Here is a 42434-nt window from a genome sequence, read left to right as displayed (position 1 = left end):
GTCATTGGCGCGGGGTCCGCAGGCTGCGTGGTGGCACGCCGGCTGTCGGATAATCCGGCGTGCCGGGTGCTGCTGCTAGAGGCTGGCCCGCCGAGCGAGGGCGATTTCTGGGTGCGCACGCCTGCCGGTATGGGCAAGCTGTTTCAGCATGAACAACTTAATTGGCGGTATTTCACCGAACCTGTGCCGACGCTGCGCAACCGGCGCATTTATTGGCCACGCGGCAAGACCCTTGGAGGCAGCAGCGCCATCAATGGCATGGTGTATATCCGCGGCCATCGTGAGGACTATGAGCATTGGGCCGAGTTGGGCAACGCCGGCTGGGGCTGGGACGACGTACTTCCTTACTTCCGGCGCGCTGAGACCAACAGCCGGGGTACGGGAACGTACCCCGGCACCGATGGTCCGTTGGTGATCAGTGACCCGTCCGTCAAGCATCCGTCCGCTTTCGCGTTCCTCGAGGCGGCCAGGCGGAACGGCATCCCCACGCTCGACGAGTTTAGCGGCGTCGAGATGCACGGTGCGGGGTTCCTGCAAGCCACCATCAGCAAGGGCATTCGCCAGTCCGCGTACGAAGCCTACATCGTGCCAGTCAGGCAGCGCGCCAATCTCGTGGTGCAGGCCAGCACGCTGGTGCGCCGTATCGTGTTCCGAGACCGGCAGGCCGCCGGCGTGGAGGTCATCGAGAGCGGGCACGCCAGGACGATCGCCGCGCGCCGCGAGGTGATAGTCTGCGCGGGCGCTCTGAGCTCCCCCCATGTGCTGATGCTATCGGGCATTGGCGACGGCAGCATGCTTCAGCGCCATGGCATCGCCACGGTGGTGGACTCACCTGGCGTCGGCCGCAATCTACAGGACCATTTCGTGGTGCGCGTGCAAGCCCGTGCAACCCGGGAAAGCTCATACAATAATGCGTTGCGCGGCTGGCGGAAGTACTGGGAAGGGATACGCTATGTCGCCACGCGGCGCGGCTACCTTGCGCTCGGGTCGTCGATGGCTGCGGCCTTTGTCCGCAGCGGGCCAGAGGTGGACCACGCCGACCTGGAAATCAGCTTCCGCCCGATGACGTTCCGCTATCGCGCGACCGGCAGCGTGGAGGTCGACGACTATCCCGGCATCAGCGCCTCGGTCTACAACATGCGGCCCGCCTCGCGTGGTGAGATCCTGCTGCAATCGGCCGATCCGCTGCAGCCTCCCGCCTTCGTGCCGAACTACCTCGGCGATCCACGTGACGTCAAGGTGATGGTGGCCGGCCTGCACGAGATTCGCCGGATTTTCGCTACGGAGCCGCTCGCTTCCCGCGTGGTCAGCGAGATCGCGCCAGGTCCGGACTTCCGCACCGATGAACAACTAATCGACTACATGGAGCGCGAGGGCCAGTGCGCCTTCCATCCAGCCGGAAGCTGCATGATGGGCACCGGCGGCATGGCGGTCGTCGATGAGCGGTTGCGGGTACGCGGCGTCGAGCGGCTGCGCGTGGTCGATGCGTCGATCATGCCAACCGTTACGTCCGGCAATACCAACGCCCCCACTATCATGATCGGTGAGAAGGGTGCCGCCATGATCGCCTCCGACGCAGCGCCGGCCCGCGAGGCGGCCGCCTGAACGTCTCCACGCGGTCGCCCGACTCTGACTTCCCGCCCCTAATCTAACGGTGGCATAAACGTGACCGATCGTCTGCTGATGCGCAGTATGGGCAAAGCCCAAGGCTGCGCATCAGCAGGAAGCCAAGTTGATGACGGAGTGTGGTGATTGAATTCGTCACTTGCCGCTGCGCGCGCAGGACTGCCGCGGCGGATATAATCCGAGGGAGGCGCAGGTACTTGGCATTCGATTGAGTTTTTTACCCTCTGTCGTTTTGTCGGGGGAGACGCTCGGTCATCAAGACGCCATAGGCAGCGATGTTCAGCGTAGCGTGATGGTGGAATGTGCGCATGCCTCGGCCTTCGTAATGATCAAGACCGAGTTCCTGTTTCAAGTCCTGGAAATCAATGCGCCAATGCAATTTGGATGCGACGGCCAGTCGCTCAATCAGTGCATCCACTGGGGCCGTGGACAAGATGTACTTGGTTGGTTCGGGATCGCCTTCCGACCACTCGACCAGCAGCCATTCCTCGTCGCGCTATGTGACGCGTCAATTGCTCCGATGGGCCGGTCGAACACGCACTGCAGCGAACCGCGACGGAAGGGCAGTATTGATGCCTTCCCGCCAAGTCACCGGCTGGGAAGCATCGGAGGGTAAGGTCATGACCAGGGTCTTCACCGAAACCGGCGCATGACCAGGTCCGCGACGCAGCAATTTCGGTGACCTGCCGCGACCAGGCAGTGGTGAAACGCCAGGTGGCCACACCGTCGTAGTGGAGCGAATCCCCACGGCATAAAGCATCCCCAGTTCGGTCAGACCATCGCGAAACCCGGCTCCATCTCCGTACGCGGCGTCAGCGAGTACGACTCCAGCGGGCACGCGAGCCGCGATACGCTTGCCCTTCTTGGGAAAGCCCGTGTCATCAATGATTCAATGGCGGCCGCTTTGCGCCTCCAGACGCGACAGTACCCGGTCTCGGACACATCTCATCAATGCTGTATCCGATCAGTCCGATTTTGAAACGAAGTGGTGCAGCGCTAGTGCCGCGTACTGGCGTGCTGCGGATCAATGTGCGCTGCCATCGGTTTGATGCTGTTGCGTGACAACGGCCGCATAAGGCTCGTGCAATAAGTTTCAAGGCCGGCACGGCGATTTGCATGCCACAATCCTGCCGCAAAGTAGTCCATGTACTCCGTAGATCAGTCGCTCGCGCTCACGCACTCCTGACTTCAAATGAAGAGGTACATATCGGCGGCTGCATTCCACGCTGGGTTATCTCAGCCCCATGCAATACGAGCAACGCTGGCATGCGGCACAGCATAAAAAAGGCCGCATAACCCGAGAGCTAAGAGCTACACCAAACAGGGGCAACATCATATAATTCACCAATTCTTAAGCGGGTAAGGAGGCAGCGTTACCGCTGCCCCTCCCCAAAGAACTGTACGTGCGATTTTCTCCGCATACAGTTCGAGCCCGGCTAAAGTATCCGCAATCGATACCGGCCTTGCCTTCCCGCCGACAGTCCTGTTGTCCGTGTGTCCTGAGCGTCAAGGAGAACATCCGACTGCTTGCCTTTTGGCTCAAACCTGACAACGACTTTGGCTTGCTTCTTATAACGAGGTTTACTAGCAATTCGCATGCGCTAACCATACTGATTAACCTTTCACCCATCCGCCTTGGCGCTGGCAGGCAGCGGCTCACTCTCACAAGATTGCCGCCGTTCTATGAACGGGTTACGTTGTCCCGGTGGCATCACACAAAATCGTTACAAATTCCGCATAAACCGGTAGGGTATGGCTGACGGAACAGCCGGCCTCGTCCCATACAACTTCACGTCGCACTGAAACAACAAGAATAGAGCAATGCTGATTAAAGTACATGCCGAGCGAGATCGAAGAGTTTATTGCTTTTGAATCCCCAATTGAGCCGCCAGCTTACCGAACTCGACGTGGTCGCGCTTCAGCATTTCTGTGAATTCATCCGGCGATGCGGAAATGGATTCCGCACCGTTGGCCTCGTAGAACTCGCGTACTTCCTTGCTCGCAAGGGCACTCTGCAAGACAGCAGCCAGCTTGCTCACGATCTCCTTGGGCGTCTCTGCGCGCGCCACCAGCCCGATAGTGACGTAGGAGCGGAAGCCCGGCATGCCTTGCTCGGCGATGGTCGGAACGTTGGGAAAGATCGGCAAACGATTCGCCGACGTCACGCCCAACGCCCGGAGTTGGCCAGAGCGCACGTAGCCGGCACTGCTGCTAATTGCATCGAAGATCATCGTGACGCGCCCGCTAATGACATCGGGCATGGCCGTGGCGATGCCCTTGTAGGGAATGTGCAGCAGATTCAGGCCGGCACGTTGCAGGAACATCTGCTCAGCCATGTATGGAGCGGTCCCAACGCCATTGGACGCGAACGACATATCCGCCGGATGGGCCTTGGCGCGTGCGATGAAGTCGGATAGGTTCTTGTCAGGCTGGCTCGGTCCGGTCAGCATCACCCAAGGTGAACGGACTAAGGGGCCGATCCCGGCGAAGTCCTTCAGATCGTAGCCAGGGTCCTGCTTGACGACCAGCTGGCTGACAAGTGTGCCCGATGCCGTCAGCAACGTGTAGCCATCAGCCGCTACGCTCCTGACGTAGCGGGTACCCAGCATGGTGTCCGCGCCGGGGCGATTCTCCACCACCACCGGCTGCCCGAGCTTTTCACCCATCTTCTGCGCCACCATGCGAGTTGCAATGTCGGCCAGCCCACCGGCCGCCGAGGGAACCACAATGCGGATCGGCCGCGATGGAAATTTCTCTTGAGCCTGGACTGTCGCTGCGGCGAAAAGGACTATCCCGGCTACGGCGTTTGCCACGAATCTCTTCAACTGAATGTCTCCCGGTTGATCATCACGTCCGACTCTTGGAGTCGAGCCCATATTGTTGTTGTGTGCCTTTCGCATTTTCGGAATCTTGGCCTTATTGTGGATCGAAAGTACTCGAACGCTCGAAGTCGGTACCCATCCAAGTTGACTGACTGCCTCTCAAGCCCCGACGAACTTGATGGCGCCCATCGATTCATACAACTGGGACATGGCGTCGATGTTGGCGGTGCCGCCAAGCTTGTACGCGCCCACCTCGTACAGGCTGCAGACCGTTCTCGCAATCAGCATCGGCGCACCGCATTCCATGCCCATCCGGCCAGCCAGTTTCAGGTCCTTGACCAGCAGATGGAGTTGAAAGTCAGCCGTCGCCTTGCCTTCCGACAGCGTCGGCAGGATCCGCTCCGTGGCGGCGCTCCATCCCCCACCCGTGTTAATCACCTTCGACACGTCCGAGAGCTTGAGCCCGTACTTGACCGCGATGGACGCCGCCTCGTAGGTGAGGAGGCAATTGGCGGTCGACAAGGCGTTGAGCACGAGCTTGGCTTCGTGCCCACTGCCAATCGGTCCGCAGTAAACGATGTTGGGGCTGACCGACTCCAGGATGGGCTTCACTGCCGCGCAGGTGTCGGCCGGACCGCCGCACATGATCGCGAGCGTGCCGGCCACGGCGCCGCGCGGGCCGCCGCCGACCGGGGCATCGGCCATTTGCACGCCGAGCTTCTGCAAATCAGCAGCGAGGCTGCGAGTTACGGATGGATCGCCTGTGGTCTGGTCCACAATGATCTTGCCCGGCGAGAGTCCTTCGGCCAGGCCGCCCTTGCCGAAGATGACTTCCTTCACGATAGCCGAGTTCGGCACGCAGATGAAGATCACATCGCACTCTTGGGCGAGCGATCGCAGGTCCGGGGCGGCGATCGAGCCTTCGGCCTCGAACGCACGGACGGTCTCGGGTCGCGCGTCGAAAATGCGGAGATCGCGCGAGGACATCATGCGGCGTGCGATCGCACCGCCCATGGCGCCGAGTCCCACGTAGCCGACCCGCAATGCTCTTGTGTCCATTGCAGTGGGGCCAGCAACGGATTGCGCGGCTGCCGGCTCCGAAGAGTCGACGAGGCGGGTGCCTGCCATCGATGCGATCAGTCCCAGAAGCTCGTCTATCTGCGCGTTCTCGCCGAGCGTGCTCACGCAGATCTGCAGTAGCCCGCGCGCGACGTTGGTGATCGTCGTGGGCACCCCGCATTCCATCGCCAATTGGATCGCCTGGTTCAGATCCTTGAGCATGAGTGCCACGGTGAACGTCGACGGAAGAAGGTTGCCATCGACCAAGCCCTGCAACGTGCTCATCGATGTGCGGCTGCGCGCGGGGCCCTTGTTGATCACGGCGGTGATGGCCGCGAGCGGCAGGCCCAGCTTTCTGCCCATGGCCACCACTTCGAGCGTCGCGAGCCGGCAGCTCATGCTCAGCATGTTGTTGACCAGCTTCATCGCCTGAGCATCGCCCACGCGGTTGCCGACAATGAACACGTTGGGACTGATTGCCTGGAACACCGGCAGCGCGATCTGGAGGCTGTCCTCCGCGCCGGAAGCCATGATTGCGATCGTGCCCGCAGCGGCTCCGACCGGCCCGCCAGAGACGGGCGCATCGATCATCCTGATGCCACGCCCAGCCAACTCAGTGGCGATCTCGCGGGTCTCTCCGGGCACGCCGCTGGTCTGGTCGATGATCAGCTTGCCGGCGGAAAGACCCTCGGCCAGACCCGCAGGGCCGAAGACGAGCTCGCGCGCGTCCGAAGTGCGCGGCAGGCACAGAAGCACGATGTCGCAGCGGCGGGCCAGCTCGGCGGCGGAAGGCGCCACGGCCGCACCCAGTTCTTCGAAGGCGGTGGCGGCGGCGCTGTTGACATCCCAGACGGTAAGTTTGTAGGTCCCCATGAGCCGGCGCGCAAGCGCCCCCCCCATGGCACCCAGGCCGATGTAACCGATATTCATGGATGCTCCCTCGCTCACTTGGCTTCGGCCTCGAACAGGTCGAGTGCCGCTTTGCCTGCGGCGAGCCCAGCGGGCCAGCCCGCGTAGAAGGTCACCTGCATGACCAGGCCACGCAGCTCATCAAGTGTGATGCCTGCTTCGACGCCACGGGCCATCCATGCCTTCATCTCTTCGACTTTGCCACCTGCGGCCAGTACGCCTAAGGTGACCAGAACGCGGTCACGGAACGCCATCTCTGGCTGTTTCCAGACATCGCCCAGCAGTACGTCCTTGCGGATGCGCGCGAGCTGCGGCACGTGCTCGTATATGCGGACGGAATCGCCAGTGGCTGTGTATGTCATCGAGTCTCTCCTGTGTAGGTTGTGGGAAAGTCCGAGGATCTACGCAAGACATATGCCAGTGCTTTCGCAGGCGAACGGGGAGGGCGCTGTGTCGCGGTCGACGACATATGTCCACGGCAGGGACGTTTATGCCGCGCAGAAATGCACGACGTTGGGCTGTATCGCGACCACTGCCGAAGCGAGGGGCTGGCATTACAGTTGCATTGCACCTCGCCCATTGCGGCCTCGGAGATACCGGGATGAAGGCGATGCTGCACGCGCAGACTGTGCGCGGTTGTGTTGGGGCTGTTCGGCGCATCTTCGGCTGCGGCATCCGAGCCATTCCCGACCAAACCCATGCGCATTGTGAACCCTGCGGTACCGGCCGGCGCTCTTGAGTTCACGACGGGGCTGGTAGCGCTGAAGATGAGGGAAAGAAGGCATGAGGTGATCGGCGACTCTGCCCAACTCTCGGGTTTCCCGCCGCGGCGAGCGCTTGAAACGACTACAACTTCGGGTCAAAAGTTGCTGACAGAGCTCTATAAATCGAAGAAGGCTGGCTCGAACGACCCGCCATCTAGCCGGATGTGTCATGGATCCTCGGAAGCTTTTGTATCTAGCCACAATAATTGAGCAAGGTAGCTTGGCGAAAGCGGCCAAGCACTTGTCGGTCTCACAACCAGCTCTTTCCAAATCGATGAATCGACTGGAGGGCGAGCTCGGGATCAAGTTGCTTCAGCGGGGGCCGACGGGCATAATTCCGACAGCGTCTGGAGAGCTTATATACTCACATGCTCGATTGATTAGAGAGGAAATGGATCTCGCTAAAGCACGGATCCATGGCGAGAAGGATCATGCTCGTGTCGTAACGATTGGTACACTTCCGAGTCTTTCGAGCAGCGTTATCCCGCTTGCTGTAGGTCGATGGAAGGAAAGACATCCCCGTGCATTGCTACGAGTAGTGGAGAAAGTTCAGGTGGAACTCCTCCTGGGGCTTCTTCGGTGCGAGTTTGATTTCATTGTTGGGCAAACGGAATTTTTCGATATTTTCTTGGACGGGATGAAACAACGGGTTCTATTTCGAGACCGCTTGTGCGTCTTTGCCCGCCCGAAACACAGTCTTTTCCTTTTAGAAAGTCTTTCGTGGGATGACCTCGTTCAGTTCCCTTGGGTGTGTCCCATGGTTGGCTGGTCACAGAGGACCATTCTCGAGAAGCTAGTGGCGTCTGAAGGTGTCGATCCTCCGCAGAAATTGGTTGAGTGTAGCTCCATCGACTTTACAAAATCGCTCGTTGCGACGAGTGACCACTTGGCGATGTTGCCTGCGCACGCCGTCACGGCGGAAGTAAGCGAAGGCAAGATAAGGCCCCTAGCGATAACTGTCTCGGCTCTGAAGCGTGATATAGCGGTGATATTCCGCGAGGGTGCACCTCTGGACAGCGTGAGCCGCGAGTTGATCGCGCACATCGAAGATATAGGTGTCACTCTTTCCCGCGGGGGCTCGTGATTTCTCCCTTGAAAACGGTATTATTTGCTGAGTGGTGCAATTTAAGCGATACCTGAAAAAAACCAGTATCGCGCCCGAGCATCCTGTCGACGATGTCGCGATCTGGCCTCACAGGACAACGGGATGCCGTCGAACCGGCTCGCAGCAATCTCCAAGTACCAATGCTTTGTAGCCTACGAAGATGTGGGTCGAGAAGGCTTCGGAGGATACGGGCTGGCCGAGGAGTGCCGGGTGTCGTGGCTGCGAGCGTTCTCCGACTTGTTCTTTACCGGCGAGCGGTCTGCCAAGGTGCAGAAGATCACGATTGCCGAGAATGCCCTGGGCTCCGAACTGGCGGATCGGCGCCGCGGAAGGGCGTGTCTTCGGGACATCCGGAAGAACGACGTGACCGAAGAATGGAAGATAAACAGCGCCTGAGGTGGAGTGAATACCTGAAGTTCGAGGTCGATCGAGGCATCCCCACGATCCCCCTTAATGACGCTGAGAAGCTCAACGTGTTTGCCGAGGACATGCTGGAGACGTCGATCGCTGCGCTGTAGGTTTGCCGTACCGCCCCTGAGGTGCGGGCTATCGTGATGACGCATACTGTTCGCGCCTTTCCACGGGAGGCGATGCGGAGGGGTTCCCGGGCATGGCATCGCTGACGACGGGGCACATCAAAATGCGACTGCTGTGGCATGGTACCCATTCGATTCAGCATGTCCTCGGCGGGTTGGCCTGATGGCGTCGACGTCTGCTTCGTGCACAAGCTGTCCCACTAACGATGGCGCAGTTTCCTCCATTCCATTTATGATCTACGGCGCTAGTACTAGTCGGTGATCTTTATATTTTCTTCCTTGATGAGCTTGCTCCAGCGGCCAGCCTCGTTCTTCATGAACGCGGATACTGCTGGGGGATTCTGTATCTCCGTCGTAAAGCCGTATGCTCTTAGTCGCTCTTGAACGGAGGGGTCTATAACCGCCTTAGCGAAGCCATCACGCAGTCGTGAAACGATGTTGGGCGGCGTATCGACTGGGGCTAGAAGAGCAAACCACAATCTTGGACTAAACCCCGCAAAGCCCAGTTCCTTCATCGTAGGCACGTCAGGGAGGGCCGGAAGACGTTCGTCCGACGTCACTCCGAGCAGCCGAAGCTTGCCTGACTTTGCAAATGGCAGTGCCTCAGCTGTCGAAGGAAAAAAAAGCTGGATCTGGTTTCCCAGCAGGCCTTGGATCGCGTCGCTATTCCCGCGATATGGAATGTGGTTACCTGTCCCGTGCAGTTCTTTGATGAGCCGGACGGCTGAGAGATGGGCCAGACTCCCAGTACCTCCGGATCCGTAGGTTATCCCATCCTTCGATTTCGCTGCGGCACCAAGATCGGCGAAGGAGTTGAGCTTCGACGCGACCGGCACAGCCAGCGCCATCGGCAATGAGCCGACGCCGATGATCGGTGCGAAGTCATGTTCCAATTTATAGGGCAGATTTTCTCGCAATACAGACACGACGACACCCGACGCCGTCAAGCTCAGAATGGTGCAGCCATCCGGCTTTGACTTGGCGACGAAGTCCGTACCAATCACAGTAGTGGCGCCGGAACGGTTTTCGACAACGACCGGTTGGCCCAACTCGGCACTCGCTTTCTCTGCCACTACGCGGCTGATGAGATCGCCGACGCCGCCTGCCGGATTAGGAACAATCATCTTGATAAACCGCGCAGGACACGGCCCGGAGGCGATCGCTATACTGGTGCCGCCAAAATTTGCCGCAGTCAGCAGTGTTAGAGCACAAACTGCTCTATTGATTGGGGTCACGTCTTCTCCTGGTTCTTTATAAGGAATAGTTGGTTAATGGCGCTTGCCTCGACTCCTTCCGCGCACCTTACTTCCGGCTATTCCCGATAGCGGAAGTGAAAGCAGTCTTTACACGAGTTCTGGCGGCATAGCCGTCGTCCCATGCACTGCCTGGCGCGCTCTGCGCACGCGGGAGCTGGGTCATCCCCTGCGTTTCACTCTCACTACAAAAGCTGAAAACTACTATGGAATGATCCGCCCATTCATGCGCATCGGTACATTCGTCCTTGGTGGGTTTCACTCATCGAGTTTTCCCTTAACTTCACAGGAAGAGTCTCCAGGTTCCATACTCAAGCCCAGACAACTAGAGCCACGCTGCCTGTACACCAGACACCGCGTGGCAAATAGGCAGGTCGCCGCCATGATGCTCCTGGGAGTACAGGCGTCCCAAAGTGCATCAATGAAGTTTGCGTTCTTTGTAGAAGCGTCGCCATTGTTGCAACCGGCGTGGGGATGCCGAAGATGAGATCCCGGGCATTGGCCTGTTGCCGGAGTTTCGCCATTTACCCAGCATCTCAGTTCGAGATGGCCCGATCTGATCTCGTCGGCCGTCGTGATACAGGAAACTATGGGACGGGACGTGTCAAATGCTCCCGCAGGAATCGCTGCTAGTGGGTTGCACTGCGATCGCATGCGGTCACGTCGTTGTCGATGGTGTAACCCCATATGTGATGGCAGGCACGCTCGGGTGCGATGTTGCGCCCCGACTTGCTTCTGATCAGAGCGAGTAGCTTCTTCAATGACTGATGGCGGACGAACCAGGCGCCTGCTGATAAGCAGAGAGGACTAGAACTGAGGCATGACAATGCGATAGAATTCGGCCTGTGCTACCGCTTTAAGCGGAATTGGTCCCTCGTTGGCAAGGAACTCGAAGGCGGAATGGGGCCCGTACTCGCGACCGTTGAGTGACACCGTTCCTCTGCACACAAACAAGAGTTCGATCGACGACTGTTCTCCTGCAGGAAACGTCGCGTCCGCGTCAACGCGGGTGAATCCGACCTGCATTCTCCGCTCTGTAAAGGTGCCGAGCCACTTCGTGGATACCCCGGGGGTGGCTTCCGGGATCCATTCATAGCTGGATGGATCCATTAAGATCGGGTCATCGTATCTCGGCTGCGTAAAGCTCAACTTCCGTCCCGTTGCCTCTTCGAAGCAAGCCTCAGATCCGTCTTGGTTGTGGCGTTTGCCTTGCTCGTCGACATAAGTAAAGACGCCATTCTTGAATTCGCCCTTCTTCTTGAGAACTTCGTTTGCTGCTTCTCTGCGCTCCACACTTAGGTAGCCGCTTCCACTGGCGCCGCCGAACTGGCATGTCACCATCTCCAGCCCCTCAGGCCTCTCTTGGGGGCCATAGCGAACACTTTCAGGGAAGTAGCCGACCCAACCTTCTGGCATTGTCTTCCCGGTAGCGTAGGGGTATGTTCCTTGGATTACATATCGCAACTGATCGAAGTTGTGTCTATGACGGGGGGTAGACCAACCACCGGAACCGGCACGCCCCACAAACAGCGCGTAATTATTCGGCGAGTCGTCCTGCCCCGCCAGCAAGAACTTCAGCTGTAGAACACCCTCGCGCATACTCCCAACCGCACCAAACCCAGCAGACGATGATTCAGACACTCGCATGTGACCCTCCTTAGGCCGCTATCGATGGCTCTAGCTCACCGCAATATAAAACTGCTGGGAAAAGAGCGCCAGCTTTTGAGTCCACGGGGCATAACCTGAGGTTATTGGCGTCGCATCCATGTTCAGCATCGTTCATTGACGTCACTACTTGGACAATGGAAACTCTTTCATCAAGCCTTCGCAGGCGCTGGCTTGCGCCCACGATGACGTCGCGGGATGGTTGCTGCTGCAATCACTATCATTTCTCGGCTAGTCTCCATAGGATGGCGATGAAACACGCCTAGCAGGCTGTGCGGCGCGCGCTGTTGACTTCGATACTGGCCGAGTCCACCACTAGGTTGGCAATGCCTTGATCGGTCAGCCAGCGTGCAGCCAGAAGCGGTCGCGACCGGCCACGTAGCAGTTAGGCGCCGGCGCTTACCCGGCCTGGTCACATCGTGCTTTGATCTACGAGATCGCTGTTAGCATTGACGGCGTATCGCCTGCCGTGGCCGGGCATTGGCTCGGCGTGCCCACGCCATCGCTCGGCGACAACTTACAGCTCTTCTCGTCCAATTCAAAGGCCAAATATAGCCGGTTGATCGCTACTGCATGCTGTCCTCGAAGGGCTGTTTCAGGCGCATTCATTTGCACTTTCAAAAAACGAGTGTCCGAATCCTCGTTTTACTCCAGGGGGCTTACTTGGGCGGCCCCCACCTAGTAGCTAGGCAATTGCGACAAAAGCTCAGGTTGGTCCTCGAAAAGCCAGTCAAACCTTTGACGATAGGATTCCTCAAATGCTGTGATCGCAGCCTCGTGCTGCAAGGTGATGCCAATATCGTCCAAGCCTTCAAGCAGGTAGCGCTTACGGAAGGGGTCAATATCGAACGTGTAGATGGCGCCGTCAGGCCCGGTCACCGTCTGATTGAGCAGATCGATGCGCAGGCTCGCTCCCGGTCGCCTATGCAGCTGCTCACGCAATTTGGTGCAGACGTCGACATCAAGGGACACGGGAAGTAGTCCGCAATTGAGTGAGTTAATGTAGAAGATGTCGCCAAAGTCTGCGGCGACCACGCAGCGGATGCCGTAGTCAAGCAGTCCCCAGGGAGCCTGCTCACGACTCGAACCACAGCCGAAGTTGCGCTCCCCCACCAAAATGCGCGCGCCACGAAAGAGTGACTGGTTTAGCACGAAATTCGGGTTCTCGCTACCGTCGTCGCGAAAGCGCAGATCACGGAACAAATAGTCTTGGTAGCCTTTCTTGCGCGGCTGCCGCGTGAAGCGCGCCGGCATGATCTGATCGGTATCAACGTTGGACTGATCGAAGGGAGCGGCTAGAGCCTCGAAGATGACAAAAGGTTCCATTTCAATTCCCAAATGTACGCACGTCCGTGATGCGTCCGGTTAGTGCGGCAGCTGCAGCCATTTCTGGACTGACAAGATGCGTGCGGCTTCCAACGCCCTGACGCCCGACGAAGTTCCGGTTGGATGTCGAAGCGCAACGCTTGCCCCTGCCAACCAAATCGCCGTTCATGCCAACGCACATGGAGCACCCGGATTCCCCCCAAGTGAACCCCGCGTCCCGGAAAATGCGGTCCAACCCCTCGGCCTCCGCCGCAAGCTTCACTTGCGTTGATCCTGCTACGACAAGTGCAGGGACCACGGCACGTCCGCCCTTCGCGATTCTGGAGGCAGCGCGCAGGTCCTCGATGCGCGCATTGGCGCATGACCCGATGAATACATGATCGACTTGAATATCGGTGATCGCCATGCCTGGCACAAGACCCATGTACTCCAACGTGCGCAGCATATATGCACGGCGCTCGGGATCTGACTCCGCGGCCGGATCGGGCACTCTGGCGTCCGCTGGCAGCGCATCTTCGGGACTGTTGCCCCAGGTCACCATTGGCGCCATCGTGCTTGCGTCGAGTGAGACTTCCTTGTCAAATATCGCGTCGGCGTCCGAAGGCAGCGTGCGCCAGTAAGCGAGCGCCTTATCCCATCGCGCTTCTCTGGGGGCGTACGGCCGCCCGTGCAGATAGGTGAAGGTAGTTTCGTCGGGCGCGACCATGCCGGCGCGGGCTCCGGCTTCGATGGACATATTGCATACCGTTAGGCGCTCTTCGATAGACATCGCGCGTACGGTGGAGCCGGTGTATTCGATGACATGCCCCGTGGCGCCGCTGGTGCCGATTCTAGCGATGATCGTCAATATCACGTCTTTGGCAGTAACGCCATACGGCAGGCGGCCATCGACGTTGATGCGCATCGTCTTCGCGCGCCGCTGCCAAGTCGTCTGGGTCGCGAGTACGTGCAGAATATCGCTTGAGCCTAGGCCGAATGCTAGCGCACCTAAGGCACCATGCGTGGATGTATGGGAATCGCCGCAGACAAGCAGCATGCCGGGTTGGCTGAGGCCTTGCTCCGGTCCGACGACGTGCACGATCCCCTGGCGCGGATCGGAAAGCCCGAAGTGCACAATGCCGAATTTTCGGGTGTTTTCCGACAGTGCCTCGATCACTCGTCGGTACTCGGGAGTGCGGATCGCTGTAACGTCGCGAGTGTGAGAAGGGGCTGCATGGTCGGGCATGGCGAACACTTGGTGCGGGCGGCGCACACCCAAGCCGCGGTCCTGAAGAAACTCGAATGCATGGCAGGAGCCGTCTTGGGCCAGGTGGCGACCAACATGCAACAGCGTTTGACCGTCCTCGCGCCGAAGAATCGTATGGGCGTCCCAAATCTTCTCGTACAGGGTCTTGCTCATGTAGTACTCGTTGCAGACCGCCGCATTGTCTCGGCGGCGTCAATTGTGGTATGACACCCGAACCTGATTACGGTACAGAATCCCTTTGACCTTCGACTCAAGAAGGGTGGTCGCGCTTGGGCTCAGCCATTCCGACGGATGAAGCCTTTAACGGCCAGAAAAGAGCTTGATGTACTGCCGGGCTGGCTCGCCGGAGGTTCGGGAATTTCGAGTAAATGCCATTCACTCTCAGGATCGCGACCGCCGGGGTGAAATCGAAAGACCGGCCAATGCGAGATCAAGCCACGCCTTCGATGATGCGTACGTCGCGATCGGCTGTATTGCCAAGGGCGCTCAAGGCTTCCTGGTAAGCGGGGCTGTCATGCGCAGCGATCGCTTGTTCGACGTTATCGAATTCCACAAGTACGGTGCGCTCTTTGATCCCTGCCTCGTACACCATTGAAGGCACTGCACGTGCCAAAATACGGCCTCCTGCCGCCTGAAGCGCGGTCGCAGCAAGCTTGCCGTATTCTGCCAACGCGGCAGGGTCGTTGATAGCGCGATAAGCGGTAAGCAGATAAGCTTTGGCCATGGTTTAGCTCCTTCTAGGTTGGTGGAAGATTATAATAACTAAAAATATTTGAGATGAACGAGTGTTGGATTATATATATTTAAAATGGTGGGATAATTCAGTGATCGCGCATTTGTTTTGCTTTTGTCGCAGCGGCACTGAGGAGGAACGATAGGTCGGAACCGGTGGAAAAGTAACGCGCACCTAGGTCGACCAGTTCGGCAGCAAACTTCGGATGCGCACTGAGCCCTCCGATTCCCAATTGCTTTCCATGCCGTTGGCACGCCTCGATGCTTCGTGAGTAGGCATTGCGAATCAACTCGTGGTCCAATTGTCCCGGGATGTTAAGCGAGGAGCAGAGATCATTTGTTCCTATAAACAGCATGTCGACGCCGTCCACGGCAATTATCTCATCGACCTTTGCAAGCGCTTCAGCTGATTCAATCATGACGATCACCATCGTAGCTTCATTGAGCGCTTCAAAGATTTCAGCGGTCGGGAACGTCCGAAATCGAAGGTGCGGAAGCGAGCCAGTGAATGACCGGGCGCCTAACGGAGGGAATTTTGCAGCCCGTACGATTTGAGCGGCATCCTGCGATGATTGAATGTGCGGTGCGATCACGCCAAGAGCACCGCCATCTAACACCCGTGCAATATACTCCGGTGCAGTGCTCGCGATGCGCACGAACGGCGTAATTCCCACAGCGAGACCAGCCATGCAAATCTGTCCGGTTGTGTCGAGGGATAAGCTGCTGTGTTCCAGATCGATGTAGATGGAATCAAAACCGGCGGTGCGGGCTATTTCAGCTATCTCTATGGTCCGAACCAAACGGACGGTCATTGACACCACCAATTTGTTGCGAGCCAGCTTCTCTTTGACGCCGTTGCGTACCAGCTCGCGTGCGGACTCTTTCATTCACTCTCCTCGGGAAACGCCTGGGCTGCCGGTCGGACTACTAAGAAAGCTGCCAGCAACTCATGGTGCAAAATGAAATTTGACATGAGCGAGTATTGGCGGCTGGCGTTAGGACCTATCTCGCAGGATGATTCTTTCATCCAGCAAGACGTCGAGTCAAGGAACTACCGTACGCAGCGACACGTCGCCGATAACCCCGAGTTATACCCCATGGACTGCAAGGCTGGCGCCGATCCCCTTGGGGCCCTAGAATTCGTCAAGATAGCAAGACGGGTAAGCTAAGGGAGTCGTATGTGCGCGTCAGAGGCGTCATCTGCTGGTTGCTCTTCCACCGACAGAGACATGTGTGCCGTTGCCGCTAGCAATAGAAGAGCGCCGTTCTTTGGGAGAGAATAGGCGCCGATCGAACTCATATTTTCCCGCTATGGGAAGTGCTTCTCAGCGGGAGGGAGTACGGGCCTCATTCGGACGTCGAGCACGTTGCACAAGTGGGACCGCTCCCGTAAAAAGAGTTCGAGGAGCGCGATCTTCTCGGTCACATTCTCTCATGACTTTCATTATCGCAAATCATCGGCGGGCTTGCTTGCCATTATTAAGAATAGGAAAACCAATGAAGTTCGCATGCTTCGTAGTAGGTTCTCGCCATCGAATCGGCATCGTCGATATCGATGCATCTTCCATTCGCGCTCTCGATCCGTCCCTACATGACATGATCGAACTGATCGAAAAATACGACGAATTCGATGTGCTGCAGCACCTCGAAGGTCCGGCGATTCCGTTGGAGCAGGTCAAGCTTGTTGCCCCGATAAATCCGCGGCGCAATATCTTCTGTGTTGGCAAAAATTACCGCGCACATGCCAAGGAATTTTCCGGAAGTGGCTATGAGGCCGGCGCTGTGAAAGGTGCGGAAATCGATGAATTCCCTGCCGTATTTACCAAGCCACCCAGTACCGTCGTGGGCAATGGGGATACCGTCGATCTCCACGCGCACATTACCTCCGCAGTCGACTACGAAGCGGAGCTCGCGCTGATCATAGGGAAGACCGGGCGCGACATCGCTCCTGATGACGCCTACGACCACATCTGGGGCTATACTCTCGTCAACGATGTGACGGCCCGAGATCGCCAGCGCGACCACAAGCAGTGGTTTTTGGGGAAAGCGCTGGACACATTCTGTCCGATGGGTCCTTGGATAGCGACGGCGGACGAGCTCCAAGCGGACAACCTTGAACTGCAGTGTTGGGTAAACGGCGAACTTCGGCAACAAGCCAATACCCGCGATCTCATTTTCGATATTCCCACTCTGGTCGCGACGATCTCGGCGGGGCTGACGTTGCAACCGGGAGATGTGATAGCCACCGGCACGCCGGCCGGGGTCGGGATTGGTTTTAATCCGCCTCGCTTTCTCAAACCGGGGGACGAGGTCTCGTTGTCGATCGCAGGGATAGGGACGCTCTCCAACCGCTTTGAGTGATCGTCGAATCACGGTGGCATGGCAAGCAGAACGTGATTGCGTTGGGAGCAGGTACAGATCAAGGTGGTGGGTTTCGCAACACCGCATTCCAACGCGCAGTGAGGGGGTCTCGCGAGGATGGCGGAGAACTGCCATGGGCTGGTAGTGCACGGCGCCTAGCCGTACTATCCGAAGGGACTGAAATCGTCTGGACAATGCTGGCACACGGCCTGGTATTCCGCTCTGACTGCTCTGCCGAGAAGTTAGAGCAGCTTGAAGAACCAAACAGGTAAGACCGGGATGGCATCGATCCGATTAGAGCCATGAACAACAAGCTCGGCAACCGTCAGCGCATTCCATAGTGGTCAGAGACAATTGCCGCGATCGAAGGCCGGATGTAAGTTCGCAATCTTTATCCAGCTTGAATCACGCGTCTTCTACTTGGCAAAAACGGCGGTGTCCATCTAAGCCTCTTTGGCCACAGCTTCGATTCACAGTCCGAGTCCGCGTCGGGCGGACTCGGACTGTGACGGCTGGTGCCTTCAGTCCACCTTCGCGCCGGAAGCCTTGATGATGGGGGACCATCGCGTGACTTCCGATCGGATGAAGGCGCCGAACTCCTCGGACGAGGTGGTGGAGGGCGTACCGCCATTCTCCCTGACTTTTTGCGAGACCTCCGGCGAGTTGATTGCCGCCACGCTGGCCTTGTTGAGCTTCTGCACCAGTTCCGGTGCCATGCCCGGCGGTGCGATCACGCCATACCAGGCTGTCGCCTCGAAGCCGGGGTAACCCTTCTCTGCGATCGTCGGCACATTCGGTAGCGCGGGACTGCGCTGGGCCGAGGTCACGGCGAGCGGCACGACCTTGCCGGCGCGGATCTGCTGCAGGCCGGTGGCGAGGCTGGCGAAGGTAATCGGGACCTGGTTGCCCAGCACATCGACCATGGCCGGGCCTTCACCCTTGTAGGGCACGTGGCTGATCTTGACCTGCGCGGCGGACCTGAGCATCTCGACGCTCAGGTGCTGGGTGGTCCCGTTGCCGCCGGACGAGATGCTGTACTTGTCCGGGTTGGCCTTGAAAAGGCGGATCAGCGCGTCCAGGTCCCTGATCCCGAGGGCGGGGTTCACTACCAGTACGCTTGGCACGAAGGCGAAACGGGTGATGGGGGTCAGGTCCTTGCGCGGGTCGTAGGGAAGCTTGCCGAACAGCGATACATTGACCGCCAATGGCCCATTGGTAGCGAAGCCTAACGTATAGCCATCGGGCGGCGCCTTGGCGACAAGGTCGACGCCGAGGTTGCCGGCCGCGCCGGGCTTATTGTCGACCACGACTGTCTGCTTCAACTGCTCGGACAGCGCTTTCGCGTAGAGACGCGACAGGTAGTCGGTCGGGCCGCCTGCCGCGAACGGGACCAGCAGCCGGATGGGTCTAGAGGGATAGTTTTCCGCTGAAGCGCTGCTAGCGCCGAGACCGAGTACCGTGATGGCGGCATACAGGGTTCCGATGGTCTTTGCTTTCATTTTCCGATTCCGTCATGAGCGCGACCGGTGCACCGCAACCTGGGGCGACCGGCGCTAATAAGTGTCTGCCTGCCATCGCGTCTGCCAGCTTCATGGCGTCTGGCGCATGCAGGCCGTTTGCGTGAAAAGGGGTGGGTTGCCAATCCCGGCGCGGGTCGCTCGACAGTACGAGCGATCGCGCGTCAGCGTCTGCCTGCGCCACGACAGGCACGGGGAACGGGGAACGGGCGGCCAGCGGCCGCGCGGCGATCGTCTTCGCTACGACGGAAGTCAACACATCATTTCGCTCCCCCTGTTACTTGCGCGTGACAATCTGGCCCCGGTGGCACAGAGCGCGCCATTGCCCCGCAGTCGGTAGCTTCCGTTTTGTATTGGATGCGGCGATCGGATCGGCGGCGGCAGGCCCGACACGGTCCAGCCGGACCGCGGATCCGGGACTTCCGTTCTCAGATGGTCGCGCCGCTGGCGACCAGTGCTGCGATGTCGTGGTCGGCCAGGCCCGCCTGCTGCAGGATTTCGCGGCTGTGCTCGCCGAGCCCCGGCGCGAGGCGCCTCACCTGGGCCGGACTACGGCTGAACGTCACCGGTGGCTTGACCTGCGTGATGCGACCCAGGTTCGGGTGCTCCGCCTCGAAGAAGGTGCCGGCGGCACGCAGGTGCGGATCGCTGAACAGGTCCTCAAGCCGGTTGACGGGAGCCGCCGGAATGCTCAGTTCCCGGCACTGCTCCAGCCAGAACTTGCTGCTCTGCCCCGCGATGAGCTCGGCCAGCACGGCATACAGTGTTTCGTAGTTCTCGCTGCGGCGTGTAGGCGTCGCATAGCGCGGATCGTCGGCGAGGTCGGGGCGCGTTGCGAGCCGGAAGAAGTCCTGCCAGTTGCGATCGGTATAGGGCAGCATGCAGATGTAGCCATCGAGCGTCCGGTGCGGCTTGCGCAACTGGCTCATCACCCTCGGGTAACCCGCTTGCCCATGGTCCCGGTCGAAGGTCCGTTCCCATAGGTGTTCGACCATCATGAACGACACCATCGACTCGAACATCGGAACCTCGAGGCATTGGCCCTCGCCGGTTCGAGCGCGGTGTAGCAGCGCCGCCAGCACGCTGTAGGCGATCGTCAGCCCGCAGACCTTGTCGCCGACGATGGTCGGCGTGAAGCGCGGCTCGCCCGCCAGGTGGCCGTTCAACGCCGCGAGCCCGCAAACGCCCTGGATCATGTCGTCATACGCGGGATCGAGTGCATAAGGGCCGGACTTGCCGTAGCCGTAGGCGCCGCAGTAGACGATATCTTCACGCGCCGCCCTGACATCGTCATATGTCAGGCCCAACCGTCCGATTGCATCCGGCCGCATCGAATGCACGAACACGTCGGCGCCCGCGGCCAGACGCAGCAGTGCGTCGCGCGCCATCGGTTGCCGCAGATCCAGCACCACGCTGCGCTTGTTGCGGTTCACGGCAACGTGGATCGGTCCCATCGCGGGCCGCTCTGATGCGCCCATATGCCGCATGATGTCGCCGTCTGGACTCTCGACCTTGATCACGTCGGCGCCAAGGTCGCCAAAGATCTGCGTGGCGAACGGACCCATCACGACCGATGTCAGGTCCAGTACAGTGAAGCCGGTCAGGGGGCCGGGCATGTGCGTCTCCTTGATTGTTGGCATATCGTGCAGCTATGACTGGAACTAACAATGCAATCCGCATGCCAGTCGACGAGGCTTACGATGCGCCGCATCGTGGCAGTGACTGCTGGCTCTTTGTGACCGCGAGTGTGTGGTGAACAGACACTGTGACTTCGTGCCGCACATGGTCGCGATGATCGCGCACGCCACAGCGTGGGCAGCCTCGCACTGGCGCCGCGGCCTTGCCGCGCTTCGCGCCATCCCGTTCTTCGTCCCCGGTACTAGCCGGTTCCCCGGGCAAGGAAGTGTATTTCGCGCTGCCGCTTCACCGGAGCGAGGACTCTTCCTCGGCAGGTGATGGTGGAAGTGGCACAGGCTTTGCATCGCGACCGATACACCAAAATTGGATCTGGTGATCGTGTTGCCGGCGAGGCGTTGCGAATGCCGATCCACCATCCATCGAAGGAGACAAACCGATGAGAATGCAAGTCCTGAACCTCTTGTGTGCATCCGTGCTGGCCGTGCTCGCGCAGGGCATTACCGCGACGGTGACGCAGGCGGCCGAGCCGTTTCCCAGCAAGCCGGTCCGCATCATCGTGCCGGCGGCCGCCGGCGGATCTCTGGATATCATCGCGCGGCTGGTCGCGCAGAAGATGGGCGAGAAGCTTGGCCAGACGGTCATCGTAGAGAACCGTGCCGGCGGGGATACCCTCGTCGCGACCCGCTACGTCAAGGACACCCCTGCGGACGGCTACACGCTGCTGGCGCAGGCGAACGGGTTCACTATCCTGCCGTCGCTGAAGCAGGATGCGGGCTACGATCCGCTCAAGGACTTCACGGCGATTGGCCTGATGGCCCGCTCCCCGATGATCATGCTGGTGAGCGCTAACGACCCGAGCCGCAATGTCAAGGAGTTCATCGTGCGGGCCAAATCGGACAAGCTGTCGTTTGCCTCCGGTGGCGTCGGCGGTCCTCCGCATATGGCCGCAGCCATGTTCCTGCGAATGCAGGGGCTGGAACTGACGAATGTCCCATACAAGGGCAACAGCCTCGCGCTGCCGGATGTCGTGGCCGGGCGTGTGACGACCATCTTCGACGGCTACACCAGTTGTGTCGCCTACCTCAAGTCGGGAAAACTGCGGCCGCTGGCCGTAACCTCCGCCACCCGCAACGGTCCGTTGCCTGATGTCCCGACCTTCAAGGAACAAGGCATCGACTACGAGTACACGCTGTGGATGGGGCTGCTCGCGCGCGCGGGCACGCCAAAGGAGATCGTCGGACGCCTGTCCGAATCCTTGCAGTACGCGACCAGCAGCAAGGACCTGATCGACCGGTTGGTCAGCGAAGGCGCCGACCCATCGTTCGTCACGCCGGAGGCGTTCAACAAATACCTCGCGGCCGAGGTGCCGCAGATGGAGAAGCTGGTGATGGAGTTGAAGCTGCCCAGACAGTGACCGACGCGGCGTGAAGTGCAGCTATCCGCGTCGCCTTGTACCCCGGGCCCTACCCGGTGCGGCCAACGATTCCGGACTGCGTTGCACAGAGCGAAGACACCGGTGCCGCCCTGGTGTCGCCGCCGCGGACGTCCGATCCCACCTGGCGGCACGATTTGGGGGCCGTGCGCCGTGGCACGCGAGTTGCAAAATCATCGACATACCGGACGGCCGGGGCCTACCACCATGGAACTTCGACATCTCCGTTACTTCATGGCAGCCGCCGAGGAAGAGCATTTCGGTCGTGCCTCCGATCGTCTGAGCGTCACGAGGCCGGCCGTCTCGCAAATCATCGCCGACCTGGAAAACGAGCTCGGTACCCCACTATTCGAACGGCTCGCGTGCCGGGTCCGCCTGACAGCGGTCGGCAGCGCGCTGCTGCCACGCGTGCAGGAAGTCATGAACGATCTCAATGACGCCATCGCCACCGCCCGGCGCGTCGACGAAGGGCAGGGTGCCGATTCTCGCCATTGAGGCGGACTGGATCGATTCGGTCGCGCTGGACCGCGCCATCGTGCCGCCCGTTGGAGGCACGCCGCTTACCTGGGCAGGGCGAAAGCCACGATGTATTCGCCGCAGACCGCCGTGGAACGATTGCCGCCCGCGCTGATCACCGCGAACTAGTGGCCGCTGCGTGGCGAAAGATAGGTCATCGGCGTGGTCTCGCCACTGACCGGCAGGCGTCCTTTCCACAGCTTGCGACCGTTGCGGCCATCGAACGCGCGCAGGTAGTAGTCCTGCGTGCCCGCCATGAAGGCTAGTCCCGAGGCGGCCGTCACCGGACCGCCGATGGTTGGGAAGCCACAGTCCGACGCGTGTTCGACGAGAGAGGCGCCGTCATCGCCGCGGATGTGCGCAAGACGGGCGTGGACAGGATCGTGACCGGGTCCGGAGATAGCGAGCGCACCTAGGCCGTCGGCGTAGACGTGTCGGACCGAGAGCAGGTGGCCGCGTTGATATTCGACGCGGCCGGCCGGTTCGAAGACCTGCATGGGCTGGGCAACTACGCTGGCGGATCCGCGGCGTCGGCAGTGTGCTTGACTTCGCCCCGGAGGCCCGGTGCAAGGTGGTGGCAGATAGCCTCGGCGGTACATTCAATCTGTGCCAGGCTTTGACCCGCGCCACAAAGGAAGCGGGCACGCCCGGCGCCTCAATCGTTAACCTGGCATGCGCGGCCGGGATCTACGGGCGTGCCCAACCGCCTCGGCTACGTCGAAGTATGGAGTGGTGGGGATCACGCAGACCATGGCGCCCGAACTCGGCCCGTTCGGCATCAGCGCCAACGCGCTGGCACTGGTCAGAGTGGAAGCGGTCCGCCGAGGTTGATGTAGACGCTCTTCTGATGGAGGAACGCATCGACATGGCTGGGTCCGCCGTTGGCGCCATAGCCGTTTATGCCCACGGCGTTATCGAGCAGCCCATGGCAGTTGACCCACATGCAGCCTGCCTGGATAGCATGGGCCATCTTCATGGCAGTGGTCACGTCGCGCGTCCACACTGCGCCGCCATGTCCGCACCCGATAGCGTTCGTCATGCGCAGCGCATCGTCGGCGTCATCGAAGGGCAACACCATGATGACCGGGCCGGAGATTTCCGCGCGCGCGATGGTCATGGCGGGGGTCACATTCGAAAGCACGGTTGGCTGCACGAAGTATCCGTTGGCGAGCTCGCCGTGAAGGCGCCCACCACCGGTGGCGAGCGTCGCGCCTTCCAGCACGGCGCTCTGCACGTATTCCGTCACGTGGTCGAGCTGTTGCTGCGAGATCACAGGTCCCATCTGGACGTCGGGATCCAGGCCATTGCCGACGCGTACGGTTTTCGAGAGCGCGGTCAGCCGCTCGACGAACTCGTGGTAGATGCTGCGTTGGACAAACACCCTGGTTCCGGCGGTGCAGGTCCGGCCGCTGTTGTTGAAAACAGCCATTGCCGCGCCCGGCACGGCCGCATCAAGATCCGCGTCGGCGAAGACGATATTGGGAGACTTGCCGCCCGGCCCAACCTGCTTGGCCTTCATTTTGCCGGCTGACGCTTCGACGATGCGGCGACCGGTGCCGACCGAGCCGGAAAACATAATGCGATCGACATCCGGATGCGCCGCCAGCGCCGCGCCGGCGACCGGTCCATAGCCGGTCACGACATTGACCACCCCGTCGGGGACACCGGCTTCCAACAGCAGGTTGGCCATGTAGAGCACCGACAGGGAGGCGTACTCGCACGGCTTCAGCACCACCGTACAGCCGGTCGCTAGGGCGCCCCCGACCAGATGCCACTGGCCGACCAGCGGGCTGTTCCAGGTCAGGATGCCGCCGACCACCCCGATCGGCGCCTTGACGGTCATGGTCATCACCGAGCCGGGCAGATTGTTGGGCAGAGTCTCTCCGGCCACGTTGACAGTCTGCGTGGCAAAGTACGCGATGGTCTGCAGAACGAAGTTCTTCAGATTGCGCGCCCGAGTGATAGGCGATCCCACATCGAGCGTTTCCAGCCTCGCCATCTCGTCGAAACGCGCCTCCACCAGATCGTGCACCCTCATGAGCAGAGCCAGGCGCTGGTAAGGCGTCCATGTCGACCATGGCCCCTCGAAAGCGGCGCGTGCCGCCCGGACGGCCTTGTCGACGTCGGTTGCGTCGCCTTCGGCCAAGTGAGCCAGTACCTGCCCCGTGGCGGGATTTAGTGTCTCGAACACCTTGCCCGAGGCGGATGGCACCACATAGCCATCGATGGCGTGACCAAGCTTCGAGCTCAGGAAGGGATGCGCTGCGGCATCCGGTTCAGCATGCAGATTCATTGCCGTATCTTTCGATTGGTGGAGAGGTAGTCCGTGGGTGAGCCGATGATCCGATGCCTGGTGCTGTCGAGCGATCTGATACTACCCACCCGCGCAAAGGCGAAGCCAGCCCGGCGCCGGCGATGTGGTGCGCCGGGTGGTCGCGGCGGTGGTAGGAAGGAGGCAACGGGAATTCGAGGTAGTGCGACGGCGCCGGCCTACTTCCGAGCCGCGCTGCTGACGCGCTATTCCTTCTTGACGCCTAGAGTCGTCGCGAGCTGGGCCATGTCATCCAGATCTCGCCTGAGCGCCTTGTTGAACTCCTCGGGTGTGGTCGCAATCGGCTCGATGCCGTCCGCTTCAAAGCGCTGGCGCATCTCCTTGGTGGAGGTGGCGCTTTGCAGTGCGTCGGCCAGCCGCTGCACGACGGCCTTCGGTGTGCCGGCGGGTGCCAGCAGCGCGAGGTAAAAGTATGAGGTGAAGTCGGGTAGTCCCTGCTCGGCGACGGTCGGGATGTCCGGATAAGCCGCCAGCCGCTTGTGCGAGGTGACGCCAAGCGCCCTCAGCTGCCCGCCCTTAACCATAGTGGCGGTGTTTCCCACGCCGTCGAACAACATAGTGACGCGACCGCTTATCAGGTCCGGATACACTGCCGAATTGCCCTTGTAAGGAATGTGAAGCATTTTTACCCCGGCCCGGTGCAGGAAGGATTGCGCCGCCAGGTAAGGCGTCGTACCGAAGCCTGCCGAGGCGAACGTCATCGTCGCGGGATTGCTCTTGCCGCGCGCGATGAAATCAGCAATCGATTTGTCGGACTGGTTCGCGCCAACCAGTACGAACCATGGCGATCGGCCTATTTGGCCGATGCCGGTGAAATCCTTCAGCAGGTCATAGCCGGGGTCCAGCTTGACCGCGGGCAAGGCCGTGATGGTGTTGGTGGCGGCCAGCAGCGTGTAGCCGTCTGCCGGCGCGCTGCGTACGAAGCGCGTGCCAACCAGAGTTCCGCCGCCCGCGCGATTCTCTACCACCACCGGTTGGCCGAGCTTCTCGCTCATCTTCTGAGCCGCGAGACGCGTCACGACATCCAGCAGGCCGCCGGGGGCAGACGGCACCACCACCCTTATGGGCCTATTCGGAAAGACGTCGGCCGCGCGGGCCGGGACGGTGAAGATGAAAGAGGTGGCAAGCATGGGAGCTAGTGCGAGCCTCATCACTGCGAATTTCATTTTTGGTGTCTCCTGATTGTTTCCAAGGTCCCACGATCCCGATCCAGCGACCGGCGTTCTTGAAAGTCGCTGCAGCGCACCTTTGGGTTCTCAGGCATCGGCGCTTCGGTATCTGCTTCGGCAACCAGCGGAACTTGGTGCAGTTGCTGGGTGGTCTCAACCTGCAATTGCCATACCACCCCCGGGTTATCGATAAGGCTCCTGCCTCGACCGCTGCGGACTCCTGGTGTTTGCCGTGTCTTGCGTTGCATGCCGGGTGTCGGTGGTTGTCGTCCGTGCGTACACGTGTCGCGGTTCAGAGCACTTGTGCCGCGGGACGCCACCGCATCGTTGGCTCCCGACCTAGTCGCCGCGCGCATCCGGAGGCGACCTTGCACTGGCTTCGCTGACATCGCTACCGTTGGCCCTGGATCATCGCGAAGGCGTGCGGGGATTTGTCACCTTGCTCCCGATCGAAATCGGCCTGCGAGGCAATGTCGCGTGCCCGTGACTCTTCTCCATTCTTCCGTTCAGGGTCGCGCAAAACCTGCATGGAAAAGAAAGGCATTCCGTCCGGTAAGGGTGCTCCAACAAACTGGAATTGGATGGCAGGCGCAAGCGCGGCGCCCACACCGAACGCGCGGAACTCCGGGCAAGAGGTTTCAACAAGGAGACATTTGGACGGACAAATTCGTGGTGAAAGCCGTCGCGGGGTACGCATCGTGCTTATAGGCGCGAGGAGATGTTCTTTCTTCAGCGCAAACGCTTCCCGCGTGTGCCGGCTGCAGATGGAATAGCTGATTCGGGAATTCGACAAGTCAACTTTAAGGAAATGTCTATGCAATCTTTCGGATTCATCTTTTCCATCTTCTCTCTTGTGCTGCTCCTCATTTTCGCAGAGTCCACGCGAGCCCAGGACTGGCCAAAGCAACAGGTCCGCATTGTCGTGCCGTACCCGGCTGGAGGAGGCGCCGACCTCACTGTCAGGAAGCTGGCGGACAAGCTGGCGGAGAACTGGAAGCAGCCAGTCGTCATCGACAACAAGCCAAGCGCAGGTGAAATCGTCGCGACAACGGAGGTCATTCGTGCGAAGCCGGATGGCTACACTCTTTTGTTCGCTACCGAGACGCAGCAAATGAACCCATTCCTGTATTTGAAACTGCCGTACGACCCGATGACGGATCTCGCGCCTATCACTCGCCTCACCGAAGGTATCCACGTGTTTGTCGTGAGGAAGGAGAGCCCCTTCCAGACCATTCAACAGCTGGTGGTGGCGGCGAAGGCACAGCCGGGCAAGGTTTCCTACGGATCCGGCGGCGTCGGCGGATCCGCGCATCTCGCGATACAGTCGTTCGCAACCGCGGCAGGCAATGTACAGTTCATGCATGTTCCTTACAAGGGGTCGGCACCCAGAATGGTTGATCTGCTGGCTGGAAACATAGATTTCACCGCCACGTCGCTGGGCGGGGTTTTACCGTTTCTTAAGGACGGTCGCTTGCGCTCCCTGGCTACCAACGGCACGAGCCGGATGAGGGCGTTGCCAGACGTGCCGACGCTTGCGGAGGCGGGATACAAAGACGCAGTTGTCCCATTCTCTTTCTCGCTGTACGGTCCGGCCAAGCTGCCGCCGGCACTTGCCAGCCAGATTGCTCGCGACGTGTCAGCCGTGCTGAAGGATCCTGACTTCGTAGCAAAGAACTTGGATCCTCAGGGGTTAGTGGGGGTGCTGGACGACACCCCTGCCGCTTTCGCGCGGTTCCTGGCGGCGGACCGAGCGAAGGTCAGGGATCGGCTCAAGGCGGCCAAGGTGCAACCGAATTGAGGCCAACTATCCTGCCCATCAATCGATTGGCATGCTCATGACAAAGCCAATGCACCGCCATACAGAAGTCGCCCTCGAGCCCGAACTGCCCATCATTGACACCCACCACCATCTCTGGCCCGAGAAGTTGGTGACGGTATCGTCAGCTGGCGGCCCCGGCCAGCAGGTCGGCCAAGGTGCTCCCTTGCACCAATGGACACCGTATTCGCTCGATGACTTCGGCCGCGATGTCGCCGGCGGCCACAACATCGTCAAGACGGTCTACCTTGAATGCTTCTCGAACTACCGAACGGAGGGTCCTGCGCATGTCAGACCCGTCGGCGAGGTCGAATGGGTCATGTCACAGGTGTCGGATGACCGCCTGATGAGCGGCATCATCGGGCACGCCGACATGACGCTCGGTGCCGACGTTGGAGAAGTGCTCGATGCCCACCGTGCCGCCGGCGGAGCCCGCTTCAAGGGTATCCGTCATTCGGTGTCGTGGGACCCGAACCCAGGCGTGTACTACACGCCGCGCAAGCCGCCGGCTGGCCTCCTTCTCAACGACGCCTTCGGCAAGGGCGTTGCTGAGCTCTCGCGGCGCGGGCTGATATTCGAAACCTTGCGCTACTTTCACCAATTGTCCGAGCTTTCCATGCTGGCGCGCGCGCATCCTGATCTGACGATCGTGCTTTGCCACCTCGGTGGCCCGGCGGCGACCGGACCGTACGAGCGACGCAGAGCGGAGGTGATGGCCGAATGGAGTGCCGGTCTGAAAAAAGTCGCTGAGCACCACAATATTGTCCTGAAACTGGGCGGCATCGGACGGCGCGCCGCCGCCGAGCAGAAGCTGTTTGACGGACCGCGCTCTTCGGAGCACATTGCCGCCTACTGGGGGCCTGAGCTGCGCTTCTGCATCGAAACCCTCGGCCCCGACCGGTGCATGTTCGAGAGCAATTTCCCTGTGGACAGAAAACTCTGTGACTATGTGACACTCTGGAACGTTTTCAAGCGGATCACGTCCGACCTGTCCCCCGCGGAGCGTCGGTGTTTATTTGAGGGAACCGCCCGGCGCACGTATCGCCTCTGAACCTGGGAAGTCGGACATTTTTACCAGGCCCCGCCGGATAACCGGCTCGTACGTGCCACCGATCGCAAGGCGCCGGGCACACGGTGGGCTGGCACACCGAGCGGAAAATGCGGCACTGCCCTGGACCCTGGGGCATGCGACTCTGATGTCCACGCCGACCACCGCAATATCGGTCCAAAGCTACAGTAGAAGGCGTCCCACTCTTCAGATGTTCCGGAGCCAATTCTGCGGACGCTGTGCATCGTACATCGTAGATTCCAAGAAGCGCATTGCGTATCGGAAGAGAAGTGGGCAGCACGGCGGAACTCCAAGAATCGATCGCGCTCGACGTGGACGTGATCAAGACTTATGTGGGTTTCGGACTCGGCGTCGGAGTCATCCCGGCATTCACCTGCTCGGCAAGGAATCGGCCGTCTGCGGTTTTGAGGTCGCAGCCTTAGCGAGTGTTTGCTGCGGTGGAGGTTCCCGCAAGCGGATCCGGGGCGTCCTCGGGAAAACGTCCAGTTCGCTTTGCTTGGGTTGCTCTTGCCACGAGGAACTGCCGGTCCAAATCGTTTGAGTGCTCAAACGACTGGAAGCTTTACTACCCCGGTTGGGTCTCGCATAATTGGCCTCATTTCGCAGGGATGGAAGCCATGAACACAGCGACGAGATTCGAAGATGAGATGCAGGTCGTGGGCAGTTATGCCGACGGCAAGTTGCTGGCCGGGAGAATGGGAGGCGTGGGCGTGATGTTGTTCAACCAGCCCGATAAGCGCAATGCGGTCAATCTGGAGATGTGGGATGGCGTATGCTCGGCCATCGACCTCTTCACGGCGGACGACGAGGTGCGTGTCGTCGTGTATGGCGGCGCGGGCGGAGAAGCGTTCACGTCAGGCAACGATATCAGCCAGTTCGCGGAACGCCGCAACAACGCAGAGGCAAATGCGGAGTTTGCGCGCATTGCAGGGCGCGGGCGCGAGAAGATGGTGGCATTTTCCAAGCCTAGCATTGCCTGCATCGAGGGCTATTGTCTCGGTGGAGGCCTAGCCACCGCGCTCCTGGCGGACTTTCGGGTCTCGGCGAGCGATGCAATATTCGGCGTGCCGGCGGCTAGGTTGGGAATTGCTTACGCCTTCGAGGCCATGGAGCGACTCGTAGAGGCGGTGGGCACGGCGCGCGCAAGCCTGATGCTCTACACCGCGCGACGGTTCAGCGCGGCGGAAGCTTTATCCATGGGGCTGGTGGACGTGCTCGCTGAAATAGATGTCGTCGCTGAGACGCTGGAAATCGCTCGCACGATTGCCGACAACGCACCGCTGTCGGTGATGGCTGCGAAGCACTCGTTCGAGCAGCTTCGCAAAGCTCCGCAAGCGAGAGATCTGTTCGCGATTGCCGAGCACATGCGCCGTTGCATGGACAGTGCAGACTACCGCGAAGGTCGCGCTGCTTTCCTGGAGAAGAGAAGACCCGTGTTCGTGGGCGCGTGAGGGGGGGAAGGACGCACGTGCTAAATGCCTTCCAGTACCATGGGTTCGACCCTCAGCGGTTTCAGGGCCGGGTCTAGCACTTCAAGAAATTGGTACACGTGTTTCGGAAGTTGGCTGTGGCGACGCAGCAGCACTGCGGATTCGGATGCATCGAACAGGTGGCCGACATTGCGTGCGCGAAGCTGATGGTCCTTCGCAGGCGAATAGGCAAACGCGGGGATGATGCCCAAGCCGAGTTCTGCTTCAACGAAGTTCTTGATGACGTCTGCATCGAGAGCCTCGACTGCGACGTCGACCTGCAGCTCTGCCTGCTGGAATTTTCGCAGAATTCGTGGACCCAGCGCCCGGGATGAGTACTGAAGGATCAACGGGTACCGTGCAAGTTTCTCCAGTGTCAAGTCTCTTTCCTTCAGAAGGGCATGGCCGGGAGGAAGGATCAGCAAGCGGGGTGAGCTCAGGAACTGCGCCGCCACAACTTCTGTGGGCAGTTCTTCGGGTAGGTGGGTCACACCGACCGTTGCCTTGCCGTCGCGTACGAGGTCAGCGACCTGGTTTGGCGTACCCAGCTGTACATTGATCTGGACGCTCGGAAATGAGCAACTGAACGCCACGATCGCCGGAAGGAGGAGATAACTGGCGTGGGTGTGGCTGGTCGCAAGAAAAATCGTGCTACGGGCTTCGCTGGCTCCTTTGCCCGTCACCACGCGGATGTTTTCCATGCATTGCAATACCTGACGTCCCCAGGCGAGTGCCTGTTTTCCTTCCTCGGTCAGGGCCACCGGCCTACCGCTTTGTCGTAGCAGGAGATCCGTCCCCAACTCATCCGAAAGCTGCCGCAATTGTTTGCTGATCGCAGGCTGTGTGACATTCAGTGCGGAGGCAGCGCGGGAAAGATTGAAGTCGGCGTCGGCCACCGCACAGAGGCATTGCAGCTGTCGGAAGTTCATGGTCTACATCTCAAGGGCCATAGATGCTAGCTTTGGGGCCCAATCGAATCAAGCTGGGTTTAGGGCCGCGATGTCTTGAAGCGCGGGGTTGGCGAGAGGTATCAGCAATTCTACGAGGCGTGTGTCGGTCGCTGCTCCCCGCGGTCGGCTGGCCGCGAACGCCGCTGCAACCTCGAAGAGCAATGCCCGTGCCAAGAATTAGTCCTGTCATTCCTTTGGAAATGCCGAGAGCACGAACAATGGTGTCTGCGCTGACGTCATAGCTGTCTTCTTCGCGGACAGTGGTTGCATGTCGAGTGTTCAGTCGATGTCTCGCCGCCGAGGGCCTAATAGCCCGTCAAGATCTTCAGGGCGTGAGCAACGGTTTTTCCCAGAGCCGTCGAATCATCGCATTCACCGCGCACACTTATTGCATGGGAAGCGACCTGCCCCCGACCTGAAGCCGTTTGATGCGCAAGGACGGGAATGTGGGACTGCGGCGTTGGAACTCTCATCGGGTGGATGCGCCGCCCGATTACGGGACATGGCAAGCTGGAGGCCGCACTCCGGTCGCTTGGGGGCATCCCGACTTGGACGTAGCTTCAGAGGGTTACAAGGTGCGCCAAGCCTCCTGGCTCATCAGGGTTTCGAACGCTGCGCGCTACTAATGAATCTCCGCCAACTGCAATGCCTCTGTGCCGTCGTGGACGCGAACTTCAACATCTCTCGCGCCGCAGATTTTTTGCACGCCACGCAGCCGGCGGTTAGCAAACAGCTGCAGCAGTTCGAAAAGGATCTTGGCGAGGCTCTGCTGTTGCGACAGGGCGGTCGTCCGGTAGCGCTGACGGAGGTAGGAGAGCGTGTTCTTGGCTGGGCAAGACGCGCAGTTCGTTGCTCGGGCCACATCAAAGAGCTGGGGCATGTAGGTGCAAGCAAGGGGCGGAGGACGATTGAGGTGGCGACCAGCCACGCGCATGCGAACTATGTTCTCCTTCCGGCCATCATGGCTTTCCGTCGCCGTTGTCCATTGCTTTCCATCAAGGTACGTATGGGCAACCCCGATGAAGTCGCCGGATTGGTTCGGGATGGTATGGCCAGCCTGGGCGTGACTCACAGACCCAACGACCTGCCAAGGGATACTGTGGCAGTACCTTTTCTCTCGTCGTCGCAGCTGCTCGTGATGCCGACGGGACATCCCCTGCAGAACGAGAGAAATTTTGGCTTGGAGGCCATTGCCCGGTATCCGCTCGTCATACAGTCGCCTTCTCGGCCTCAGGGCGCCCAAGTTGCTCGCAGCTTTCAAAAAGCAGGGATAGAGGTCAAGGTCACTGTCGAGGCGCTGGACGCCGACGTCATCAAGACCTACGTTGGAGCGGGACTCGGCGTCGGTGTGATTCCCGCGTTTACGTACTCACCGGGCAAGGATATCGGTCTGGCCGTGCGAGACGTAGCATACCTGTTCGATCCAGCGGTCTCCGTCATTCTCTTGCGTCGCCACGGCAATCTGAAGAAGTATCTGTTCGACTTTATTGCAGAGCTCAGTCCCGCGCTTGACCAAAGCGTGCTTGAGGCACACATGGGGGCGTCGGTGTAGCCCAAAGGCGAACCGGCCGGTGACCAGTGATTGAGATGGCCTTTGGCTCGGCGTTGGCCTGCGCGGCATGACCGGGTTGCTGCCCCATGTTGCGTTCTACCACCTGTTGGGCGGCGTGGTCAGGTTCTCTTGCAGGTCTACCCTGGAGGGATGAACCAAGAACGGCTCACTCTTGGACCACGATGCATTCCATCCGGTAAGAGACGCCCAACGAATCAGAATTCGACAGTGGCAGCTGACGCAACGACCATCTACCTGGTCCGGGTTCCGCTGAGAGAGGCTTGGTAAGGAGACAAAATGAGAACATTTCTGAAGAGAGCATTCGTCAGCGTCAGCATTGCCACATTCGCGCTGGCGGGTACTGCCGCAGAGGAGTATCCGACCAAGCCCATACGCATTGTGGTGCCATCGGCCCCCGGTGGACTGGCGGATATCGCCGTCCGGGTCGTGGCACAGAAGATGAGCGAAAGGTTAGGGCAGCCGGTTACGGTGGAGAACAAGCCGGGTGCGGACACATTGCTGGGCACCCGCTACGTAAAGGCCGCACCGGCCGATGGCTACACCTTGCTTTCCGCATCGAACACCATCTCGATTCAGGCGGCAATCAAGCTTGATGCGGGCTACGAACTGAAGGATTTCGTTGGCATTGGCCCCTACATCCGTTCGCCGTACGTAATGCTCGTTGGCGCAGCGCAGCCTGACAAATCTGCCAAGGACTTCATAGCGCGCGGCACGTCGAATCCAAAGAGCCTCAGCTTCGCGTCCGGGGGAGTGGGAACATCGCCCTACATGGCAGAACAGATGTTTCTCCAACGCGCAGGTTTGAATCTGATGCATGTGCCATACAAAGGAATTGCGGCTGCCATGCCTGATGTGATCTCCGGGCGTGTGACGATGATTTTTGACGCTGTCGGTAGCAGTGCGGGTCATATGCGCGCTGGACGGCTTCGTGCATTGGGAATGACTTCGACCAATCGATTATCAGCGTTTCCCGATGTACCGACCATTGCCGAGCAAGGCATGCCGGGCTTCAGCTCCTACGTTACGATCGGATTGCTCGCTCCGGCGGCAACGCCAAAGTTCATCGTGAAAAAGCTTGCGGCTGCATTGCAGGGCGCCATCGCAAGCCGGGAAGTGCGCGAGCGATTCGAGCCGGACGGTGCGGAGTTCGTGCCCGTCTCGCCGGAGGAATACATGGAATCGCTGAAGCGAGAACAAGCTGAGTTCGCGAAGCTGGCAGAGGAACTCGGAATTTCAAAACAGTAGGCATTTGTAGAATCGCCGTCCCTCGCGCGATGGACGATCTGCTTGCCAAGGCCGACTGCGACCTTGGCTGCGCCGCTGATGCGTGCATGAGACGACGAACGGTCGGCGGGCGGGCGCCAAGTTGACCTGGTCCCGACCGGATGCCGTAGCTAACAAATTTCAGAGAAATATATGACATCGTCCATCAGTCCAAAGGGAGAAAACCCACAGCAACCCTTCGCTGGCACCAATCGAGGGCCCCTTGAAGGCGTTGTGGTTCTCGACTTCACGACGCACAAGTCTGGCCCCATGGCGACCTACCTTCTCGCGGCGATGGGTGCCACCGTGATCAAAATCGAAGAGATCAAGGGCGATGCAGTGCGCGGGTTCGCGCCCTTCATCGGGCCGGACGGCGGCTTAACGATGTGGCGCGAACATCCTGATGCGATGTCGGTGCCAATCCTCAATCGCGCGCGAGGCAAACACAGCGTCACCCTGAATCTCAAGCGCCCCGAGGCGATGACGATCTACCGTGAGCTTGCCAGCCGAGCCGACGTCGTGATCGAGAACTACTCGGGCGGGACAGCCGACCGCCTCGGCATCGGTTATGCAGCGACCCGTGTCATCAACCCGCGCATCGTCTATTGCTCCATCAGTGGATTTGGCGCAAGCGCCATGTCCGGGAGAAAGGCGCTCGACGTGGTGATCCAGGCGTTGAGTGGAATGATGTTGGCCAGCGGCGAGGAAGGCCAGCCGCCGGTCCGCGTGGGCATGTCGGTCGCCGATACCGTCGCGCCGCTGTTCGCCGTGATGGGTATCAATGCTGCGCTGTTTCGACGCGGGCAGACCGGTCGTGGCGAGTACGTCGACATCTCGATGCTGGGAACGCTGACCGCCTTCCTTGCCAGCGAGGAATGGCAGGCGCTGGAGCGGCTCGGGCAGCCAACCCGGACCGGAAACTTTAACGTCAGGTCAACGCCCTTCGGTGTGTTTCGTTGCCGCGACGGCTATATCGCGACGGCGGCGGGGACCCACGACACGTTCGCCCACGCGCTGTTCCGGATGATGGGCCGCGCGGAGTGGGTCGAGGATCCGCGTTACGCTACGCTGTCGGCACGCAGTCAGCGCAATGCGGAAATTGTGGCCGCGGTCGATGCTTGGTGCGGTGAGCAAACCCGCGACGAAGTGGAAGCGAGAATGCTGAAGGCTGGTATTCCCGTGGCGAAGGTGCGCAGTCCGTCCGAGGCCTTGAACGACCCAGCGGTCAACGAGCGGCAGGAAGTTGTGAATCTTTCGCATCCCGCGCTGGGTGTCATGCCGGACTTGAAAACTATGGGTCTGCCGATTCGCTTTCATGAGACCGAATACGGAACCCGCACGGCTGCGCCTTGCCTCGGCCAGCACAATGAACTCGTCTACCGAGACTGGCTTGGATTTTCCGACGAGGCTCTGCAAGCTTGGAAGGCCGCCGGTGTCTTTTGACCATACGCGCCTCTTTCAGGCGGCAAGGCCTTTGGTTGAGCGGCGCCGTCCAGAAAGTCGGTGCGGGACTTTTTTCGCGCAGTCAAGCTTCAGATGAATGAGTGAAACCTGCGTCGAGATGTCGAATGCATCCTGCCTCGCGAGCATAGGCACAATAGACTGGCATGACTATTGCGGTAGCAAGCATGGTGATTACCCCGCGCGGCGCGCAAAGCGTGCCAGGCTATGGCTCCAGCGACGTGGGGATTCGCTGCGCTGCAAATACAAGAGTTGGGCCGGAGAATGAGGCGTTTTGCGGGGAAGACTATCGTGGTGACCGGCGCCCGGCGGTGGAATCGGTGCCGCCAGCGTCCGGCGATTCATTGCGGAGGGGGGCGTTGATCGTCGCCGGAGATGTTCGGGAAAGACATTCGCTAGAAGATCTGCTTGAAGAGGTGTCTCCAGCCTGGTGGTGGAATCGTTGCCTCACCGGGAATTCATACCCCAGCCTCCGGGCTGGGTTTTTTTTGCGCCCGGCATGGGCGCACTTCTGGAGTGCAAGTCCTCCCGCAAGCTGACACAGTGAGCGAAGTGGGGCCGGGTGCAATACTGCGGCGCTCTTGTGGTCAAGGTTCAGGAGGCGTAGATGCGGCGGTTAGGTGATGAAAGTGTGCGCTCTTACCTGGGAGATCTCGCCTTGTGCCTGAGGGGGCGACGGGGCTATCCCAAAATGCAGACCAGATTGATCGAATGGGCCAGCGAGCGGCGCCGGCTCGGCGATCCGTGCCTGCACGCGCTGGTTCGCCGCGACGGCGTTCATGCTACTCACAAGCGGTTCTTTCGTCTCTACAACGAAGCCGGACGTGCCGTCAGGCGACGCAGGAAGCGACATGGCGGCGCGGTAGAGCGACAGATTCTGGAGCGTCTAGAGTCTAGCCCTTGTTGCCCAGCACCATAGGTCGAATGTGCGCCGTGTCGACACTGCTGTGGAGTCGATGTTTTTCATGAGGACACTAGTGCATGTGCACCTCGCGACGCCTTCGACGGGCGGCCCTGGCATGTCGATTGCGAGAGGCCCTGTGGGCCACGATTGTCCGTGGCGTCAAGGACCAACACTCATGACTACGAATTCCTCCTCATTGCCATTTCAGCATGTGGCCGCCGAACTGCGGCTTTTTTGTGGGGCAGATAGCCTTGTTGCCTTGCAGCGAGAGCTTCAACGTGGCGGTTGCCGCCGGGCGGTAGTGGTCTGCGGACGGTCCGTGAGCAACTCGAATGCCATGGACCTGCTGCGCAACACGCTGGGCCCGCTACTGGTCGGGGAATGCAACACGGTGCGGTCCAACAGTCCGGTACCCGCCGTCGAGCAGACTGCGCGGATGCTAGGCGAGCTGGGGGCAGACGCTGTCATCGCGATAGGTGGCGGCTCGGCGGCGGTCACGGCGCGCGCCGCCAGCATCCTGCTGGCGGAGAAGCTCCCAGTGCAAGATCTGTGCACTCGGCGAACGCCAGGTGGCCAATTCGAAAGCCCCCGATTGAATGCTCCCAAGTTACCCCAGTTCGTGGTGCCTACAACGCCAAGCACAGCCTACGTCAAGGCCGGAAGTGCCATCCACGATTCAGATACCGGGCACAGACTTGCCCTGTTTGATCCAAAGACGCGGGCCAAGGCGCTCTTCCTGCATCCGGAGTTCCTTCGGACGTCGCCGGCCGAACTCGTCCAGAGTGCAAGCCTTAACACACTGTCCACCGCCGTGGAAGCGCTAGAGTCGCCGAAATGCGACCCGATTTCCGAAGCCATGCTGATGCATTCTCTGCGGCTGATAGCGCAGAACCTGGACGGCATGTCTCTCGAAAACGTCCCGAGTCGTGAGTGCCTGGCGATCGCGGCGGTGCTCTGCGGCCGAGGAACAGAACAATCCGGAGGCGGGCTTGCTTCGGTCCTAGCCCATGCGATCGGGCATCGAAGCAAAGTCGCGAACGGAATCGTGAACGCCATCGTCCTGCCACACACGATGCGATTCAATGCACCCACGGCGCTGCACAGCGCTGACAGAATTGTGGAGGGTTTGCGCTCTGTCTCTGCTGCCGGTGAATTGCAGCAGGTCGGCTCCGAGCGGGCAGTCGAGGTCCTGGAGATCTTTCTTGCGAAGCTGTCCCTTCCCCGCCGCTTGCAAGACATCGGCGTGGCCCAGGTCGACCTCGTCCACATCGCCGATGCCGCGATGTCGGACTGGTTCATCAGCCGCAACTCCCGGCGGGTGTCGGGTGCGAGTGAAGTGTTGGCGATCCTTGAGGCAGCCTGGTAGCAAATGCGGCGAGCGCTGCGGAGGTCCGCTTAACTTACCGCCCACCCTGAAATATTGAATCGACTTGGTCTAGCAGATCGCGCTTATGCTACGAGATGGCATATCCCTCGCTGCGGGCAATGGCATCAGGAACCGCCGAGCGCCAACCCGAGGTGTTCTGCGCCACATGCGGCGTCACCTTCATCTCCAGGCAGGCCTCAATAAACTCCTGCGCGTCGTAACCCTTGTCTGCACCCACTGTGATTTCGGTGTCCGGGTCGACCGTTGGCTGCCGGGCGTCGTTGAGCATGACCTTAGCAGCCTCGCGCTCGGCGTGTCCATCGGCGGTGCTCATCAGGGCGCTGATCTCCAGGCCGTGGCGGTTGCCGCTCAGGGTATGGCCCATGTAGCGCAGCTCACTGCCAGTCTTGCCTTTGCGATAGAGCTTCGCATCCGGATCGGTCCTGGACTGATGGGTGTCGTTGCTGCGCTTGTCCCTCCTGAAGTCGCCGCTATCGCCGTCGCGGTCGCTGCCATCCTTGCGAACAAAGCTCTTATGGCCAGCCCACGCCTGAATCAGTGTACCGTCCACGCTGAAGTGCTCGCGCGCCCGGTTGAAGACCGTGGGCACCCAGACTGCGTCGTCCATCGACAACCCGTTGAACCAGCGAAACAGCAGGTTGTACTGCGTCTGCTCCATCAGTTGGCGCTCGGACCGGATGCGCGATGCTCGGGCGACTGCCCTTGATGTCGACTTCATACATCCCCGCGAACAGCCGATCCATCTTCGCCAAGGCCTGATTCCATGGTGCGGATCGGGCGAAGTGGATGGGACTTGGGCACGAAATCGTCCAGCCGCCGCATGGTGAACAAGCTTTCAATAAAGGTGTCTGTGCCGCGCATGCGATTTCGAAGAGTGAATGGTGTCGAGTTCTCAAATCAACGTTTCGATACGTCGATGCGCTGACTCGGGGTCGAGGTACTTCAGCAGCCTGCTAGCTGTTATGCATGAAGGTGATGATATTCAGGAGGCCATATCAAGATCGAGCCGGCTTATTTCGCAGAGTGGCTTTTGTTTTTATCAAACACAACGTGCGTTTTCGACGTACACAACGGATACGGAGAGAGACATTCTTCTCCCACAAGGCGCGGCACGGGGCTGTAGCGGCGCGCTTCCCCAAAATTCGATCTTGGCATGGAGATTGCTGGTTGCTATGCGTCCACGTATTCATCCGGATTCGAACAGGTTATGTATTTGTTGTTTCCTGTCGGTCTCCGATCTTGCGAGGGATATAGATGGTCGGAAATAGGAGGAGTAATTCGATACGCTCAGGTACTGCCAGAGAAATGGGCAGTAACTGGGTCCGGCCAAACAAACAATATCGAAGAATGAAAGAGCTAGTGGGAAAGGAGATGGAATGAATTTGAAACAAAAGGCTGTGCTTTCGATGATCGCCTTGGCAGCCTCGGCTGGTGCGCAGGCCCAATCGAACGTGACGTTGTATGGAGTCATCGACACCGGCATCGAGTACGCCAACAATCAGCCAGGAGGCGGACACGACGTGGTTCGTCTGACCACAGCAAACGTGGCCGGTTCGCGATGGGGCCTGCGCGGTGTCGAAGACTTGGGCGGGGGGCTGAAAGGACTGTTTGTGCTGGAAAGTGGCTTTGAGTCTGACACAGGAAAATCTTCCCAGGGTGGCCGTCTCTTTGGCCGTGCCGCGTATGTGGGTCTGAAGAACGAATGGGGCGAGGTCCTAATTGGTCGCCAAAATGGTCCAATCTTTGATGTTGCCGGTAGCATCGACCCGATGTTCATCGTGCCGCGCTACTCACTGCTGGCCCAAGACGCCCAGTTCGCAGCGCGGGCAGACAACACCATAAAGTATGTGGGGGCCTTTGGTCCAGTCAAGACATCCGCAATGTATAGCTTCGGCGCGGATAGCGGCAAAGTAGGCGGCAGCGAGGTGCCAGGGCAGCCCAAGCTCGGCCGGGAGTTTGGCGGCAACATTGTGTATTCGGCAAACAATCTAAGCATTACCGCTGCGTACGATGAACTTAACAGCGGGACAGTCACTGTGACACCGGATGCCACGACGCGGCGTGCCACGCTCGCGGGCACCTATGCCTTCGGGAAGGCCACAGTTTATGCCGGCTACCGTTGGGGCAAAGCCTATGGTGGGGCCCTCCTGCCTGGTGCACCGGCGCAGAGCAATCAACGCTCGAATCTCTGGTGGACCGGTGCACGCTGGAATGTCGTGGGCGCGCTCACGCTTGCCGCTGCTGCTTACTATCAGGATTTCTCAGGTACCAACGCTGATCCGTGGCTGTTTGTTGGCTCGGCGGACTATGAGTTCTCAAAGCGCACGGATGCCTATCTGACCGTAGGCTACGCGAAGAACCGCCACGGATCAAACCTTGGGATTGGATCTGGCAGCTGGGGCTTTGGCACGGTGCAGCCGGGTGCGAACCAAGTTGGCGTAGTGGTCGGCTTACGTCACAAGTTCTGAGGGTGCCCGGAGATCGATAAGGCGTAGGAGGTGCAAGTCCACTACGATGAAGGAATAGTGGACCACATCGGCCCCGTCGTGCGCAAGCCGCCGTGAGGTGGTCGGCGAAGCGTCGGTAGGGGACTGTGTGGGTCAGCCATTGAGCCACGATAGTTGTGCTATTCCGGGGGGCGACGCGATTCAGAACGCGGAAGGCAACATGGAGGGGCGTGCGAGCGCCTCGACGACCCGGCGTGGTCAAAGGCCCTGGCACGCACGGCCGCTCCTTGCTCGGGAACCGGGAGATCTCCCGTCTGGCCGGTCGCAGCATGGGCTGGTCAGCATTGGGAAGGCGAGGAGCCGTAGCCAATGATGAACGGACGGGAGAAGTTGGACTCTGCAGTAGTAGCGAGGAAGCCTGCGAACAACGCCCGGAAATCGGCTACGGAGGGGGTAGAACGAGGGGTGAGGAGCAAGGGGAACACGGGGCAGTGCAACACGTACAAGGCGCAGAACTGGGCAAGCGTGTCACAGGGACTAGAACGTGTACGGCAGGCAAGCTACGAGCCAGCGGGAGAAGGGAGCGGCTCACAGCGCTGCTGCACCACGTCACGCTGGAGCGGCTTCGGGAGTTGTTCTATGCGATCAAACGCAACGCATCTGCGGGAGTGGATGGCATGCGTGGTGGCACTATGAGGGAGGGCTGGAACAGTATCTCCGCATCTGCACACGCACGTCTCAGGGGAGCGTATCGTGCAGGACCCGTTTGGCGGCAGCACATGCAAAGTGGGCCGGCAAACAGCACCCACTGGGGATCGCCGCGCTGGAAGACAAGATCTTCCAGCGCTCCGTGGTCGAGGTGTACGGGTTCTGTCCTGGGCGTAGTCAGCATGATGCGCGGGACGCGTTGGCAACGGTTCTCATCCGCACCCCGGTGTACTAGATTCTGGGTTCCGTTCTTCGGGGCTTCCTTGACTCAGTTAGCGAGGAATAGCTCGACTGGATCATCGAGCACCGGATTGGCGATCAACACGTCATCAGCCTTGTTCGCAGGTGGCTCAAGGGGGCGTTCTCGTCAGCGTCCGTGACTCAGGCACACCGCAGGGATCAGTGGCATCGCCTCTACTAGCGAACGAGTACCCTCTGGGCCTACCACTTGCGGTACGCGGATGATTTCGTGGCCCGTTGCGCGCGAGCTGCGACGCATCTAGACACAGCGCCGTTCCGATCTCTCCGCCACAAAGCCACGCAACGAGACGTGCAAAGTCAGGCCTGGCCACCATGCTGCTCATTGAGCGATCGAGGTCGTCGTCGATCACCTCAATGTCGCGGACTCTCCGGTGCTTCGCTTCTTCGACCAGTTCGTACAGTCGGCGCTGGCTTTCAAGGTTCATCCGGACTTGTGCCTGCATCGGCTGTCTGACACAGACCACTGCCTCGCGGTTAAGTACCGTAGGGCGAACGATCGGCATTCGTCATCGTTATCCCCCCTTTGCTGCGCCGCAGCCGGCGGCCAGCATTAGCCGGCTGGCAAGATGTGCGAGTGCTTTTGTGCGCTGCGCCGCGCTCTTTCCGCGCAGTTCGACGGTGTCGAACGTCATACTCATTCTGCGCGGTGCCTGCGACGGCGACTGCTGGTCTGCTTGAACTACCTTTGGGAAGGATCTTTTGGGATTTTCCCGGACGATGTAGGAACCGTCCGGCGAGGTTCGTCGAAAACCTCGCTCATGAGTAGCTGATGCAAATCGCGCAAGGCCGCCGCAGCAGGCTTCATTTGCCAACGGCCACTCTTGCGAGTGACCTCCATCCGCCATCGCTTGAACCCCTGGCTGTAGAGCAGGCAGAGAAAAGGAGGGCGGAATGCTGTGAGCGTAGGTCGGCCGGAAACGCTGCAATCGGGAGCGCCGCTTACCAGACCCGAGGCCCTCAGAACATCAAGCGACGGCCTTGCCCATCTCCTCTACGACCTTCTTGGCATCACCAAATACCATCATCGTTCTGTCCATGTAGAACAGGTCATTGTCCAGGCCCGCGTAGCCGGCGGCCATCGAACGCTTGTTCACGATGATGGTCTTGGCCTTGTAGGC

Annotated in this window: 32 protein-coding genes and 3 pseudogenes; 16 read left to right on the top strand and 19 right to left on the bottom strand. The window is 60.0% G+C overall.

Annotated features, from left to right (window positions below):
- The coding region (locus P3W85_RS27735) for a GMC family oxidoreductase (RefSeq protein ID WP_276267115.1) at window positions 1–1605 on the top strand (1605 nt) is incomplete at its 5' end.
- A gap of 38 nt (window positions 1606–1643) precedes the next feature.
- On the opposite strand, the pseudogene P3W85_RS27730 reads toward P3W85_RS27735, so the two are convergent.
- The 4 genes and pseudogenes from P3W85_RS27730 to P3W85_RS27715 form a co-directional block, all read right to left on the bottom strand.
- A pseudogene (locus P3W85_RS27730) lies at window positions 1644–2772 on the bottom strand (IS701 family transposase).
- 713 nt (window positions 2773–3485) lie between these two features.
- A complete protein-coding gene (locus P3W85_RS27725; protein ID WP_276267114.1) occupies window positions 3486–4451 on the bottom strand; it encodes a Bug family tripartite tricarboxylate transporter substrate binding protein in 966 nt (321 codons plus the stop codon).
- 156 nt (window positions 4452–4607) lie between these two features.
- The gene (locus P3W85_RS27720; RefSeq protein ID WP_276267117.1) at window positions 4608–6515 is read right to left on the bottom strand and encodes an NAD(P)-dependent oxidoreductase; all 1908 of its coding nucleotides are present in this window, start codon (window positions 6513–6515) and stop codon (window positions 4608–4610) included.
- Window positions 6452–6778: a carboxymuconolactone decarboxylase family protein gene (locus tag P3W85_RS27715; RefSeq protein ID WP_276267113.1), complete on the bottom strand. Its 327-nt coding sequence runs from the start codon at window positions 6776–6778 to the stop codon at window positions 6452–6454. Before P3W85_RS27715 ends, P3W85_RS27720 begins: the two co-directional genes overlap by 64 nt.
- 571 nt (window positions 6779–7349) lie before the next feature.
- Between P3W85_RS27715 and P3W85_RS45620 the strand changes: the two are divergent.
- The 4 genes and pseudogenes from P3W85_RS45620 to P3W85_RS27700 all read left to right on the top strand — a co-directional run.
- Window positions 7350–7523 (top strand): annotated as a pseudogene (locus P3W85_RS45620) (LysR family transcriptional regulator); the annotation flags it as partial.
- A gap of 48 nt (window positions 7524–7571) precedes the next feature.
- On the top strand, window positions 7572–8264 hold the full coding sequence (locus tag P3W85_RS27710; protein ID WP_276267112.1) for a LysR substrate-binding domain-containing protein: 693 nt from the start codon (window positions 7572–7574) through the stop codon (window positions 8262–8264).
- A gap of 123 nt (window positions 8265–8387) precedes the next feature.
- The gene (locus P3W85_RS27705) at window positions 8388–8681 is read left to right on the top strand and encodes a hypothetical protein (protein WP_276267111.1); all 294 of its coding nucleotides are present in this window, start codon (window positions 8388–8390) and stop codon (window positions 8679–8681) included.
- Window positions 8660–8803, top strand: coding sequence for a hypothetical protein (locus tag P3W85_RS27700; RefSeq protein WP_276267110.1), 144 nt, complete (start codon window positions 8660–8662; stop codon window positions 8801–8803). Before P3W85_RS27705 ends, P3W85_RS27700 begins: the two co-directional genes overlap by 22 nt.
- Window positions 8804–9072: 269 nt before the next feature.
- On the opposite strand, the gene P3W85_RS27695 is transcribed toward P3W85_RS27700, so the two are convergent.
- The 7 genes from P3W85_RS27695 to P3W85_RS27670 all read right to left on the bottom strand — a co-directional run bounded on the left by P3W85_RS27695 (window position 9073) and on the right by P3W85_RS27670 (window position 15930).
- Window positions 9073–10056: a Bug family tripartite tricarboxylate transporter substrate binding protein gene (locus tag P3W85_RS27695; protein WP_276267109.1), complete on the bottom strand. Its 984-nt coding sequence runs from the start codon at window positions 10054–10056 to the stop codon at window positions 9073–9075.
- Between the two features lie 647 nt (window positions 10057–10703).
- A complete protein-coding gene (locus P3W85_RS45615) occupies window positions 10704–10835 on the bottom strand; it encodes a fumarylacetoacetate hydrolase family protein (RefSeq protein WP_430869631.1) in 132 nt (43 codons plus the stop codon).
- 46 nt (window positions 10836–10881) lie between these two features.
- Window positions 10882–11721 (bottom strand): hypothetical protein, encoded by an 840-nt coding sequence (locus P3W85_RS27690; protein ID WP_276267108.1) that lies wholly within the window; start codon window positions 11719–11721, stop codon window positions 10882–10884.
- Window positions 11722–12417: 696 nt separating this feature from the next.
- Window positions 12418–13065, bottom strand: a complete 648-nt coding sequence (gene leuD, locus P3W85_RS27685; protein ID WP_276267107.1) for a 3-isopropylmalate dehydratase small subunit — start codon at window positions 13063–13065, stop codon at window positions 12418–12420.
- A 1-nt stretch (window position 13066) separates the two neighbouring features.
- Window positions 13067–14464 (bottom strand): 3-isopropylmalate dehydratase large subunit, encoded by a 1398-nt coding sequence (gene leuC / locus P3W85_RS27680; RefSeq protein WP_276267106.1) that lies wholly within the window; start codon window positions 14462–14464, stop codon window positions 13067–13069.
- Between the two features lie 277 nt (window positions 14465–14741).
- Entirely contained in the window at window positions 14742–15035 is a 294-nt protein-coding gene (locus P3W85_RS27675; protein WP_276267105.1) for a DUF1330 domain-containing protein, read from the bottom strand.
- 97 nt (window positions 15036–15132) lie between these two features.
- Window positions 15133–15930 carry an HpcH/HpaI aldolase family protein gene (locus tag P3W85_RS27670; protein ID WP_276267104.1) on the bottom strand — a complete coding sequence of 266 codons (798 nt, stop codon included), beginning with the start codon at window positions 15928–15930 and terminating at the stop codon, window positions 15133–15135.
- Between the two features lie 610 nt (window positions 15931–16540).
- Between P3W85_RS27670 and P3W85_RS27665 the strand changes: the two genes are divergently transcribed.
- Window positions 16541–17404, top strand: a complete 864-nt coding sequence (locus P3W85_RS27665; RefSeq protein WP_276267103.1) for a fumarylacetoacetate hydrolase family protein — start codon at window positions 16541–16543, stop codon at window positions 17402–17404.
- Window positions 17405–17925: 521 nt separating this feature from the next.
- Here the strand turns inward: P3W85_RS27665 and P3W85_RS27660 are convergent.
- Together P3W85_RS27660 and P3W85_RS27655 are read right to left on the bottom strand one after the other, a co-directional pair.
- On the bottom strand, window positions 17926–18903 hold the full coding sequence (locus tag P3W85_RS27660) for a Bug family tripartite tricarboxylate transporter substrate binding protein (RefSeq protein WP_276267102.1): 978 nt from the start codon (window positions 18901–18903) through the stop codon (window positions 17926–17928).
- 446 nt (window positions 18904–19349) lie between these two features.
- The gene (locus P3W85_RS27655) at window positions 19350–20537 is read right to left on the bottom strand and encodes a CaiB/BaiF CoA transferase family protein (RefSeq protein WP_276267101.1); all 1188 of its coding nucleotides are present in this window, start codon (window positions 20535–20537) and stop codon (window positions 19350–19352) included.
- A gap of 464 nt (window positions 20538–21001) precedes the next feature.
- Here P3W85_RS27655 and P3W85_RS27650 point away from each other — a divergent pair, with 464 nt between their 5' ends.
- Both P3W85_RS27650 and P3W85_RS27645 read left to right on the top strand, forming a co-directional pair.
- Window positions 21002–21973: a Bug family tripartite tricarboxylate transporter substrate binding protein gene (locus P3W85_RS27650; RefSeq protein WP_276267100.1), complete on the top strand. Its 972-nt coding sequence runs from the start codon at window positions 21002–21004 to the stop codon at window positions 21971–21973.
- A 225-nt stretch (window positions 21974–22198) separates the two neighbouring features.
- Window positions 22199–22486: a LysR family transcriptional regulator gene (locus P3W85_RS27645; protein ID WP_276267099.1), complete on the top strand. Its 288-nt coding sequence runs from the start codon at window positions 22199–22201 to the stop codon at window positions 22484–22486.
- A 146-nt stretch (window positions 22487–22632) separates the two neighbouring features.
- Here P3W85_RS27645 and P3W85_RS27640 read toward each other — a convergent pair whose 3' ends face one another.
- From P3W85_RS27640 to P3W85_RS27630, 3 genes are all read right to left on the bottom strand, one after another.
- Window positions 22633–23004, bottom strand: coding sequence for a hypothetical protein (locus P3W85_RS27640; RefSeq protein ID WP_276267098.1), 372 nt, complete (start codon window positions 23002–23004; stop codon window positions 22633–22635).
- Window positions 23005–23309: 305 nt separating this feature from the next.
- Window positions 23310–24800 (bottom strand): aldehyde dehydrogenase family protein, encoded by a 1491-nt coding sequence (locus P3W85_RS27635; RefSeq protein WP_276267097.1) that lies wholly within the window; start codon window positions 24798–24800, stop codon window positions 23310–23312.
- A 224-nt stretch (window positions 24801–25024) separates the two neighbouring features.
- Complete coding sequence (locus tag P3W85_RS27630) at window positions 25025–26005, bottom strand: Bug family tripartite tricarboxylate transporter substrate binding protein (RefSeq protein ID WP_276267096.1); 981 nt, start codon at window positions 26003–26005, stop codon at window positions 25025–25027.
- Window positions 26006–26726: 721 nt separating this feature from the next.
- On the opposite strand from P3W85_RS27630, the gene P3W85_RS27625 reads away from it, so the two are divergent.
- From P3W85_RS27625 to P3W85_RS27615, 3 genes are all read left to right on the top strand, one after another.
- Window positions 26727–27806, top strand: a complete 1080-nt coding sequence (locus P3W85_RS27625) for a Bug family tripartite tricarboxylate transporter substrate binding protein (protein ID WP_276267095.1) — start codon at window positions 26727–26729, stop codon at window positions 27804–27806.
- 37 nt (window positions 27807–27843) lie between these two features.
- The gene (locus P3W85_RS27620) at window positions 27844–28875 is read left to right on the top strand and encodes an amidohydrolase family protein (RefSeq protein WP_276267094.1); all 1032 of its coding nucleotides are present in this window, start codon (window positions 27844–27846) and stop codon (window positions 28873–28875) included.
- Between the two features lie 635 nt (window positions 28876–29510).
- Window positions 29511–30344, top strand: coding sequence for an enoyl-CoA hydratase (locus tag P3W85_RS27615; protein ID WP_276267093.1), 834 nt, complete (start codon window positions 29511–29513; stop codon window positions 30342–30344).
- A gap of 20 nt (window positions 30345–30364) precedes the next feature.
- On the opposite strand, the gene P3W85_RS27610 is transcribed toward P3W85_RS27615, so the two are convergent.
- Window positions 30365–31291 (bottom strand): LysR substrate-binding domain-containing protein, encoded by a 927-nt coding sequence (locus P3W85_RS27610; protein WP_276267092.1) that lies wholly within the window; start codon window positions 31289–31291, stop codon window positions 30365–30367.
- A 646-nt stretch (window positions 31292–31937) separates the two neighbouring features.
- Here P3W85_RS27610 and P3W85_RS27605 point away from each other — a divergent pair.
- The 4 genes from P3W85_RS27605 (at window position 31938) to P3W85_RS27585 (ending at window position 37879) form a co-directional block, all read left to right on the top strand.
- Window positions 31938–32864, top strand: a complete 927-nt coding sequence (locus P3W85_RS27605; RefSeq protein ID WP_276267091.1) for a LysR substrate-binding domain-containing protein — start codon at window positions 31938–31940, stop codon at window positions 32862–32864.
- A gap of 297 nt (window positions 32865–33161) precedes the next feature.
- The gene (locus P3W85_RS27600) at window positions 33162–34130 is read left to right on the top strand and encodes a Bug family tripartite tricarboxylate transporter substrate binding protein (RefSeq protein ID WP_276267090.1); all 969 of its coding nucleotides are present in this window, start codon (window positions 33162–33164) and stop codon (window positions 34128–34130) included.
- 171 nt (window positions 34131–34301) lie between these two features.
- The gene (locus P3W85_RS27595; protein ID WP_276267089.1) at window positions 34302–35591 is read left to right on the top strand and encodes a CaiB/BaiF CoA transferase family protein; all 1290 of its coding nucleotides are present in this window, start codon (window positions 34302–34304) and stop codon (window positions 35589–35591) included.
- A gap of 1097 nt (window positions 35592–36688) precedes the next feature.
- Window positions 36689–37879, top strand: coding sequence for an iron-containing alcohol dehydrogenase family protein (locus tag P3W85_RS27585; RefSeq protein WP_276267088.1), 1191 nt, complete (start codon window positions 36689–36691; stop codon window positions 37877–37879).
- Window positions 37880–37970: 91 nt separating this feature from the next.
- On the opposite strand, the pseudogene P3W85_RS27580 reads toward P3W85_RS27585, so the two are convergent.
- Window positions 37971–38761: pseudogene (locus P3W85_RS27580) on the bottom strand (transposase); the annotation flags it as partial.
- A 515-nt stretch (window positions 38762–39276) separates the two neighbouring features.
- On the opposite strand from P3W85_RS27580, the gene P3W85_RS27575 reads away from it, so the two are divergent.
- Window positions 39277–40368 carry a porin gene (locus P3W85_RS27575; RefSeq protein ID WP_276267087.1) on the top strand — a complete coding sequence of 364 codons (1092 nt, stop codon included), beginning with the start codon at window positions 39277–39279 and terminating at the stop codon, window positions 40366–40368.
- A gap of 1913 nt (window positions 40369–42281) precedes the next feature.
- Here the strand turns inward: P3W85_RS27575 and P3W85_RS27570 are convergent.
- Window positions 42282–42434: NAD(P)(+) transhydrogenase (Re/Si-specific) subunit beta (locus tag P3W85_RS27570; RefSeq protein WP_276267116.1), on the bottom strand; the 153-nt coding region annotated here is incomplete at its 5' end.

The sequence above is a fragment of the Cupriavidus basilensis genome (genome assembly GCF_029335485.1).
Lineage (GTDB): Bacteria > Pseudomonadota > Gammaproteobacteria > Burkholderiales > Burkholderiaceae > Cupriavidus > Cupriavidus basilensis_E.
The sequence above is the reverse complement of the archived record's forward strand: the minus strand, read 5'-3'. Positions and strand labels throughout refer to the sequence as shown.

Excerpts from the sequence above, each read along its gene's own strand:
- P3W85_RS27715 (WP_276267113.1), bottom strand. The coding sequence starts at position 6,778 with ATGACATACACAGCCACTGGCGATTCCGTCCGCATATACGAGCACGTG.
- P3W85_RS27710 (WP_276267112.1), top strand. The coding sequence starts at position 7,572 with ATGGATCTCGCTAAAGCACGGATCCATGGCGAGAAGGATCATGCTCGT.
- P3W85_RS27705 (WP_276267111.1), top strand. The coding sequence starts at position 8,388 with ATGCCGTCGAACCGGCTCGCAGCAATCTCCAAGTACCAATGCTTTGTA.
- P3W85_RS27700 (WP_276267110.1), top strand. The coding sequence starts at position 8,660 with ATGGAAGATAAACAGCGCCTGAGGTGGAGTGAATACCTGAAGTTCGAG.
- P3W85_RS27690 (WP_276267108.1), bottom strand. The coding sequence starts at position 11,721 with ATGCGAGTGTCTGAATCATCGTCTGCTGGGTTTGGTGCGGTTGGGAGT.
- leuD (WP_276267107.1), bottom strand. The coding sequence starts at position 13,065 with ATGGAACCTTTTGTCATCTTCGAGGCTCTAGCCGCTCCCTTCGATCAG.
- leuC (WP_276267106.1), bottom strand. The coding sequence starts at position 14,464 with ATGAGCAAGACCCTGTACGAGAAGATTTGGGACGCCCATACGATTCTT.
- P3W85_RS27675 (WP_276267105.1), bottom strand. The coding sequence starts at position 15,035 with ATGGCCAAAGCTTATCTGCTTACCGCTTATCGCGCTATCAACGACCCT.
- P3W85_RS27670 (WP_276267104.1), bottom strand. The coding sequence starts at position 15,930 with ATGAAAGAGTCCGCACGCGAGCTGGTACGCAACGGCGTCAAAGAGAAG.
- P3W85_RS27665 (WP_276267103.1), top strand. The coding sequence starts at position 16,541 with ATGAAGTTCGCATGCTTCGTAGTAGGTTCTCGCCATCGAATCGGCATC.
- P3W85_RS27660 (WP_276267102.1), bottom strand. The coding sequence starts at position 18,903 with ATGAAAGCAAAGACCATCGGAACCCTGTATGCCGCCATCACGGTACTC.
- P3W85_RS27655 (WP_276267101.1), bottom strand. The coding sequence starts at position 20,537 with ATGCCCGGCCCCCTGACCGGCTTCACTGTACTGGACCTGACATCGGTC.
- P3W85_RS27650 (WP_276267100.1), top strand. The coding sequence starts at position 21,002 with ATGCAAGTCCTGAACCTCTTGTGTGCATCCGTGCTGGCCGTGCTCGCG.
- P3W85_RS27645 (WP_276267099.1), top strand. The coding sequence starts at position 22,199 with ATGGAACTTCGACATCTCCGTTACTTCATGGCAGCCGCCGAGGAAGAG.
- P3W85_RS27640 (WP_276267098.1), bottom strand. The coding sequence starts at position 23,004 with ATGCAGGTCTTCGAACCGGCCGGCCGCGTCGAATATCAACGCGGCCAC.
- P3W85_RS27635 (WP_276267097.1), bottom strand. The coding sequence starts at position 24,800 with ATGAATCTGCATGCTGAACCGGATGCCGCAGCGCATCCCTTCCTGAGC.
- P3W85_RS27630 (WP_276267096.1), bottom strand. The coding sequence starts at position 26,005 with ATGAAATTCGCAGTGATGAGGCTCGCACTAGCTCCCATGCTTGCCACC.
- P3W85_RS27625 (WP_276267095.1), top strand. The coding sequence starts at position 26,727 with ATGTTCTTTCTTCAGCGCAAACGCTTCCCGCGTGTGCCGGCTGCAGAT.
- P3W85_RS27620 (WP_276267094.1), top strand. The coding sequence starts at position 27,844 with ATGACAAAGCCAATGCACCGCCATACAGAAGTCGCCCTCGAGCCCGAA.
- P3W85_RS27615 (WP_276267093.1), top strand. The coding sequence starts at position 29,511 with ATGAACACAGCGACGAGATTCGAAGATGAGATGCAGGTCGTGGGCAGT.
- P3W85_RS27610 (WP_276267092.1), bottom strand. The coding sequence starts at position 31,291 with ATGAACTTCCGACAGCTGCAATGCCTCTGTGCGGTGGCCGACGCCGAC.
- P3W85_RS27605 (WP_276267091.1), top strand. The coding sequence starts at position 31,938 with ATGAATCTCCGCCAACTGCAATGCCTCTGTGCCGTCGTGGACGCGAAC.
- P3W85_RS27600 (WP_276267090.1), top strand. The coding sequence starts at position 33,162 with ATGAGAACATTTCTGAAGAGAGCATTCGTCAGCGTCAGCATTGCCACA.
- P3W85_RS27595 (WP_276267089.1), top strand. The coding sequence starts at position 34,302 with ATGACATCGTCCATCAGTCCAAAGGGAGAAAACCCACAGCAACCCTTC.
- P3W85_RS27585 (WP_276267088.1), top strand. The coding sequence starts at position 36,689 with ATGACTACGAATTCCTCCTCATTGCCATTTCAGCATGTGGCCGCCGAA.
- P3W85_RS27575 (WP_276267087.1), top strand. The coding sequence starts at position 39,277 with ATGAATTTGAAACAAAAGGCTGTGCTTTCGATGATCGCCTTGGCAGCC.